The 53,937-nt window shown below is 59.8% G+C and carries 45 protein-coding genes, 2 tRNA genes and 1 pseudogene; 24 read left to right on the forward strand and 24 right to left on the reverse strand.

Annotated features, from left to right (window positions below; all coding sequences use genetic code 11):
* From L972_RS17595 to L972_RS17635, 9 genes are all read right to left on the reverse strand, one after another.
* The coding region (locus L972_RS17595; protein WP_231560950.1) for a DNA breaking-rejoining protein at nucleotides 1–403 on the reverse strand (403 nt) is incomplete at its 3' end.
* A gap of 159 nt (nucleotides 404–562) precedes the next feature.
* Entirely contained in the window at nucleotides 563–1,534 is a 972-nt protein-coding gene (locus tag L972_RS17600; RefSeq protein ID WP_005353740.1) for a formate dehydrogenase subunit gamma, read from the reverse strand.
* Nucleotides 1,531–2,190 carry a formate dehydrogenase FDH3 subunit beta gene (gene fdh3B, locus L972_RS17605; protein ID WP_005353752.1) on the reverse strand — a complete coding sequence of 220 codons (660 nt, stop codon included), beginning with the start codon at nucleotides 2,188–2,190 and terminating at the stop codon, nucleotides 1,531–1,533. The genes L972_RS17600 and fdh3B overlap by 4 nt, the downstream gene beginning before the upstream one ends.
* A 4-nt stretch (nucleotides 2,191–2,194) precedes the next feature.
* Complete coding sequence (locus L972_RS17610; protein ID WP_047439937.1) at nucleotides 2,195–5,071, reverse strand: formate dehydrogenase subunit alpha; 2,877 nt, start codon at nucleotides 5,069–5,071, stop codon at nucleotides 2,195–2,197.
* A 23-nt stretch (nucleotides 5,072–5,094) separates the two neighbouring features.
* Entirely contained in the window at nucleotides 5,095–5,298 is a 204-nt protein-coding gene (locus tag L972_RS17615; protein WP_005303194.1) for a transcriptional initiation protein Tat, read from the reverse strand.
* A 117-nt stretch (nucleotides 5,299–5,415) separates the two neighbouring features.
* Nucleotides 5,416–6,033 (reverse strand): TorD/DmsD family molecular chaperone, encoded by a 618-nt coding sequence (locus tag L972_RS17620; RefSeq protein ID WP_047439942.1) that lies wholly within the window; start codon nucleotides 6,031–6,033, stop codon nucleotides 5,416–5,418.
* Nucleotides 6,034–6,042: 9 nt separating this feature from the next.
* A complete protein-coding gene (locus tag L972_RS17625) occupies nucleotides 6,043–7,764 on the reverse strand; it encodes a 4Fe-4S binding protein (protein ID WP_052200086.1) in 1,722 nt (573 codons plus the stop codon).
* 121 nt (nucleotides 7,765–7,885) lie between these two features.
* The gene (locus L972_RS17630; RefSeq protein WP_047439946.1) at nucleotides 7,886–8,479 is read right to left on the reverse strand and encodes a DUF3306 domain-containing protein; all 594 of its coding nucleotides are present in this window, start codon (nucleotides 8,477–8,479) and stop codon (nucleotides 7,886–7,888) included.
* Nucleotides 8,472–9,062 carry a DUF3305 domain-containing protein gene (locus L972_RS17635; RefSeq protein ID WP_047439948.1) on the reverse strand — a complete coding sequence of 197 codons (591 nt, stop codon included), beginning with the start codon at nucleotides 9,060–9,062 and terminating at the stop codon, nucleotides 8,472–8,474. Before L972_RS17635 ends, L972_RS17630 begins: the two co-directional genes overlap by 8 nt.
* A 706-nt stretch (nucleotides 9,063–9,768) precedes the next feature.
* Here L972_RS17635 and L972_RS17640 point away from each other — a divergent pair.
* The 4 genes from L972_RS17640 to L972_RS17655 all read left to right on the forward strand — a co-directional run bounded on the left by L972_RS17640 (nucleotide 9,769) and on the right by L972_RS17655 (nucleotide 15,942).
* The gene (locus tag L972_RS17640; protein WP_047439951.1) at nucleotides 9,769–12,699 is read left to right on the forward strand and encodes an AAA family ATPase; all 2,931 of its coding nucleotides are present in this window, start codon (nucleotides 9,769–9,771) and stop codon (nucleotides 12,697–12,699) included.
* On the forward strand, nucleotides 12,696–14,117 hold the full coding sequence (locus L972_RS17645; protein ID WP_047439953.1) for a DUF7017 domain-containing protein: 1,422 nt from the start codon (nucleotides 12,696–12,698) through the stop codon (nucleotides 14,115–14,117). Before L972_RS17640 ends, L972_RS17645 begins: the two co-directional genes overlap by 4 nt.
* Nucleotides 14,118–14,202: 85 nt before the next feature.
* A complete protein-coding gene (locus L972_RS17650; RefSeq protein ID WP_047439955.1) occupies nucleotides 14,203–15,060 on the forward strand; it encodes a formate dehydrogenase accessory sulfurtransferase FdhD in 858 nt (285 codons plus the stop codon).
* Between the two features lie 15 nt (nucleotides 15,061–15,075).
* On the forward strand, nucleotides 15,076–15,942 hold the full coding sequence (locus tag L972_RS17655; protein ID WP_013723539.1) for a helix-turn-helix transcriptional regulator: 867 nt from the start codon (nucleotides 15,076–15,078) through the stop codon (nucleotides 15,940–15,942).
* Nucleotides 15,943–16,022: 80 nt separating this feature from the next.
* Here the strand turns inward: L972_RS17655 and L972_RS17660 are convergent, their stop codons facing one another.
* Nucleotides 16,023–18,125 (reverse strand): sensor histidine kinase, encoded by a 2,103-nt coding sequence (locus L972_RS17660; protein WP_081990756.1) that lies wholly within the window; start codon nucleotides 18,123–18,125, stop codon nucleotides 16,023–16,025.
* A 25-nt stretch (nucleotides 18,126–18,150) separates the two neighbouring features.
* Nucleotides 18,151–19,506 (reverse strand): sigma-54-dependent transcriptional regulator, encoded by a 1,356-nt coding sequence (locus L972_RS17665; RefSeq protein WP_047439958.1) that lies wholly within the window; start codon nucleotides 19,504–19,506, stop codon nucleotides 18,151–18,153.
* 255 nt (nucleotides 19,507–19,761) lie between these two features.
* Between L972_RS17665 and L972_RS17670 the strand changes: the two genes are divergently transcribed.
* The 6 genes from L972_RS17670 (at nucleotide 19,762) to L972_RS17695 (ending at nucleotide 25,662) form a co-directional block, all read left to right on the forward strand.
* Complete coding sequence (locus tag L972_RS17670; RefSeq protein WP_047439960.1) at nucleotides 19,762–20,604, forward strand: substrate-binding domain-containing protein; 843 nt, start codon at nucleotides 19,762–19,764, stop codon at nucleotides 20,602–20,604.
* Between the two features lie 129 nt (nucleotides 20,605–20,733).
* The gene (locus L972_RS17675; RefSeq protein ID WP_019446238.1) at nucleotides 20,734–21,435 is read left to right on the forward strand and encodes an ABC transporter permease; all 702 of its coding nucleotides are present in this window, start codon (nucleotides 20,734–20,736) and stop codon (nucleotides 21,433–21,435) included.
* 34 nt (nucleotides 21,436–21,469) lie between these two features.
* Complete coding sequence (locus tag L972_RS17680) at nucleotides 21,470–22,165, forward strand: energy-coupling factor ABC transporter ATP-binding protein (protein ID WP_005334830.1); 696 nt, start codon at nucleotides 21,470–21,472, stop codon at nucleotides 22,163–22,165.
* Nucleotides 22,137–22,781, forward strand: coding sequence for a molybdenum cofactor guanylyltransferase MobA (gene mobA / locus L972_RS17685; RefSeq protein ID WP_047439963.1), 645 nt, complete (start codon nucleotides 22,137–22,139; stop codon nucleotides 22,779–22,781). Before L972_RS17680 ends, mobA begins: the two co-directional genes overlap by 29 nt.
* On the forward strand, nucleotides 22,778–24,541 hold the full coding sequence (locus L972_RS17690) for a bifunctional molybdopterin-guanine dinucleotide biosynthesis adaptor protein MobB/molybdopterin molybdotransferase MoeA (protein ID WP_047439966.1): 1,764 nt from the start codon (nucleotides 22,778–22,780) through the stop codon (nucleotides 24,539–24,541). The genes mobA and L972_RS17690 overlap by 4 nt, the downstream gene beginning before the upstream one ends.
* A gap of 62 nt (nucleotides 24,542–24,603) precedes the next feature.
* Nucleotides 24,604–25,662: an FUSC family protein gene (locus L972_RS17695; protein ID WP_042054492.1), complete on the forward strand. Its 1,059-nt coding sequence runs from the start codon at nucleotides 24,604–24,606 to the stop codon at nucleotides 25,660–25,662.
* A gap of 77 nt (nucleotides 25,663–25,739) precedes the next feature.
* Here L972_RS17695 and L972_RS17700 read toward each other — a convergent pair whose 3' ends face one another.
* From L972_RS17700 to L972_RS17740, 9 genes are all read right to left on the reverse strand, one after another.
* Nucleotides 25,740–27,113 carry an HD-GYP domain-containing protein gene (locus tag L972_RS17700; protein WP_047439968.1) on the reverse strand — a complete coding sequence of 458 codons (1,374 nt, stop codon included), beginning with the start codon at nucleotides 27,111–27,113 and terminating at the stop codon, nucleotides 25,740–25,742.
* A gap of 87 nt (nucleotides 27,114–27,200) precedes the next feature.
* Complete coding sequence (locus L972_RS17705; protein ID WP_047439970.1) at nucleotides 27,201–27,755, reverse strand: DUF3332 domain-containing protein; 555 nt, start codon at nucleotides 27,753–27,755, stop codon at nucleotides 27,201–27,203.
* A 180-nt stretch (nucleotides 27,756–27,935) separates the two neighbouring features.
* Nucleotides 27,936–29,237, reverse strand: coding sequence for a methyl-accepting chemotaxis protein (locus L972_RS17710; protein ID WP_047439972.1), 1,302 nt, complete (start codon nucleotides 29,235–29,237; stop codon nucleotides 27,936–27,938).
* A 90-nt stretch (nucleotides 29,238–29,327) separates the two neighbouring features.
* Nucleotides 29,328–29,807 (reverse strand): GNAT family N-acetyltransferase, encoded by a 480-nt coding sequence (locus L972_RS17715; protein WP_047439974.1) that lies wholly within the window; start codon nucleotides 29,805–29,807, stop codon nucleotides 29,328–29,330.
* A 97-nt stretch (nucleotides 29,808–29,904) separates the two neighbouring features.
* Nucleotides 29,905–30,348, reverse strand: a complete 444-nt coding sequence (locus L972_RS17720; protein ID WP_047439976.1) for a DoxX family protein — start codon at nucleotides 30,346–30,348, stop codon at nucleotides 29,905–29,907.
* The gene (locus L972_RS17725; RefSeq protein WP_047439978.1) at nucleotides 30,345–31,097 is read right to left on the reverse strand and encodes an HvfC/BufC N-terminal domain-containing protein; all 753 of its coding nucleotides are present in this window, start codon (nucleotides 31,095–31,097) and stop codon (nucleotides 30,345–30,347) included. The genes L972_RS17720 and L972_RS17725 overlap by 4 nt, the downstream gene beginning before the upstream one ends.
* Nucleotides 31,090–31,938, reverse strand: coding sequence for an MNIO family bufferin maturase (gene bufB / locus L972_RS17730; RefSeq protein ID WP_047439979.1), 849 nt, complete (start codon nucleotides 31,936–31,938; stop codon nucleotides 31,090–31,092). The genes L972_RS17725 and bufB overlap by 8 nt, the downstream gene beginning before the upstream one ends.
* Nucleotides 31,939–32,010: 72 nt before the next feature.
* Nucleotides 32,011–32,274: a BufA1 family periplasmic bufferin-type metallophore gene (locus L972_RS17735; protein ID WP_005334862.1), complete on the reverse strand. Its 264-nt coding sequence runs from the start codon at nucleotides 32,272–32,274 to the stop codon at nucleotides 32,011–32,013.
* 434 nt (nucleotides 32,275–32,708) lie between these two features.
* Nucleotides 32,709–32,909, reverse strand: coding sequence for a YbfA family protein (locus L972_RS17740; protein WP_005334863.1), 201 nt, complete (start codon nucleotides 32,907–32,909; stop codon nucleotides 32,709–32,711).
* 212 nt (nucleotides 32,910–33,121) lie between these two features.
* Here L972_RS17740 and L972_RS17745 point away from each other — a divergent pair, with 212 nt between their 5' ends.
* Nucleotides 33,122–33,415 (forward strand): hypothetical protein, encoded by a 294-nt coding sequence (locus tag L972_RS17745; protein ID WP_005347702.1) that lies wholly within the window; start codon nucleotides 33,122–33,124, stop codon nucleotides 33,413–33,415.
* A gap of 48 nt (nucleotides 33,416–33,463) precedes the next feature.
* Here the strand turns inward: L972_RS17745 and L972_RS17750 are convergent.
* Both L972_RS17750 and L972_RS17755 read right to left on the reverse strand, forming a co-directional pair.
* Nucleotides 33,464–33,537 (reverse strand) — tRNA-Cys (locus L972_RS17750).
* A 57-nt stretch (nucleotides 33,538–33,594) separates the two neighbouring features.
* Nucleotides 33,595–33,670: transfer RNA gene (locus tag L972_RS17755), tRNA-Gly, on the reverse strand.
* 249 nt (nucleotides 33,671–33,919) lie between these two features.
* On the opposite strand from L972_RS17755, the gene L972_RS17760 reads away from it, so the two are divergent.
* The 12 genes from L972_RS17760 (at nucleotide 33,920) to L972_RS17810 (ending at nucleotide 50,372) form a co-directional block, all read left to right on the forward strand.
* Nucleotides 33,920–37,357: an ATP-binding protein gene (locus L972_RS17760; RefSeq protein ID WP_043822397.1), complete on the forward strand. Its 3,438-nt coding sequence runs from the start codon at nucleotides 33,920–33,922 to the stop codon at nucleotides 37,355–37,357.
* A 415-nt stretch (nucleotides 37,358–37,772) separates the two neighbouring features.
* The gene (locus L972_RS17765; RefSeq protein WP_047439982.1) at nucleotides 37,773–39,458 is read left to right on the forward strand and encodes an ABC transporter substrate-binding protein; all 1,686 of its coding nucleotides are present in this window, start codon (nucleotides 37,773–37,775) and stop codon (nucleotides 39,456–39,458) included.
* Nucleotides 39,459–39,576: 118 nt separating this feature from the next.
* Nucleotides 39,577–40,560, forward strand: coding sequence for an ABC transporter permease (locus L972_RS17770; protein ID WP_005334871.1), 984 nt, complete (start codon nucleotides 39,577–39,579; stop codon nucleotides 40,558–40,560).
* A gap of 1 nt (nucleotide 40,561) precedes the next feature.
* Nucleotides 40,562–41,482, forward strand: a complete 921-nt coding sequence (locus L972_RS17775; RefSeq protein ID WP_047439984.1) for an ABC transporter permease — start codon at nucleotides 40,562–40,564, stop codon at nucleotides 41,480–41,482.
* Nucleotides 41,479–42,498: an ABC transporter ATP-binding protein gene (locus L972_RS17780; protein ID WP_005334876.1), complete on the forward strand. Its 1,020-nt coding sequence runs from the start codon at nucleotides 41,479–41,481 to the stop codon at nucleotides 42,496–42,498. The genes L972_RS17775 and L972_RS17780 overlap by 4 nt, the downstream gene beginning before the upstream one ends.
* 11 nt (nucleotides 42,499–42,509) lie before the next feature.
* Nucleotides 42,510–43,502, forward strand: coding sequence for an ABC transporter ATP-binding protein (locus tag L972_RS17785; protein ID WP_005353824.1), 993 nt, complete (start codon nucleotides 42,510–42,512; stop codon nucleotides 43,500–43,502).
* 114 nt (nucleotides 43,503–43,616) lie between these two features.
* Nucleotides 43,617–45,350, forward strand: coding sequence for a glycoside hydrolase family 9 protein (locus tag L972_RS17790; protein WP_047439986.1), 1,734 nt, complete (start codon nucleotides 43,617–43,619; stop codon nucleotides 45,348–45,350).
* A complete protein-coding gene (locus tag L972_RS22175; protein ID WP_269428992.1) occupies nucleotides 45,343–45,468 on the forward strand; it encodes a hypothetical protein in 126 nt (41 codons plus the stop codon). The genes L972_RS17790 and L972_RS22175 overlap by 8 nt, the downstream gene beginning before the upstream one ends.
* Nucleotides 45,461–46,333, forward strand: coding sequence for a BadF/BadG/BcrA/BcrD ATPase family protein (locus L972_RS17795; protein ID WP_047439988.1), 873 nt, complete (start codon nucleotides 45,461–45,463; stop codon nucleotides 46,331–46,333). The genes L972_RS22175 and L972_RS17795 overlap by 8 nt, the downstream gene beginning before the upstream one ends.
* Complete coding sequence (locus tag L972_RS17800) at nucleotides 46,318–48,183, forward strand: beta-N-acetylhexosaminidase (protein WP_047439990.1); 1,866 nt, start codon at nucleotides 46,318–46,320, stop codon at nucleotides 48,181–48,183. Before L972_RS17795 ends, L972_RS17800 begins: the two co-directional genes overlap by 16 nt.
* A gap of 212 nt (nucleotides 48,184–48,395) precedes the next feature.
* Nucleotides 48,396–49,949, forward strand: coding sequence for a methyl-accepting chemotaxis protein (locus L972_RS17805; protein ID WP_047439992.1), 1,554 nt, complete (start codon nucleotides 48,396–48,398; stop codon nucleotides 49,947–49,949).
* A 66-nt stretch (nucleotides 49,950–50,015) separates the two neighbouring features.
* Nucleotides 50,016–50,372, forward strand: a complete 357-nt coding sequence (locus L972_RS17810; RefSeq protein ID WP_047439994.1) for an MGMT family protein — start codon at nucleotides 50,016–50,018, stop codon at nucleotides 50,370–50,372.
* Between the two features lie 16 nt (nucleotides 50,373–50,388).
* On the opposite strand, the gene L972_RS21670 is transcribed toward L972_RS17810, so the two are convergent.
* Both L972_RS21670 and topA read right to left on the reverse strand, forming a co-directional pair.
* Entirely contained in the window at nucleotides 50,389–50,553 is a 165-nt protein-coding gene (locus L972_RS21670) for a hypothetical protein (RefSeq protein WP_005334891.1), read from the reverse strand.
* Between the two features lie 108 nt (nucleotides 50,554–50,661).
* Nucleotides 50,662–53,283 (reverse strand): type I DNA topoisomerase, encoded by a 2,622-nt coding sequence (gene topA / locus L972_RS17815; RefSeq protein WP_005362158.1) that lies wholly within the window; start codon nucleotides 53,281–53,283, stop codon nucleotides 50,662–50,664.
* A 385-nt stretch (nucleotides 53,284–53,668) separates the two neighbouring features.
* Here topA and L972_RS17820 point away from each other — a divergent pair.
* A pseudogene (locus L972_RS17820) lies at nucleotides 53,669–53,937 on the forward strand (N-succinylarginine dihydrolase); the annotation flags it as partial.

Consider the following 53,937-nt stretch of genomic DNA (forward strand, 5'->3'; position numbering starts at 1 on the left):
TGATGCCCACCTCCAGCTTGAACGGCGTCTTGGCCTTGCTGCTCTCGGCCGCCCCCATCTGGTAGACCCGAATGGTATAAGTGCCCTTGGCGGGCAGGGTCGCCTCAAAGTTGTTCCCTTCCGTAGAGCCGATAAACATCGCCTCCCCCTTGCTGCCCGGCGGCAGAATATTGAAGTAGGGCTTGCCGGTCAGGATCACCACCATGCTCTGGCCCTTGTTGGCCGTCAGCTTGTAATCGAGGGTCTGGCTACCCTGAATGGTGCCGTTGATAGTCGCCCCTGACTCCCCCTTCTTGAACTGCACCTGCTGAGTCTTGATCCCTTCAGCCGCCTGCGCCACGCCCGCAATACCACCGAAGAGTGCAGATGCACATACCGCTGCCAGCCATGCTTTTCTCATCATTTGTCATCCCTTGTGTGAATGGAACCCCTGTTACTGTTGCTCAAGGTGGCCCAAAAAACCATCGCCGTTTGCGGCATCGCTCAATCAATTTGCCATCACGATCGACCCGCCATCAAAAGGGGCGCCGTAGCGCCCCTTCTCTTTACTCTTTGTCGACCATCAGCTTGATTTGCCCGCCTTGGGCTCATCAAGGGTGTGTTTCACCTCTTCATACCAGAGGTCGTGGTGCTCCTTGGCCCAGGTCTCGTCCACCTCGCCGGTCACCATCCCCTCCAGCGCCCCTTCCAACTGGAACAGGCCCATGTAGATATGGAAGATGAAGCCGCAGATAAGGATCAAGGCGCCTACGATATGGATGAAGCTGGCCCACTCCATCTGGCGGCGCAGCTGGCCGAAGATGGGGAAGTCGAGGAACAGCCCGGTCGCCACGACGATGCCGCCAAACCAGATCAGCAGCCAGAAGATCGCCTTCTCGCCGCCGTTGGAGAAGCCCGCCGAAGGGTGACTTCCCTTGTGCTTGCCGAGCATGCCGCCAAACTTCATGAACCACTGCACATCCACCATGTTGACGATGTTGTGGCGGAACCACTTGATGAGCACCCCCATCAGGCAGAGGAAGAAGAGCGGCCCCACGTAGTTGTGGAACACCTTGGCAAACCAGATCCAGTTCTCCCACACCCCGAGGCTCACCACCGGCTTGATGAAGTACTTGCCGTAGATGATGGCCAGCCCCGACCCGGAGAGGGTCAGGAACATGGCTGCCGTGGTCCAGTGCAGCGCCCGATCCAGCCGGCTCCAGCGCTTGAGCTTGCGCCCGGTGCGCGGTTTGGAGAGCTTGGTCTGCCCCACCACCAGATACATCAGGCCACACATGGCGAGCGACCCGAAAATAGCGATGGCGCCGAGCGGCGACACCCACTTGGTCTTCACCTCGAACCAGAGCTGGCCCGGCACCGAGATCAGCACTCCGTGCTCCGGCGAGCGGGAGGTGGTCACCCCCTCCTGCCCATCCTTCACCGCCCGCCAATAATCGGCGCCGGCAAAGCCGACCGCCTCTTTCTGCGCATCAGCGAAGCCGGGCGCGCTGAACAGCAGCAAGGCCGTCAGTAGCGCTGTCAGCCAGTGTCTCATTGGCCATCCTCCTGCTTGCCAAGCTTGAGCCCCTTGCCTCTGCCATCGTGAGGTTTGCTGGCGTCGCGATAAAGCGCCTGTTCATCAGCCCCCCAAGCTGCGTGAGGGGCACCGCGATAGGCAACCCGCTCGCGGAAGATATCGGAGATAACCTGCGCATCCCCGGCCAGCAGTGCCTTGGTGGAGCAGAGCTCGGCACACATCGGCAGCTTGCCCTCGGCGATGCGGTTGGCACCGTACTTCTGGCGCTCCGCCTCGCTGTGATCCTCTTCCGGGCCGCCGGCACAGAAGGTGCACTTGTCCATCTTGCCCCGATCGCCAAAGGCGGCGGTCTTCGGGAACTGGGGCGCCCCGAACGGGCAGGCAAACAGGCAGTAGCCGCAACCGATGCAGAGATCCTTGTTGTGCAGCACGATGCCGTCGTCGGTGTGATAGAAGCAGTCGGCCGGGCAGACCGCCATGCAGGGGGCGTCGGTGCAGTGCATGCAGGCGACCGAGATGGAGGTCTCCCCCGGCAGGCCGTCGTTGAGGGTCACCACCCGGCGGCGCTGGATGCCCCACTCGAGGGCATCGTCGTTCTCGTTCTTGCACGCCGTCACACAGCCATTGCACTCGATGCAGCGCTTGGTGTCACACATGAATTTCATTCTGGCCATGGGATCAGGCTCCTACTTTGCGAAAACGGCACAGGGTGACCTTGGTCTCCTGCATCTGGGTGACCGGGTCATAGCCATAGGTGGTGACTATGTTGACCGACTCCCCCAGCACATAGGGATCAGACCCTTCCGGATATTTGGATCGCAGATCCTTGCCCTCGAAGTGGCCGCCGAAGTGGAACGGCATAAAGGCGAGCCCCGGTTTGACCCGCGGGGTCACCAGCGCCTTCACCTTGACCCGACCCCCTTCCGGCCCCTCGACCCACACATCCTGACCGTCGCGCACGCCGACATCGTTGGCATCCGCCGGGTTCATCTCGACAAACATCTCCTGCTGCAACTCGGCCAGCCAGGGGTTGGAGCGGGTCTCGTCACCGCCCCCCTCGTACTCCACCAGACGGCCGGAGGTGAGGATGATCGGGAACTCCTTGCTGACATCCTTCTCCTGCACCGAGGCGTACTGGGTCGGCAGGCGCCACAGGCTCTTGGCATCGGGCCAGGTGGCGTAGTCGGCCAACAAGTCGCGGCGCGGGGTGTAGAGCGGCTCGCGGTGCTTGGGCACCTGATCCGGGAAGGTCCACACCACGCAGCGCGCCTTGGCGTTGCCGTAGGGGACGAAGCCGTGCTTGATGGCCACCCGCTGGATACCGCCGGAGAGATCGGTCTTCCAGTTCTTGCCCTCAGCCTCCTTCTTCTCGGCCTCGGTCAGCTCATCCCACCAGCCGAGCTGTTTCATCAGGTCGGCAGTGATCTCGGGATAGCCATCCTCCACCTCGCTCCCTTTCGGCCAGGAGTCTTCGGCGAGCAGCGAGACGCCCTGATACTCGATGCCGAAACGGGCGCGGAAACCGCCGCCCCCTTCCGAGACCGGAATGCTGGTGTCGTAGAGGATGTGGCTGCCGGGGTGTTTCATCTCCGGGGTGCCCCAACAGGGCCAGGGCAAACCGTACACTTCACCGTTGACCGGGCCGCCCTCGGCCTTGAGGTTGGTCTTGTGGAAGGTGTGCCAGTTCTGCTGGTGCGCCTTGAGCCGCTCCGGGCTCTGGCCGGTGTAACCCACGCTCCACATGCCGCGGTTATATTCGCGGGTGATGTCTTCCAGCAGTGGCTGGTTGTTCTCCACCTTGATGTGCTTGAACAGCTGGTCGGCAAAGCCGAGCTTCTTGCTCAGCAGATACATGATCTCGTGGTCAACCTTGGATTCGAACAGGGGCTCGATCACCTTGTCGCGCCACTGCATGGAGCGGTTGGTGGCGGTAACGGAACCATAGGTTTCGAACTGGGTGGTAGCCGGCAGCAGGTAGACGCCGTCGGTGCGATCGTTCATCACCGAGGCGACGGTGGGGTACGGGTCGACAATCACCATCATGTCGAGCTTTTGCATCGCCTTCTTCATTTCCGGGCCGCGGGTCTGGGAGTTGACCGCATGGCCCCAGTAGAACATGGCGCGGATGTTGGAGCCCTGCTCGATGAGATCGGCGTTCTCCAGCACACCGTCCACCCAGCGGGAGACCGGAATGCCATTGTTGTTCATCGGCAGCTTGCCGTTGTAGGCCTTGTTGTCGAAGCGGGCCTTGATCCACTCGTAATCGACATCCCACACCCGGGCCCAGTGCTTCCAGGAGCCCTCTTCCAGACCGTAGTAGCCGGGCAATGAGTCGGAGGTGACGCCAAAATCGGTGGCCCCCTGCACGTTGTCGTGACCGCGGAAGATGTTGGTGCCCGCCCCGCTCTTGCCCACGTTGCCGAGGGCCAGTTCGAGGATGCAGTAAGCGCGGGTGTTGTTGTTGCCTGTGGTGTGCTGGGTGCCGCCCATGCACCAGACCACGCAGCCGGGGCGGTTGTCGGCCAGCAGTTTGGCGGCGCCATAGACCTGCTGTTCGTTGAGGCCGGTCACCCGCTCCACTTCCGCCGGAGTCCAGCGCGCCACCTCTTTTTGCACCTCATCCATGCCGTAGACACGGGTGCGGATGAACTCTTTATCTTCCCAGCCGTTCTTGAAGATGTGCCAGAGCATGCCCCAGATAAAGGCGACGTCGGTGCCCGGACGCAGGGAGAGGTACATGTCCGCCTTGGCGGCGGTGCGGGTGCGACGCGGGTCGACCACCAAAATCTTGCAGCCGTTGCGCTCTTTTGCCAGCAGGATGTGCTGCATGGCGACCGGGTGGGCCTCCGCCGGGTTGGAGCCGATAAACATGATCGACTTGCTGTTGTGCATGTCGTTCAGGCTGTTGGTCATGGCGCCGTAGCCCCAGGTGTTGGCGACGCCAGCGACCGTGGTGGAGTGGCAGATCCGCGCCTGGTGATCCACGTTGTTGGTGCCCCAAAGCGACGCCATCTTGCGAAACAGGTAGGCCTGCTCGTTGGAGTGCTTGGCGGAGCCGAGCCAGTAGACGCTGTCGGGGCCGGACTCCTTGCGAAGGCGCAGCACTTCGTTACCCACCTCTTCGATGGCCTGATCCCAGCTGATGCGCTGCCACTTGCCGCCCACCAGCTTCATCGGGTACTTGAGGCGACGCTCACCGTGGCCATGCTCGCGCAGGGCCGCCCCCTTGGCACAATGACCGCCAAGGTTGAAGGGGTGATCGAAAGCTGGCTCCTGACCGGTCCAGACGCCGTTCTGCACCTCGGCATAGACGCCGCAACCCACCGAGCAGTGGGAACAGATGGTACGCTTCACCTCGACCGGTACCCCGGCCGCCACAGTTTTGGCTTCGGCCCGCTGCATCATGGCTGGCGCCAGCCAACCGGCGGCCACGGCCCCACCGGCCACCAGACCGGAGTTGACCATAAAGGCGCGACGGGTCAGCCCCTGACCGCGAATGGCCTCATTGCCCTGCTCGCCCACTTGGGGCTGCTCGGCACGTTTTGTCAGTTTCATGAGTTCTCCTTCACTGATCCGGCTCAGTCGGTGCCGCGCAGGGTGCGATAAAAGTCGTGAACATGGGGGGTCTCCCGATAGCCCTTGTCAGGCTCGGTGTCGTGGGTCAGCACCTCTTTGCCCACCACCCGACCGGTGGCACCGGCCAATACGCCTATGGTGGCGACCACGCCAACTCCCTTGATCAAATTGCGGCGGGACGGGTCTTTCAGCTGTTCATCGCTCATTCTTGTGACCTCTGTTGTTGTTCTTGCCGGCGCCTGCGCGCCAGCTTCGCGTCCAATGGGATATCTCGTCTGTTCATTTTGTTATGCGCAGAACTTGTTATGCACAGATAAGGGCGTTCAGCCCCTCACCACGCAGGCGCCAAACGGCAGGCGCAATTCGTTTTCCAGCTTGAAGAAATCTTCGGCAAGGGCGCCGACCGCCCGGTAGAAGCTGCCCCCTTTCGCCTGTTGCTGATCGCGGCAGCAAGCGAGTACCCAGGGGGCAAGGTGGCGTTCATAGAAGCGGTTGCGCTCCGGGTGCTGCTCGGCAATCAGTACCGCCATCACCTCACAGAGGGCGGCCAGATGATCTTCCGGCTCACACACTCCGCTCTGGCGCTCAAAACCGAGGGACTGGAGGTCTGCGCGCAGTACCGCCAGCGGCAGCTCCATCAAAGAGCCGGTGAGATACCAGGAGGCAAACGGCACGATCTCCCCGCGCCCCAGCCCGATAAAGAGATCCTGATACTCCTCGGCAAGCTCGTTTTCGTGGTGGCTGCTGGCCGCCAACTGCACCAGTCCCAGCCCTCTGGCAAACGGGCCCGGCATGGCTTGCAACCCTTGCAGCCAAGCGAGCTGTTCGCCACGGGGAGCGGCGCGCCAGAGGCTCGCCAGCAGGGCGTAGATATCGGCGCTGCTCTGTTCCAGTTCGGTCATGGTCAGTTCGCCAGCCTTTTCGTTATGTTGTTCACTCATCACTGGCCCTCACACCTTGAGCTGGGAGACGGGATCCGCCGCCAGCGCCGCAAACACATCCTTGACCCGACAGTCCTCGCACATCAGCAGCCGCTGGGCGGCCTCGTTCTGGAAGTGGGAGTGACCGGCCAGTTTTTGCTGGATGCGGCGGATCATCGAGGCGGGCGCGAACGGCTTGGAGCAGCGAATGCAGCAGGCCGCCTCTTCGGCTTTGAGGCTCTGCACGGCGCGGCGCGTCTCGGGCACGGGTTGCAGACGGGGCGTGAGCACGATGGCCTGCTCGGGGCACGCCTTTTCGCACATGCCGCACTGGATGCAATCCTGCTCGATAAAGTTGAGGCCGGGCGTGTGCCCAACCGCATGCAGGGCGCGGCTCGGGCAGACCGCCACGCAGCCCATGCAGAGGGTGCAGTCAGACTCTTTGAGTTCCACACTGCCGTAAGGGGCACCGTGGGGCACCGCCAGCGGCTCACGGCTCCCCTCATTGGCCTGCCAGAGGGCATCGAAGGCGGCAAACAGGTTCTCCCGTTTATCCCCTTTGAGCGGCTTCTCCAACAGGGCAACGGTGGGCTGGCCGGAAACAGGCTCACCAGCATCTGCGTCAAACAGAGCAATGCGATCGGCAGCAAGCCCAGCGCCCTCCAGCAGCACGGCGGCGCTCGCCAGCTCCCGCTCAACCAGTGCACGGACGCTGGTGGGGGCGTCATCGACCAGCGCAATGCGCACCGCGCTGGCGCCATAGGCAAGGGCGGCGAACCAGCTCTCGATACCCAAACTGGCGCTCTCCTCCATCCAGACTGGCAGCCAGTTGGCGGGCAAGCGGGTGAGTTCGGCCTCCCCCCATTCGCGCTCGTTTTCACCGGCGATCAGCAACTGCGGCGCGTCGCCGCCCGCCTCCCGATAGTGCTTGAGCAGGCGGAACAGGTAGTCGCCACTGGTGTTGGCATCGGGCTGGTGATAGGCAATCGCCCCGGTTGGGCAGGCCGAAGCGCAGCTACCAAAGCCCTGACAGAGATGGGGATCGATCTGGATGCGACCATTGATGGGCTTGAGGGCATCAGTCGGACAGACATCAAGGCAGCGGCTGCAACCGGGCACGCCGCGGGCGGTAAAGGCGCAGGCCTCGGGGTCGAGGCGAAAATAGCGCGGCTTGTCGAAAATACCGGTCAGCGCACAGAGCTCGGCAAGCCGTTCGGCCAGCCCATCTTCATCAGCCAGATGCAGATAGCCGACCGGCGGGCGCTCCAGCGCAAAGAGCGGGGCGCGGCCCAGATCGGCCACCAGATCAAAGTGCGGTTCGCTACCAACCGCCGCTTGTTGTGGAAAGCAGAGCGCAGCCAGATTAACCCGCTCCCCCTGCCCATTAAGGCCGGTGAGCTGAAACTGCCCCAGATACCCTGTCAGGCTCGGCTCGCGCAGGGTCAGGGCCGCGAGGGATGCGGTGGCATCGAAAATGGCTTCGAGATCTGCCGCCTCGGCATCGTGGACCGCTTCGGTCACCAGCAGGGTGGGCTTCACCCCGGCGGGCAGCAGGCTGGCAGCGCGGCGAATGCGATCTTCCGGACCGACCAGCAGCAGGCGCCCCTGACTCTGGTAAGAGACAGTGGCCGGGATCAGGTTGTCGGTCTTGACCGTATGATGCAGGGCATAGGCGCGAGCGCGCGCGTTATGCTCGGCCGCCCCCGCCCCATGGGCAAGATTGGAGGCTAGATTTGGGGCCAGATTTGGCAATGTTTGTTCAGTGCTCACATACACTCCTGCGCGCGCCACCTCATGGGATGGGCGCTTGTTGGTAAGCCGAGAGAGCAAGAGGCGAGCCAACTCCCCCGAAAAAAAAGTGACTGACAGGGAGTCAGGATCCTGAGGGTTCCATTCCCCCACCTTTTATTGGGACATTTTGTCCATCAGAGGAAACCAAAATGTCCCGATCGTCGGTGTGGGTTTGAGAATGGTTATCAGCCAGCTCGTCGGCGGCAGGTTCGCTGACAAGCGCCAGCGGTTCAGCGGATCCGCTGGCCGGATTGACCGATTCGCTCTCCGGCGCGGTTACCTGATCCACCAACCAGTTGCGCAGCCCGGCGGTCAGGGCCGCAGGCAGCAATTCGGGCTGGCTAAAATCCTGGGTGTAGTCGTCGAGTCCATCCGGCTTGTGGCTGCGAAACATGGCCCGCAGCGCCTCCTTGTCGGGGAGTTTGGCCTTGCCCTGCGGGGCTGTTGTTAGCGACGGTTCGCCACTCTCGGCCCCCTCAAAGGCAAGGGAGTCACAGCTCCCCTTGTCAGTGCTGACTACGGGGCTATCCAGCGCAGTATCTGGAGTTTCAGCTTCGCCACTGCCTTCGATGGGGGCTGCAACCGCCTCGGGAATGGCCTCTTCCCGTGGCTGCAATACCTGATGCTTGCGCGCCTCACTCTTGCGAGACGACCAGCGCTTGAGGAACTCACTCATGGGCGCTGTTTCCGGCCTTGTTTACGGCACAGGTTCCTGCGTCACTGTCACGCTCGCGGCCATCGGGGCCGGTGGCTTTAACGGCGCCACAGCTGGCTTGATCTACCGTATCGACACCAAGCTGATCCTGCGCCCGTCCCTTGCCCTTCTTGCCCTTGCGACGGGCCTCCAGCAGCTCGCCGTGACGACCGATAAAGGCCTCCACCCAGGCTTGCAGCGCCTCGGGCAGCGGGCAGGAGAGCACCTGCCGCTCGCCATCCATATAGGCGGCGGCCACGGTCTGGCTCAGGGTGAGGCCATCGGCCACAAAGCCATTGTCCACGCAGCTTCCGGTGACACTTCCGGTAACAAAAAGGCGGGGCGAGCCGGAGCTCAGGTTGAAGCGATAATCCCCCCGCTCGTCGCGAAACAGGGTCAGGGGCAAGGCGCCGGCAGCCTTGGGCTGCGCGGGATGGAGCGCCGCAATCTCGAAACGGCGGCTCTGCCAGCGGCCAACCTGGCTGTCGATGGCCTTTAACTCCAGTTGCAGCCAGCGCTGCGGGGGCAAGGTATTGGTGGTGTCTTGCACTGTCACGGCTCCCATCAGAAGGTCTCGGCCGGGCCGCCCTCCCCCCGTGATCCACCCCGTTCGAGGCAGATCAGAGCAGGGGATTAAGGGCAGCCACGGCCATCAATGGGATAAGACTTAGCAAGAGTGGGGCCAAGGCAGGTTTGGTGGTTAATAGGTGCTTTGATGCGGGTTGGGGCGTCGTCCAGGACATGGGTTGGTGCGGGCGTAGGTTGGTGCAGAGCGCAGCGAAGCCCAACATGCGGAGTAAAACCAATCCGCCAGAGTCTAATCAAAAGGGATGGCAATAACCGAATAACACTGAATTATCCGATTATTGCTTTTGAAATATTCCACGATAAACGTTGGGCTTCACTTCGTTCAGCACCAACCTACGCTTTAGCCCAACATACGAGATGAGCTCAATAAACGTTCATGCGGACGCCCTGTGGGTGATCCTGGGCAGATTTCGGCTAAAACACACTTTTCAACGCGCCTAGGCCACCACTAACATAGCCAAATAACCATCCTCTTTGGGGATAACACCATGGCAGTACGGATTGCTATCTCACAGGTTAACGCAGCAGACTGGGCTCAATCACTCAGCAACTCGACGAGTGACAAGCGGGTAGCCGTCACCGTTTGTCCAGCAGGATGATGGCAAGAGCCCTGCGCGTACCGACCAACTTGGTGATAGCTTGCTGACCAGACTGATGACCGATGAATTTGAGTTGAGGGAATAATGAGTAATTTTACCTTTCTTGAAAAAATTCAACCCGCACTTGCACAACTTGGCTGCAGTGCGGAACTGTATTGCCATAACGACAGACAAGCGGCGTTGGTTAAACTTCGGTGTTTTGTTGAGGTCATCGTTGGTGATATTTACAGTAGCTTGGCGTTGACGCCACCAGAACGAGATGACTTATATAATCGTCTGCGAGATGACGAGTTTAAGAATGTCGTTGGTGACCGCAGTATTTTGACTAAGTTAGATACAATTCGCTTCAATGGTAATAAGGCCGCTCATTCTGCTAGTGGAACAGTTGATATTTCCATAGATGAGACATTTTGGCTGATCAAAGAGGCTTTTCTTATTGCCCGTTGGTACGCGCAGACCATTCTTAATGAAACGATTATTCCTCCCGAGTTTGTTAATCCAGTACAGCCGATCGATATTACCGCATCTTTACAAGCAGAATTATTGCTGCAGCAGCAAGAGCTTGCAACTCGTGAGTCTGAGCTAAAGGCAAAGTTGGCTGCCAATCAAGAAACGTTTGAACAAAAGACAACGGTATTGTTAGCCGAGCTGAGTGCTAAAAACGATGCGCTTTCGAATGTAAATAAAGAGCAAGCACTACTGCAGATAGCGCTTGAGCAGAAACAAAAAGATTTAATGGCTTCACAGCAGGCTGTGTCAAACTATCAACTGCGCGAAGAGTTTAAGCAAGCAAGTATGTCATCGGCATCAAGCTTCGATCTGGATATGGAGCTGACTCGCCGAAATATCGATATCTTTGACTGCTTTGAAGATGTAACACTGACATCAAGCCAGAGAAAAGTTGTAAATCAAGTCAATGACTTTCTGAAAGATCCTAATCAAAATGTTTTTTTGTTGAACGGCTATGCCGGTACAGGTAAAACATTTATTACCAAAGGCATCACACAGTATTTGGATAAAATAGGCCGTGAGTTCAAAATTATGGCGCCTACGGGTAAGGCGGCCAAGGTTATTTCAGATAAAACCATGCAAGCAGCCTGCACAATACATCGGGCCATTTATAATTACGAGAACATAAAAGAGTTTAAGGTCGATGGTATTGATGGGTCTGAAACTTACCGCTGTTATGCAGAGTTAAAGGTTAACGTCGATACTGCAGAAGCGGTTTACATCATTGATGAAGCCTCCATGGTGTCTGATAAATATTCGGATGGTGAGTTTTTCCAGTTTGGTTCAGGTTATTTATTAAGAGACTTGCTCAAATTCATCAATTTTGACCATAACGATCATAATAAGAAGATTATTTTTATTGGTGACAATGCGCAGTTGCCACCTGTAGGTATGAATACCTCACCAGCACTTGATGCTTTTTATCTCAGCAAGAACTATCAACTGAAGGTTGTCTCAGGGTGTTTAACTGAAGTTGTACGCCAAAGAGCTAACAGTGGTGTATTGGTCAATGCAGCTATGCTACGCGATGGGCTAGAGCAAAAGGTCTTCAATAAATTGCAATTCGTTGTGAATAATGAAGACGTATGTCAACTATATCCCGATAATCTTCTCAATGCGTTTTTAGAGACCTGCGATGGGAAAATAGGTAAAACAGGAGAGAGTGTAATCATTGCCTCTTCAAACCGACAGGTTGGTGAATATAATCGACTCATTCGTGAACAGTTTTTCGACGGTCAGCAGGAGATGGCCAGAGGCGATAAAGTTATTTCGGTAGCGAATCATTATCGACCTGACGCCACTATTACTAATGGCGAGTTTGGTATGATAAAAGAGGTTGTATCACCGCACCCTGAATTAGTCAGCGTTATTATTAGCGTGAAAGGCGATACTGGCCAAATGGTTAAAAGGAAGGTTGATCTAAGTTTTAGAGATGTGATTCTGGGGTTTCGTAATGATTTCGGTGAGCCATTTTATTTTGAGGCCAAAGTCATAGAGAATCTACTTTATAATGATGATCCGGCCTTGTCGTCAGATGAGCATAAAGCAATCTATGTACATTTTCTAAATAGAAATCCTGAGCTGAAACGTAAGGGCAATGAACAAAAGAGGAGGGTTGCATTATTGCAAGACCCTTATTTTAATGCCTTTAAAATTAAATTCGGCTACGCTATCACAGGACACAAAGCGCAAGGGAGTGAGTGGAAAAATGTGTTTTTGCAGTGCCAGACCCACCATAAAAAGTTAACAAAAGAGTACTTTCGTTGGTTGTACACTGCAATAACACGTGCATCTGAAACCTTGTATGTAATGGATCCACCAAATATCTCGCTGTGGCCTGGAGAACCTCGGGTAAAACCTGATGCTACTCCTGAACTACCCCCGGAAAAACCAACAAATGACAACAAAGATATCGTTCAAAGGCCAGTGGGCCCTGAACCAGTGGACACATTCATTTTTCGTAGTGACAAACCGCAATTACAGCGTCTCTATCAATGTGTAAAAGCGGGGGTTGATGGTACCGGGATTTCGATTGTAGATGTACTTCATTACGACCATCAAGAACGCTACATTTTCAAGCGAGGTAATGAACAGGCTTCAATTAGTTTTATTTATAAGGGTAGTTGGAAAATTTCTCACGTGAACAGTCTTGGGCAAGGTGGATTTGACACAGAGTTGATGACTTTGTTGGCACCACTGGAGGGGACGCTGTTAGATTTGCCTGAACCAAAGTCTGATGGAGGTATCACGTTTTCACATCCATGTTTGAAAGAGCTTTATGAATATATTTCTTCTCAATTAATCGAAGAAGATGTGGCAGTTACTAAAATTAAATCACGTGAATTTTGTGAGCGGTATTACTTTCAACGCGAAAACGAGTTGGCGGTTATAGATATTTTTTATAACGATTCTTACCAGTTTAAAAAAACAGTAAAAATGTCACAGTTAAGTAATTCCACCAGATTGATGGATGAGGTAATTGATAAAATTGGGGCTATAGCATGAATGAGCAGCCTTTCCGTACCATTACAAACTTGCGTAAAGCAGGTCATTTGCAAGAAGCGTGGAATGTTGGTTTTGCGGCGCTGGAACAGTCTCCGCAAGATGCGTATCTTAAAGGTGCATTATTTTGGGTGTGTTATGAGTTTATAAAGCAGCATCAACTTAAGATATCAAAACGTGCCGCGTCTTCGAATAATTTTCGCCCCAGTGATTTCGAGTTTGAGTCTATTGAAAGCTTGCTGCAAACCATAGTGACATTTGACATTCCAACTGGTGGGTTGGAATACAAGATGCTGTTGGTTCAGTTCAAAAAGAATCTTGAGTGGTTCCCCACATTAATTCATTTTGTTCTGCGCCACCAAGGTTCGCTGTTTGATGCGGAAGCCAAGCAGCCATTTCAATCTGAGAATGGTGAAGTGCCCAGCTTGATGCTCACTACTGCTCGGCAAATTGCGCATGCCTGGCTGCGCGCACACGATTTTTGGCAGCTGGATCTGAATCAAGTTCTGTGTTTTATCAAGCTTGCCCGTCAGCAAGTATCTGATACAAAGCACTTGATTTGGCTCGATTACGATCAATCAAGGTGCTTAATCGTTGCCGGTCAATATGACCAGGCTCGTGAATTGTTGTTGCCCATTTTACGGAAAAAACAGAAAGAAGCCTGGGCTTGGGGAGCGCTGGCAGCAAGCTATCAGCAACAAGACCCTAATTTTGCGCTGAAATTTTTTGCCAAAGGGATCATCTCGGCGCATGAGGTTACTTTCAGTTTGAAGTTGCTTCAGGGCGCGATCCCGTTGTTGCTTGCCAATCAGCAAGTCGCAGAAGCATCCATGTGTTTAAAAACGGCATTGCAGGCATACCAAAGCCACGGATGGAAAGTAAAACCCGAGCTTGAGCAGTTGATGGCTCAACCATGGTATAACGCCAACGTTAATGAAAGTGACCTGAAAGCATTTTTAACCTCTCTTTGCCGAGACGCTATCGAATATCTCTATGGTCCAACCGAGAAAGTGATTGGAGTCATTGAGAGTATTCACAAGTCAGAGAAGGGCTTTCAAGTCTTTGTGAATAAAACCACCCACTGGTCGGTGAGGATGGGAGTACATAAAAGCAATCAGAAGCCTCAAACAGGTGACTATGTTGAATTGTCCCTATCCGCAAATGGTAATGAGAAGGAAGTTGTAGCATCGGTTCCATGCCAGTCAATTAAGCTAGCGGATGTGGGTACTGTTGAAGGCGAGCTGCGTATTTCTGCGAAAGGGTTTGGCTTTGTAGAGGACACATTTGTACCGTCATTTTTGATTGGCGATGTGGCTAACGAGTCTAGAGTATCGGTTTTGCGTGTTATGGCGTGGGATAAGTCCAAAGATCGTTACAATTGGAAAGCCATTAAACTAGCACAAAAAGAGTCGACCCCATAAAAGGAGAATTTCGCCCAAAAATAATCTGGAACAAAACTTGCTGTATCCCTCCCCTTAGATCCCGGCAACCGGTCGCGAGGGGCCCATGACACCGACCTTTATCAAAAGCAATGCAGCCGCCCAGCTCACCATGGCCGTCGAGGTGATGGATGAACAGGGCACAATGAACACCCGCCAAATCGCCTGTGAGCGGCCACTGACTGTCTACCTCAACTGGAAGGAGATAGTAACCCTGATGACGCTGGGGGCCCGCCCCGAGGCGCTGGTGCTGGGTTATCTGAAAAATCAGGGATTTATCGAGGATATTGCAGCCATCGAGTCGGTCATCGTCGACTGGGAGAGCGAGGCCGCCGCCGTGGTGAGCAGCCAGCAGGCAGCCGATCTCGACAAGTCGCTGGAGAAGAAGACGGTCACCTCCGGCTGCGGTCAGGGCACCATGTATGGCAGCGTGATGAAGAAGCTCGAAGGGGTGGTATTGGCGGCGCCTGAGCTTAAACAGAGCACCCTCTACGCCCTGCTGAAAGCCCTGTCGGCCCATAACGAAACCTACAAGATGGCCGGTGCCGTCCATGGCTGCGCCATCTGTCGCGGCAGCGAAATCCTCTCCTTTGTCGAGGATGTGGGACGCCACAATGCGGTGGATACCCTGGCGGGCGAGCTCTGGATGCGCGGCGAGAGTGGCCACGACAAGATCTTCTACACCACCGGGCGGCTCACCTCGGAGATGGTGATCAAGGTGGCGCAGATGGGCATTCCGGTGCTGCTGTCGCGCTCCGGCGTCACCCAGATGGGGCTGGATCTCGCCCGCCAGCTCGGCATCACCATGATTGCCCGCGCCAAGGGGCGCCACTTCGAGGTATTCAGCGGCCACGACCATATCGTGCTGGACGAGAAGCCACCGGTGCTGGCGCCCGGTTCGGCCGGTCGCGGGATGCGGGATTAAACCATGAACGAGTTTATGAACGTGAAGCAGGTGGCGGAATACCTCGATCTCAACGAGAAGAAGGTCTACCAGCTCGCCAACGAGGCGCGTATCCCCGCCACCAAGGCGACCGGCAAGTGGCTGTTTCCCCGCTCCCTGCTCGACCGCTGGCTGCTCGGCAGTTGCCACGAGGGGGTGATGAACGACCGGCTGCTGCTGGCAGGCTCGGACGACGTGCTGCTGCACTACGCCAGCAGCCGCTTGGCGCAGCAGCTCGGCACCCAGGCACTGGTGGGCTACACCCCGTGCGGCACCCGTCAGGGGCTGGCGATGCTGGCGCGCGGCCATGTGGATCTGTGCGCCATCCACTGGGGGCAGGCCGAGGAGGCGCACCTGCGCCACCCGGCGCTGGTGCAGCAGTATCAGGGCCACCGGCAATGGGTGATCGTTCATGGATTCAGGCGGGTGCAGGGGCTGGTGCTGCGCCAGGGGCTGCAACCCAAGGAGGCGAAAGAGGCGCTCGACTGGCGCTGGGCCATGCGTCAGGAGGGGGCTGGCAGCCAGCGCGCCCTGCAGGAGTGGCTGCAAACCCAGGGGGAGTCGCTGACCCGGCTGGAGCGCACCCTCGAGGTCAATAGCGAGCGGGAACTGGCTGCCGCCATCAGCCGCGGCGATGCGGATGTCGGGCCCGGCGCCCAGAGTACCGCCACCGAGTTTGGCCTCGGCTTTATGCCCTTGTCGCAGGAGTGCTTCGATCTGGTGATGCCGCAGGGGGTCTTCTTTCGCACCCTGCTGCAACAGCTGATCGGCTGGCTGCAATCCCCCGAGGGACGCGAGCTGGCGGCCCGCCTCGGCGGCTATGACCTGACCCAAAGCGGCAAGCTGGTGTGGAGCCCGCAGTAAAGAACCACTCACCCAAAGACAAAACAGCCCGCCAACCATGTTGACGGGCTGTTTTTATCACGGGCCTTTTTATAACAGCATCAATCGCTTGTCTCACGCCCCTCGGCATTGAGGGCGATGCGCCACCCTTCCAGTTTCGCAGGCTCGCTGCCGCTGGGCAGCAGAGCATGGCTGCGCAACCGTACGGTAAAGCAGCTCCCCTGCCCCGGGGTGGAGTCCACCAACAGCTCGCCGCCCCAGCGGCTGATGATGCGGTGGCTCAGGGCCAGCCCCAGCCCGGTGCCGGTGGCGCGGGTGGTGAAGAAGGGGTCGAAGATCTTGTCGATAATGGCCGCCTCGATGCCGCTGCCGTTGTCGATCACCCGCACTTCTGCCCCGCGCAGCTGACCCAGTTCATCGACCCAGTCGCGGCTCTCGACCCGGATCTCCCCCTGCTCCCCCAGCGCGTGGCTGGCGTTGACCAAGAGGTTGATCAACACCTGCAACAGCTGCTGGCGATCTGCCTCAATGGGCTGCTGGGCCCTGAGATCGGCCACCAGCTCCACCTGCTGCTGGCGCAGAGCGGAGCGCACCAGGGTCAGGCTCTCCTCGATGATGGGATTGAGGTGCTGCCACACAGGCGCCGTCTCATAGTCGCCGGGGCGCGAATATTGCAGCAGGCTACGGGTGATGGCACGAATGCGCTCGATCTGGGCCAGCACCAGTGCCAGCTCCTCGCTGACCGGCTCGGCCGCCTCTCCCAGCTCCAGCTTCATCAGCTCCACATTGCCGAGGATCACCGCCAAGGGATTGTTGATCTCGTGGGCCACCCCGGCCGAAAGCTCGCCAAGGGCCGCCAGCTTCTCGCTGATCAGCAGCTGCTGGCGCGCCTCGGTCAGCATATGGATATGATCTTCCAGCTCGGCAGTCTTGAGCTCGAGGCTTTGGGTGCGCTCGGCCACCTTCTGCTCCAGCTCATCGGCACTGCGGGCCATCTGCTGCTGATGCGCTTCCTGCCTGTCCAGCATGGCGTCGAACTGGCGACCGAGCTGGGCCAGCTCGTGGTCGGGATCGAGGGCCAGCGGGCCAATGCGAGCCGACTCCCCGGCCTGCACCTGCCGCACTACCTTGTGCATCCGCTCGATGGGGGAGAAGAGATCCCGCGCGCCGCGATAGACCAGCAGGCCAGAGAGCAGCAACAGCAGCACTACGCCGGAGCCCAGCTCCACCAGATTGGTGAGGTAGGTGCGGATGATGGGCCACTCGAGAAAGCCCACGTAGAGCATGCCGAGCCGCTCGCCCCTGGCTCCCAGCAGCGGCTCGTAACCCGAGACATACCAGGCGTCGTGAACGAAGGCGCGGTCAACCCACATCTCCCCTCGCCCCAGCACCTGTTCGCGCACTGGCGGCGAGACCCGGGTGCCCACCGCCCGGCCCACCTGACGGCTGCTGCTGACCGGCACGTTGGTGCTCACCCGCAGATCATCGAGAAACAGGGTGACGGTGCCAACGCTGCCATCCGGCAGGGTATTTTTGGCAAACACCTGACCCTTGAGCTCATCCACCAGCCGGGTGCTGCCGTTGACAAGCTCGCCCCCCTCCAGCACGGCCCAAAGGGAGCCGTCGCGGCCCATCACAGGAGTCAGTGACAGGCTGATCAGCCCCCTGTCCTCCACCACCCTGGTGCCATCCCGCTGCCACAGCACGGCCCGTTTGGCCAGTTGCGGAGAGAGTGCGAGCATCTCCTGCTGCGACCAGACCACGAAGTGGCTGACGCTGCGCCCGGCCGTGAGGGCGGCGCGCTCCTGCGCCGTCAGCTGATCCAGCTCGAGGCCACGGCGCAAGCGCAGAAAATCGAGACCATAGTTGGCCGCCAGCGGCATCACCCAGTCATGCAACTGATCCGGCGATTCCCGCAGCCGCAGCTGAAAGGCCCAGGCATCGCGCAGATGCTCCAGATGCTCGGTCTGGCGCTGCTGCTGCACCGTGATGGCGTGGTGGGCCACCCCGAGATCGCTGCGCACCGTGGTGAGCAGGTTCTGCCAGCTGTAGGTGAGGGTCCAGTAGAGGGTGAGCGCGATCATGCCCACCAGGGTGAGCATGATGGGTACCGAGGTGAGCAGCAGCAGGCGCCAGCGCACCTTGGTGCGCACGCAACGGGGCAACAGGGCGCGCATGCAGCGGGAGAGCAGGGTCAGTTTCATCGCCACCCCATCCAGTCAGCCTTCCTCATTCGATGGCCCACTCCTTGAATTTGCGATCCAGCGTCTTGCGCGCCACCCCGAGCACCCGGGAAGCGGCCGACTTGTTGCCATCATGGCTCGCCACCACTTGCAGGATGTGGGCCTTCTCCACCTCCGCCAGCGGCCACGCCAGCGGGTAGCCCTCCTCGCTCGTGCCCAGTTCAGCGGGCTTGCTACTCTGCCAGTAATCCGCCGGGGGCTTGCCCAGCAGCAGGCAGCGCTCGATGAGGTTGCGCAGCTCCCGCACGTTGCCGGGCCAGGGATAGGCCTGCATCGCTACCACATCCTCGTGGGTCCAGCTCAAGGAGCCCATCCCCATCTCGGCGGTGAGCTGGCGGGTAAAGTGGTGTACCAGCGCGGGGATATCGTCGATCCGCTCCCGCAAGGGGGCGACCGGCAGCGCTACTACGTTGAGGCGATAGAAGAGATCCTCGCGAAAGCGGCCCGCCTCCACCTCGGCCTTGAGGTTGCGGTTGGTGGCGGCGACGATGCGCACATCCACCGCCAATTCGCGCTCGGCCCCCACCGGGCGGATGGCTTTCTGCTCCAGCGCCCGCAGCAGGGAGGCCTGCATGGCAAGGGGCATTTCGCCGATCTCGTCGAGAAACAGGGTGCCCTGATGGGCAACCCGGAACAGGCCGTCGCGCCCCTTGCGGGCGCCGGTAAAGGCCCCCTGCACATGGCCAAACAGCTCGCTTTCCAAAAGCTCCGGCGCGATGGAGGCGCAGTTGAGGGGCACAAAGGCCCCCATACGGCCAGAGAGTTGATGCAGGGCACGGGCCACCAGCTCCTTGCCGGTGCCGGACTCCCCCTCCACCAATACGGCGGCATTGGAGGGGGCCACTCTGGCGATGAGCGTCTTGAGCTCGCGGGTCTTGGCACTGTCGCCAATCAGGGTGGGCGGGAACAGCTTGCTCACCTCCCGGCGCAGCAGCAGGTTCTCCCGCTCCATCTGGCGGCGCTCGATGACTCTGTCCACCGCCTGCACCATCTGATCAAGGTTGAAGGGCTTGAGGATAAAGTCGCTGGCGCCGAGGCGCAGCGCCTTGAGGGCGGTCTCCATATCGCCAAAACCGGTCATGAAGATGATGTCGCTGCGGCGAGTGGCCGGGTCTATGGCTTCGTGCCACTCGATGCCAGAGCGCCCAGGCAGCCGGATGTCGGCGATGATAAGGTCGAAGTGAAGGCGGCAGCGCAGGGCTTCCGCCTCCTCCACGCTGGCGGCAGTCTCAATCTGGGCAAAACGCTTGGCCAGCGCCTTGGCCAGAAAGCTGCGCATGCCGGGCTCATCGTCAACGATAAGCAGGGAGAGGGCAGACCAGCGGCTGGGAGGGAGTGTCATGGAAAAAAGTACCTCGGATGCACGTACGGTCGGTGAATGTCCCGATAACCGGAACCTTAGTGGGACATTTTGTCCTTACCGTATCAAAAGCACCAACACCAATTATTAAAAGCGATAACAAGCTCACCTAATTGATTCTAATAAGCTTCTGTTTTTAAACGGCAAACCGTGAATGCAGAGGCAAAGGAACAGTTTGGCACCCTGCTTGCTTACTCTTGCCCTCTCCTCATCCACCCTGAAAAAAGTTGCATCACGATGACGATAAAAACCAACCTCAAACGTTTTGCCCTCTCCCTCGCCGCCAGCCTGCTGATCGCCGGTGCGGCCCACGCCGAAGCGGATACTAATGCCACAAAAGCGCCGATCCGCCTCGCCACCACCACCAGCACCGAGCAGTCCGGTCTGCTGGGCTGGCTGCTGCCCCAGTTCACCAAAGAGACCGGTTATCCGGTGCAGGTGATGGCGGCCGGTACCGGCCAGAGCCTGAAGATGGGCGAGAATGGCGACGCAGATCTGGTGATGACCCACGCCCCCTCTGCCGAGAAGAAGTTTGTCGACGCAGGCTTTGGCATCGAGCCGGTACACCTGATGTACAACGACTTCGTTATCGTCGGCCCGGCTAAAGATCCGGCAGGTCTCGGCAAACTGCACGACGCAGCCAAGGGGCTGCAAGCCATCAAGGAGCAGGGCCAGACCTTTATCTCCCGCGGTGACGAGTCCGGTACCCACATCAAGGAGAAGACCCTGTGGCAAGCCGCTGACGTCAAACCCGAGTTTGCCGGTTACAAATCCATCGGCCAGGGGATGGGCCCGACCCTGACCATGGCCTCCGAGCTCGGTGCCTACACCCTGACCGACCGCGGCACCTGGCTCGCCTACCAGAGCAAGCTGGATCTCGCCGTGCTGCTGGAGGGTGACAAGCGCCTGTTCAACCCCTATCAGGTTATCCTGGTCAACCCCAAGCGCTACCCGGATCTCAACACCGAAGGGGCGCGCACCCTGAAGAACTGGCTGATCTCCGAGCATGGCCAGAAGTTGATCGGCGACTTCAAGGTGGCGGGTCAGGCGTTGTTTGTGGCGGATGCCAACGGGAAATAATGGCAACCCTGACCCCTGCGATGACCTTGATGGCCCTCCCCCGGTTCGCTGAGGGAGGCGCCTGATGCCGACCCTGCTCGACACGACCGTATTGACGGCCCTCGCCCTGCACGATGAGAGAGAGGTCTGATGCCGACATTGATCGACACGACATTGGCGGCCCTCGCCCTGCTGTTCAGTGGTGACACCGAACTGTGGCAGGTGGTGGGGGTCTCCTTCTCCGTCTCCTGCATCGCCCTGCTGCTGGTGCTGCTGCCCGCCTTGCTGCTGGGCTTTGCCCTGGCCTATCTGCCGCTGCCCGGCCGCTGGCTCTGGCTCTCCTGCATCAACACCCTGCAGTCGGTGCCGACCGTGGTGATCGGTCTTTTGCTCTACATGCTGCTGTCGCGGGCCGGCCCTTTTGGCGACTGGAAGCTGCTCTTTACCCAGCAGGCGATGGTGGTGGGGCAGATGCTGATCGCCTTTCCGGTGATCGCCACCATGGCTCACGCGGCGTTTGTCCAGAGCGATCGGCGCGCCTGGGAGACTGCCCTGACCCTGGGGGTCTCCTGGCCCAAGGCGCTGATCGGCCTGATGCACGAGTGCCGCTTTGGCCTGCTGGCCGCCATCATCGGCGCCTTCAGCCGCATCGTCACCGAGGTGGGCTGCTCCATGATGGTGGGGGGCAATATCCTGCACTTCACCCGCAATATCCCCACCGCCATCGCGCTGGAAACCCAAAAAGGGGCCTTCACCCAGGGGGTGGCACTCGGCATAGTGCTGCTCACCCTCGCCCTCTTGCTCAACCTGCTGCTGACGGCGTGTCGCGGCCACAGCTATCTGAAGAACTGACCATGCCCCCACTGTGTACCAACAGGAGTACCCCATGGCCCTGACCGCCCACCAGCTGACGATGCGCTTTGGCGAGCGCCAGCTGTTCGAGATTGACCGGCTCGCCATCGCACCGGGGGATGCCATCTGGCTGCATGGAGCCAACGGGGTGGGCAAGACCACCTTGCTCAAAATCCTGGCGGGGCTGCTGACCCCCACCCGCGGTCACACCAATCTGCCGGGGCGCTGGCAACAGCGGCTCAACCGGCTGCTCAAGCGGGATCTGGGGCCGGGCCGGGTCACCTATCTGCACCAGACCCCCTATCTGTTCGATCGCACCGTGCACGACAACGTGGCCTGGGCGCTCGATAAACAGCTCGGCAGCGAGATCCGGGTGTTCGAGGCGCTGCGCCGGGTCGAGCTGGAAGGGCTGGCGCGGGAGCACATCAGCATTTTGTCCGGTGGCGAACGGCAACGGCTGGCGATGGCGCGCGCCTGGGCGCTGCAACCGGCCTTTCTGTTGATGGATGAGCCCACCGCCAATCTGGACACACATTCGGTTGCCCTGATGGCCGCATTGGCGCAAGATCTGCGGGAACATGGCAGCGGCCTGGTCGTCATCAGCCACCAGAGCAATGCCCTGACCGACCTGTGCGAGCGGCAATGGACCCTCGCTCGTGGCCAGCTGCAAGAGACGACCCCTTTAAAAATCATCGAGCGACATGACTTCAAAAAGCGACAGCCACTCTGATCCCGTTGCCGTATCAGCAGTGATCCTGGCAGGAGGCCGCGCCACCCGGATGGGGGGCGAAGACAAGGGATGGGTAACACTGGCGGGACGCCCTCTTATCGACCATGTTTTGGCGCGCCTGCGCCCCCAGGTGGATGAGGTACTGATCAACGCCAACCGCAGTCAGGCCCGCTATCAGGCGCTGGCCCCGGTCATCAGCGATGACAACAACGACTATCTCGGCCCGCTGGCGGGCATGCAGGCTGGCCTTGCCGCAGCCCGTCACGACTGGGTGCTGTTCGTTCCCTGCGATGGCCCCGCCCTACCGCTGGATCTGATGAGCCGCTTTCGCGCCGCCCTGACCCCGGATACCGAGCTGGTAGTGGCCCACGACGGCGACTGGCTGCAACCCGTGGTCGCCCTGCTGCACAAATCCCTGCTCCCCTCCCTCACCGCCGCACTGGCAGAGGGGGAGCGCAAAATCGATATCTGGTTTGCCCGCCACAATATGGCGGGGGGGAGCTTTGCCGATCAGCCGGATGCCTTTATCAATCTCAATAGCCCGGACGAGCTGGCCGCCTACGAGGCCCGTCTGCTTGCCCCGGCTATCGACCCCCAACAAGGAGTCACCTCATGACCCCGGCCCCCACTCTTCCCCTGCTCGGCTTCGCCGCCTGGAGCGGCACCGGCAAGACCACCTTGCTGGAGCAGTTGATCCCCCTGCTGGTGGATCGCGGCCTGCGCATCGGGGTGCTCAAGCACGCCCACCACGACTTTGATATCGACCAACCGGGCAAAGACAGCTACCGCCTGCGCAAGGCGGGTGCCCAGCAGATGATGGTTGCCTCCCGCCGTCGTCATGCCCGTATCATTGAAACGGAACTGGCCGAAGCCGATTTTCGCCAGTTGCTGGCCAGCTTCGATCAGACAGAGCTCGATCTGCTCTTGGTCGAGGGCTTCAAGCACGAGCACTTCCCGAAAATCGAGCTGCACCGCGCCGAGATTGGCAAGCCGCTGCTCTTCCCCGAAGACGGCGACATCATCGCGCTGGCCAGCGATCAACCCCAACAGAGTGGCGAACAACAGCAGACAAGCCTGCCCCGACTCGATATCAACGATCTGGCGGCTATCGCCGACTTCGTCTGCCGCTGGCTTGACGGCTGCCAGAGCAAGGAGCCGGAGGCGGGCAAGGGCTTTCTCTCGGTCGAGGCGGCCCGCAACGCCATTCTGGCGGCCCTCACCCCAAGCACGGCCTGCAGCGACAAACCGCTGGCCCAGTGCCACGGCGCCGTGCTGGCCGCCGATCTGATAAGCCCCATCAATGTGCCGCCCCACGCCAACTCGGCGATGGATGGCATTGGCCTTCGCAGCGACGATCTCGCCGCCGGTCGCTGGCAACTGGTGGGGGAAGTGCTGGCGGGCCAGCAGCGCCACGAGCCTGTGCTGGCCGGTCAGGCGGTGCAGATCATGACCGGCGCCCCGCTCCCCCCCGGCGTCGATACCGTGGTGATGCGGGAAGAGACGCAGATTGAAGGTGAGTGGGTCACCGTCACCGCTCCGATCCGCGCAGGACAGAATGTGCGCCTGGCCGGCGAAGATCTCGCCAAGGGCGCTGTCGCCATCCCGGCCGGTACCTGGCTTGGTGCCCCCCAACTGGGGCTGGCGGCATCACTCGGCCAGGCATCGCTCTGCGTGCGCACCCCGCTGAAAGTGGCGCTGTTCAGTACCGGCGACGAGGTGCAAGCGCCGGGCGAGCAGCTCGCCCCCGGCCACATCTTCGACAGCAACCGCTTCACCCTGATGGCCCTTATCCGCGCCGCCGGTTGCGAGGTGATGGACCTTGGCATCATTCCCGATGACAAGACCATTCTGCGCCAGCAGCTGGAGCAGGCCGCCGCCAGCGCCGATCTGGTGCTGAGCTCCGGCGGGGTCTCGGTAGGCAACGCCGACTTTATCAAGCTGGTGCTGGCAGAGCTCGGCCAGATCGATTTCTGGCGCATCCAGATGCGCCCGGGCCGCCCGCTCGCCTTTGGCAAGCTGGGGCAGACCCCCTTCTTCGGCCTGCCGGGCAATCCGGTGGCGGCGATGATCTGCGTGCTGCAGTTTGTCGAGCCCGCTATCGCCCGCTTGCAAGGCAAGCGGTGGCAGCCGCTGCGCCTCTCGGCACTGGCAGACGAGAAGATGAAGAGCCGCCCGGGGCGCACTGAATTTCTGCGCGGCATCTTTCATCAGGACCGTAACGGCCAGTTGCGGGTGCGCACCACAGGGCCACAGGGCTCGGGTATTCTCAGCTCCATGAGCGATGCCAACTGCCTGATTGAAATCGTACCGGATCAACCCGGGATCGCCGTTGGCGAACGTGTCTGGATCCACCCCCTGCAGGGACGACTGGCCTGAATCCCGACGGGGCGTCGGCCGGATGCACGGCGCCCCGTCCCCCACCTGACAGGAGGCAGACCGTGCGTCTTGATGCCCCCCTCTCCCGACTCGATCTACTGGTCTATGGCCGCTACCGGATCGTCCATGGCCTGCGCATTGCGCTCGCCTTTATGCTCACCTTTCTGCTGACCCGCGAGCTGAAACTGCCGGAGAGCACCTGGCCGCTGATAACCTTGGTGGTGGTGATGGGCCCCATCTCGTTTTGGGGCAATGTGCTCTCCCGCGCCCTGCAGCGGGTGGTGGGCACCATCTTCGGCGCCAGTTGCGGGGTGGTGGCGCTCTATCTCGAGATCTACTCCCTGCCACTCACCCTGATCTGGTGCGGGTGCATCATGTTCCTCTGCGGCTATCTGGCCCTCGGCAAGCGCCCCTATGTGGGGCTGCTGATCGGCATCACCCTGGGAGTCACCATGGGGGCCATGCCGGGGGACATAGAGACGGCGCTGTGGCGCAGTGCCGACGTGATACTGGGCTCCCTGCTGGCGCTGCTCTTTTGCAGCATCTACCCCCAGCGGGCCTACAGCCACTGGCGGCTGCAACTGCACCAGATCCTGCAGCAGTCGGGGCGGCTCTATCACACCCACCTCTCCCCCAATGTGCTGGAGCGCCCGCGCCTCAAGCACAATCTCTCCCAACTGCTGGCCCAGACCGGCAAACTGCGGGCCCTGCTGGCCCCTGCGGCCAAGGAGACGCGCCACAGCGTCGCCCTGTTTGATGCGGTGCAGGTCACCATGCGCAACACCCTCTGCACTCTTGAGATGCTGGCCAACACCTACTGGAACGATCGGGAGAGCCACTTCCTGATGCAGAGCACGGCTGCGCTGCAAGCCTGCCATCTGGCCACCGAGGAGGCGATCAACCAGCTTGCCCTGATGATGCAAACCGGTGACGGGCGTGGCGCGGATGCCGCCATCGCCCGCCTGCACGAGGTAGCAACCCAGGTATCGCTGCCGCCCAACGCAGAGGCAGCCATCAATGGTTACCTCTGGCTCAACGTCCAGCTGACCGAACAGCTCACCCACCTGCGCCGCCTGCTGGGGCTGATCCTCACCCCGCCCCATCGCAAGCAGCCCGACTAGACCCAATGCAAAACGCCCCGCAGTGGCGGGGCGTTTTGCTGTCTGACTGGCCGTTTGGGCCATGAAGGCAGCAAATCTTAACTGGCATTGGCCAGCGGCTGCTCGGTGGTGAGGTAGAGGGAGAAATCCTGAATACCCGCCTGCAGGGCGGCAAAACAGTCGGGGTCTATTGCGGTGCCCAGATTCTCCGCCATCATCTCCAGCGCCTGCGGCACAGGGATGGCGCCGCGATAGGGGCGCTTGGCGGTGATGGCATCGAAAATATCGGCTGTGGTGATGATGCGCGTCTCAAGGGTAATCTCGTTCCCCTTCAGCCCCTTGGGGTAGCCCTTGCCATCGAGCCGCTCATGGTGGGCGCCCGCCACTTGCGCCAGCTCCTCGAAGGCGCCGATGCGGCTCAGGATCTCCTCGGTGTAGGCGGCATGCATCTGCACCGCCGCCCACTCCTGCGCATCGAGCTTGCCCGGCTTGTCGAGGATGGCGTTGCTCACCCCGAGCTTGCCCACATCATGGAGCAAGGCGCCCCGCTTGAGCCAGCGTCGACGCGACTCGGACAACCCCATCTGGGTGGCAAGAATGTCGGTATAGAGCGCAACCCTGCCGCTGTGACCCGCGGTGTAGGGACTTTTGGAGTCCACCACCTGCCCGAAGGCGGCCGCGATTTCATCCAGATAATCCTCATCCGGCGCCACCTCCCCCTGTCCGGCCGGGTGGACCAGCACCCACTCGGTCAGTCGGGGATCGGCCAGCCCTTGCCAGAACTCCTCGTCGGCCAGCGCTTCAAATTCCCGAACCAGCGCCGGATCAAACCAGCTGCCGCTGCGCTCGCGCAGCTCCTTGAGCGCCGCATCCGGACCTGCGGCTGCGTGAAACACATCCACCACCTGACAGAGCAGGGCAATACGGGAGAAGAGCGGGATCATCTCGCCTGCCAGTTGCAGGGGCCGACCTTTGCCATTCCAGTGCTCATCAAGGGAGAGGATGCCATCGGCTACCTCGTCACTGAAACGCAGCTGGCGAGCAATATCCGCCCCCCGATGGCAGCGGGTCTGGATCAGTTCGTTGGCAATCTGGTCACCGTTGCGAAAGATATGAAACAGGCTGCGAAAACGTCCCAGCAGATCCGCCTGCAAGCCGGTGTGGCCCAGCACAAAGTTGACTACCTCGGAGAGGGAGCCATCCACCAGTTTGAAATCGCGTTTGAAGTGAAGATCGTCGGTGAGATATAGCTCGCAGATGCGGGCGGCATTGCTGCTGCACCCAAGATCCTTAAGCAGGAGCGTGTAGTAGAGATCATGGCGCAGCCGGGCGTCCAGTCCCAGCCGTTCCCCCAGACGGGAACCTATCCAGCAGCAGCGAATGCAGTGTCCTCTTGGTTGCCCCTCGGTCATATCGAGCGCATGACTGAGGGAACCAATCAACTCCGCCAATCGCAATCCATTCACCGTCATAGTCTACTCCCTTAGACATCATGGCGATTTTGCCAGCAGATTAGGTATACCCCATCTGAAGCTGGATCGATCTGGATTCAGTTGAATTTAGGCAGCAGCCTTGCCCTGATTCGCCCGCTCTTCCAGCTCGGCGCGGCTCAGGGTAGATACAAAGCGGCCATCGAAGTAGATATCCATCAGCTCGCCACGCTTCTCGCCACGCATCATGCTGCGGCGGCCATCCAGATAGTGCACCTCCATCTGGGCGGTATGCTCGTCCGGGTAGCTGATCTCCACCTCGCGCACCCCTTGTGGCAGCATGGCCAGCGGCACCGTCTTGAGGGCCGGATCCAGATGCTGGTTCACCTTGATCACCGGATTGGCTTTCATGTCCACCACAGCTGGAGATTTGCCGGTGATGGGATTCTTGCCAGACCAGAACTCGATGGTATTGAAGACGAACAGGTCAGCGGTCGCGGCCAGACCGTAGACAGGGGAGAGCAGCATAAAGACCCCGGCACGAGCGTAGCGGTTATCCACCACGCTCAGGTTGCCCTTGGTGACCATGCCGGAAAGCCCCATCTGCCCCATACAGCCGCCCAGACCCATGCTCGCGACCATAACCAGCAGGGCCATTGCCCGCCCCTTCTGTTGTAATGCCATCGTGTTCTGTTCCTGCTCTGAAATAAATGAGGCGGCAAGCCTAATCAAGGGGCCAGAAGAGGACAATTCACAATGGCGGGACGATACAGGAGGGGTTCAGATTGGCATATCAAGTGCGCAATAAATAAGCACCGATGGGATTATCATCCGATCGGTGCCTCGTTCAACAACCCATAACCGTCAGGAGCCGATGGCCAGATTGGAGACTGTCTCGGTCACATTGATGGCACCCTGCTCGATCTGCGCCATCACGCCACTCACCTCGCCGATCTGCTCCTTGCCACGCTGGGCGCTGGTCGCCACCTCATTGATGTTGCCGGTGATCTGGGCCGTCAGTTCGCGGTTTTTCTGAACCACGCTGGCGATCTCGCCGGTCGAGAGGGAGGTGCGCGCAGCCAGCTGACGTACCTCGTCGGCCACCACCGCAAAGCCGCGCCCCTGATCGCCGGCCCGGGCAGCCTCGATGGCTGCGTTAAGGGCCAGCAGATTGGTCTGCTCGGCAATACTGCTGATGGTCGAGACAATGGCTTCAATGCTTTTCGACTGCTCATTGAGCTGGCCAATCAGGCCGGAAGTGCGACTCACCTGTTCGGAAATGGCGCTGGAGATGGCAACCGATGCCGCCAGCAGCTCAGACCCGGTTTCGGCAAAGCGGGTGGTCTCCTGCGAAATGGTCTGGGCTATGTTGGCCGCCTCGCTCACTGCCTGGGCGCGCTTGATCCGCTCTGTCACCTCACTGGCAAACTTGATCACCTTGACCACCTTGCCGCTCTCATCCTTGATGGGGTTGTAGGTAGCCTCCAGCCAGATCTCGTTACCGTGGCTGTCACGGCGACTGAACAGCCCCGACTTGAGCTGGCCGTGGGCCAGATCGTCCCAGAAGTGGGGTTGCTCGCGATAGAAGCTCTCATCGCAAAACAGCCTGTGATGCTGCCCCTTGAGCTGAGAAAGGGAGTAACCGACGCAGGAGAGGAAATTCTGATTGGCCGTCACAATCTCCCCCTTGGGGGTGAACTCGATAATGGCGAGCGCCCGATCGAGTGCCGAGATGATCGCTTTCTGACGACTCAACTGCTGATAACTCTCGGTAATATCGGAGGCTATCTTGACGACCCTGACCACCTTGCCCTCAACCTTGATCGGGAAGTAGGTAGCCTCCAGCCACAACTCCCTGCCATGTTTGTCAATGCGCTGGTAGATGCCACTGTGGGAATGCCCCTGACGCAACTGTTCCCAAAACTGGGCGTAGGAGGATGACTGGGCGTAGTGGGCATCACAAAAGATCCGGTGGTGTTTACCAATCACATCCTGCTCGCTATAGCCCACCACACTCAGAAACAGCGGGTTCACCTCGAGGATCTCGCCACCTGGTGTGAAACTGATGGTAGCGACACCGACTTTTACTGCATCAATAAATGCCTGGGCCTGGGCCAACTGCATTTGACACGCTTGTAATTCCGCTTTGATTTTGAAGTTGAACATCTTGCCCTGCCCCTCTGTTACCTGTTTACAACTACATCACATCTGCATGAACTTTAGACGAGAAACCATAGAGATAACGGGGCCCATCGATTAAGGTGCCAGGTCCCACTCCAGATAGGCCGGATTGGCGACAAAGCCGATCCGCTCATAGAGAGGGCGCCCCTGCTCGCTGGCATGGAGCCACACCTTGCCCAGCTGACGCGATCTGGCGAAGGCTGTAATGGCATCGAGCAGCGCCGTGGCGATCCCCTGCTGGCGCCATTGTGGCCGCGTATACATATTGAGCAGGTACCCCTCCATCCCCGCCAGATTGCCGGGATAGGGTGGCCGTTCAAACAATGCCAACGTCCCTGCCGCCACGATCTGTTTGCCGCCCTCTTGCATATCGGCCTCAGCCAGCCAGGATAAAGCACTCTCTTCACTCATCGCCCGGGTGAAATAGTCAAGGGTGGCCTGCCACAAGGCCGGGTCTGCCTGCGGCGTCACCAGCTCACCGACCTCACAAAACAGCTCCATGCGCAGCGCCACCAGTGCGGGAATATCTGCGGCCCTTGCCTGACGAATGATCATGGGTTGCTCCTTTTCTCTCATGGGAAATTTCGCCGGCCGTCATTATGACAAAGAGCGCCTTGTGGCGCTCTTTGTCATAGGGGAAACCACTGATAAATCAATGGCTGCGACGTGTCAGCCAGTGATCCAGGCTCAGCACACCGCCGCCCCAGATGATCAGGGTCAGCAGCATCCAGCCCCACAGCTGGTGATCGTAAAAGCCACCCGCCCAGAGGGTCGGGTAGGAGATCACCGCCATGATATTGAAGCCAAACAACAGCAAGGCGGCCGGGCGAGTAAAAAGCCCCGCCAGCAGGAAAAGCGGCAACAGCAGCTCGGTTGCCGTACCCAGATAAGCAGCCCACAACCAGGGCAGCAGGGGCACCTGATACTCGGATTCAAACAAATAGAGGGTGGAATCCCACGCCGTCAGCTTGAGCCAGCCTGAAGTGAAAAAAACCGAGGCGACCCACAGCCGCGCCAGCAACAGCACACCAGCGCTGCTCCAACGCGGCAAATCACCACTCGAGCTGGCCAGCGCCAGCCATTTGTTTGCCATCATGGCATTACCTCCATATCCACCAGCATACCAAGAGTTATCAGGCGAGTGAGATGTTCACTGGCCGCAGGGTCGGCCGCCAGCAGATCGACCAGCGCCGTACCAGCGAGACAACCCTGTAGCAGCGCCCACTCACCCGCCGTCAGGGGCAAGGGGGCAACCCGGCAATCCGGCTGTTTCTTCAATGCCAACCAGACGGGGGCATCAAGCACCTCCACCGCTTCACCACCATGCAGCGCCATCTGCCACAGGGCCAGCACCGGATAATCGCTGGCAACCAGCAGCAGATCCGTGGCTGGCAACAGCCGCAGCCGCTCCCATTGTTGCGGCGATAATGCGGCCAGACGCTCGGCTGGCCAGCAGCGTGATTCCAGCGGCAGCAGACTGGCACGCTCAAGCTGCCATTCGAACTGCGCCAGCGCCTCCAGCCAGGGCAGTCCGGTTGTAGTTGGCAAGCGGGCCAACCATTGGCCAAATCCGGCGCCATAGTGCATGACGCTCCCTTCCCTGAGGGGCTCGGCCAATACGAAGCCACGGGCCGCCGCTGCAAAAAAGTCATCCCCGACCATAGCCTTGACGGCGGGATAACTGCTCGCCAGCACCTCGCCAAGGCTCAGGATGAAGTGGTTGCGATAGACCTGCAGCACAGACTCGGCAGAAAAGAGCCGGGAGCTGATGTGAGGGGAAATGGCGTCAGGCGCCCCCAGCAGACCCTCGGCAAAATGCTGTTGCAGCTGTGCCAGCTCAGCCATGGGCCACCTCCCGTGGCGCACTCATGGCGCGCGCCTCATCCAGAATGGTACTGGCCTTCGCCGCCTCTGCCAGCAAGACCGGCAGCGGCGGGATCTCGAGGTCCCACTCAATCAGGGTCGGAATGGCCTGCTTGCGGCAGATCTGGCGATAGAGTTCCCAGACCGGCTCCACCACAGGGGCGCTGTGGGTATCGATATAGAGGGAGCCTTCCGGCAGCTGTTTCTCGGTATAACCGGCCAGATGGATCTCCCCGACGGTGGCGAGATCGATCGCCGCCAGATACTCATCGCAAGAGAAACCGTGATTGAAGGCACTGACATAGAGATTGTTGAGGTCGAGCAGGATGCCGCACTCGCTGCGCTGCTGCAGCTCGGCCAGAAATTCCCACTCGCTCATCTCCCCGGGCAGTTGCAGATAGGAGGAGGGATTTTCAATCAGCATGCGGCAACCCAGGGTCTGTTGTACCTGCTGGATCTTGTCGCTCATGTTGCGCAGGGAGGCTCGGGTATAGGGCACCGGCAGCAGATCGTTGAAGTAACGCCCGCCAATGCTGCCCCAGCTGAGATGTTCGGATATCCGTACCGGTTTGATCGCCGCGGCCAGTGTCGACAACTGCTGCAGATGGTGCGGATCGAGCGGGTCGGCAGAACCAAGGGACATGCCAACGCCGTGAAGACTGACGGGGTAGTGTTGCGCCAGTTCGGCGAGCACCTGAAAACCCTGGCTGTGCCGTTCGAAGTAATTTTCACTGTGCACCTCCAGCCAACCGACTGCCGGCAGGGTTTGCCGGATCTCGTCGTAATGGGGAGTGCGTAATCCGATACCAATCAAAGGGTTCATCGCAAGACTCGCTTTCGCCAACCAGAGAAGATGCAGGGGGCGACCCATTGGCCATCCCCTGCCCGATGTCTCTTACTTGGGTTGCAGCGAACCGCCGACCAGCTTCTCGCACAGCCCTTTGGGCATCACCACAAAGGCATCACCCTGAGCATCTTCCTTGGCAGTACCGGCGCAGGAGCTGCTCTTGGTCGCACAGTCATTTTTGCTGGCCTTGACCACGCCGTAGCACTTCTCCTTTTCATCGGCAGCCATTGCTGGTGCCGCGATAAATTGGGCGCCCAGCGCCAGCAGACCGGTCATGGCGGAGGCGATAGCAGTGCTTTTTTTAACATTCATGTTCATGTTCCTTTTGATGTCGTTGGATGTTGCTGATATCCCCGATTTGTCGCAACCGGGTACCTGCAATAGAACCGGCGAACGGGATATTCCCTTTCAAAAAAACACAAAAAAGAGTTAAACAACCCAAAGCGAAACAAACAAGGCATTGATTTAAAACAGCAATTTCTTCATTGAAAATTTCTCGACGACCACCCATTAATGAACGAGGAAAGTGCCATATGGTGCTTTCATCCCGTTAATCTTCTTCACTGCTTCCATCAAAAGAGATGCGTCAGACATAAAAAAGCCCCGCCAACAGGCAGGGCTGGATGCAACTTTAAAGAAACAAGAAACAAACAATCGGAGTGGTGTTGGGAGCCAGGAGTTGCGGCAAGCAGATAAAAAAAGAGACAGCTTTGGCTGTCTCTTTTTGCACATGGTGCGAATGGGGTTTAGTAGAAGATCCGCTCGCCACGCTCGCTCATTTTGAGCCACACCGGTTTGGTGCTGGTTTTGTTCCAGATCCGGTGCAGATAGCTGTAGAAGCGGGCACGATCGCTGCGAAACAGCATCACGGGGAAAGCCAGAATGCCCACCAGCAATACATAAATGCGACGAAGAATAATCTGAGTCAGGGAAAAGGGATGAAACATGATGTAACTCCTTACTGGTAAGACCACTGAGCAAAGATTACCCCACTCCATGTAGGATTACTACATCACCAACGCATTTTTTTATAAAAAAATGGTGAAAAATGGGAAATACTGAAAACGGGTTACGTCATTAACCAACAGTTAACAAACTTGCGAAAATCGTGCGCTTTGCCACAGTTATCAGGGGAAAAACATGCAGTAGGGAGACACGCATGAAACTGCCGGAAGTAGCACTGCTGGTGCTGATGGTTGCCCTGACACGGGCACAACTGGAGGAGTGGCAACTGAATCGGGAAGATGCCATCGTGCTGGCCGAACGGGGCGTGCCCACCGTCAGCCTGTGGCAATGCGGCACACTGAAGCAACGGATTGCGGATCTCAACCAGCACAGCGCCGAGGTGCAGTTTCAATATCGGGGGCAAAACATGGCGGATGTGAGCCACTATCTCGAGCGCGAGTGGAAACAGGCTGGCTGCGAACAGTTACTGGTACAGCAAGGATACTGACCAAGGCTCAGACTCGAAGAGTGATTATTGAGATAAACAGAGAAAATATGGAGGCACGTTCCGGAGTCGAACCGGACTAAACGGATTTGCAATCCGCTGCATAACCGCTTTGCTAACGCGCCATGCTGACAAGACTGATTGTCTTGAAAGTGAGTTCCATCGTTGGTGCGATGGAAAATTGGAGCGGGAAACGAGACTCGAACTCGCGACCCCGACCTTGGCAAGGTCGTGCTCTACCAACTGAGCTATTCCCGCGTTACTGCTTTCGTGCCAGTTACCTGACAACGAGGCGCATTATACGTAGCACGAGCGCCAGCACAACCCCTTTTTCGCAATTTAAACCCTGATGCAGACTGTTTGCTCAGGGTTTATACGCCTTGCTGCATTTTTCTCCAGTCAGCTGTGACCCACCAAGCGAATTTGGGATAAAGTCGTTGAAATGATTACGCTTTCGTTCGAGACTTGAGCGGCTTAATAACCGGATTCTCAATTGAAAATCACAAGATGAAATGGATCTTCACGCTTCGTGGGCTCAGGCCGCAGTTAATGCTGGCTTTTTTCATGTTGGGCATGGTGCCCTTTTTGGTCATCACCCTCTTCTTCCTATACAGCCACGGCAAGGATCTCACCACCCAGACCTCCAACCATCTGGTCTCCGTTCGTAATATCAAGAAGAGTCAGCTCGAGGATTACTTCAACAACCTCAAAGAGCAGATCATCAACTTCTCCCAGCAGGATTTTGCCGGCAACAGTATCGGCCGTTTCTATGGCTTTACCGGCGCCTTCGAGAAGTTGGGCACCACACCGCAGGAGGCCCGCAGCCGCGCCCAGGCCCGCTATCTGCCCGGCTCCTGGGATCAACTGCGCAAACCGGACAGTCAGGTGGAGATCGAACCCTCCATCACGGCGCTTATCCTCGCCGACGAGATGTATGGCCGGGTGCACCAGCGCTTTCATCGCGGCTATGCCGACATGGTGCGCAAGTCCAACTACAGCGACATCTTTCTGGTGGACCTCAACGGTGATGTGGTCTATTCGGTCACCAAGCACCCTAACTTTGCCACCAATCTGCTCTCCGGCCCCTATCAGGGCAGTGGCTTGGGCCAGACCTTCGCCAAGATCAAACGCCGCCTCGATGGTGGCCAGAAACCACAGCAGATCTTCGAGTTCACTGATTTTGGCCGCAACGAGCTGACCGGGCAGGTGGTCGCCTACATGGCAGCCCCCGTGATGCAGTACGACTATGTGCGCGGTGTGGTGATTTTCGAGCTGCTGCCGGACAAGCTCAACCAGATCATGGCGGAGCGGGAGGGGCTTGGCGAGACCGGCGAGACCATCCTGATCGGCCCTGACAAGCGGATGCGCGCCGATGCCTGGCTGGCGCCGGAGTTCAGCGTCGAGAACAGCTTCAGCCCCAATTTCCGGCCGCTGCAAACGCCCCTCATCACCAAGACGCTCTCCGGCGAGCAGGGGGTAGGGCTGTTCCACTCCTATCAGGATGACGAGGTGCTGGCCGCCTACACCCAGGTGAAGGTGTTCGATACCGAGTGGGCCTTTATTGCCGAGATCTCCACCCGGGAAGCCTATGCCCCGATCCGCCAGCTGGAGACGCTGGTCATCGTGCTGGGCGCGGGTTCGGTGCTGCTGCTGATCCTCTTCTCCCGCTGGCTCTCCCACTCCATCACGGCGCCGCTGCGCTCTCTCACCGAAGCAGCCGAGCAGGTGGCCGACGGCGCGCTGGATCACCCCATCGCCATCGAGCGCACCGGCGATGATATCGACCGGCTGGCCGAGGCGTTTCGCCATATGCAGCGCTCTGTGAAGGACAAGATCGAACTCATCGAACAGCAGACCCAGGAGCTGCAACAGCAGGTCAAGCTGACCCACAAGCAGAACCTCAGCCTGCAGCAGGCGGACAAACTCAAGGATGAACTGCTGGCCAACACCTCCCACGAGCTGCGCACCCCCATTCACGGCATCAAGGGGATGGCCGAGTCGATGCTCGCCAGCCAGCAGGATTTGACCGAAGGACAGCAAAAGCAGCTCGGGCTCATCATCAAGAGCGCCGATGGCCTGGCCCGTCTGGTGGACGATCTGCTGGACTACCATCAGATGCGCTACGGCCAGCTGGAGATCCACTCCCAGCCCGTCTCATCCAAGGGGGTTATCCGGCTGGTGCTGGACCTCTGCCAGCATCTGGTGCAGGCCAAACCCCTCACTCTGGTGGATATCAGCCCGGCCGAACTGCCGCCGGTGCTGGCCGACGAACAGCGGCTCGAACAGGTGCTCTACAACCTGGTGGGTAACGCCATCAAGTACACGCCGCAGGGCAAAGTGGTGCTCAGTGCCATCGTCGAGAACAACTTCCTGCGCATCAAGGTCACGGATACCGGCATCGGCATCGCCCCCGACCATCTGGAGCACATCTTCGAGCCGCTGGTGCAGATGAGCCCGGAGGTGAGCAAGCAGGGGGCAGGCCTTGGCCTCTCCATCACCCGCCAGCTGGTGCACTTGATGGGGGGCGAGCTGTTTGTCGAGAGCGAGCCGAGCGTCGGCTCTACCTTCGCCTTTACCCTGCCCCTTGCCACCGGCAAAGCGGCCAATCTGACTCTCGACAGCCGCCAGATCGAGCATCAGCTGGTGCGCCAGCAACCGCTGATCCTGCCGGACTGGGAGAGCGACGATCTGCCCCCTCCCCCCGAGGATGCGCCGCTCATTCTGGTGGTGGATGACGAGCCCATCAACCTGCACATCCTGCGCCATCTGCTGCAGCCCTGCGGCTACCGCATTCTGCCCAGCAGCGATGGCCACGATGCGCTGGCCAAGCTGGCCGAAGAGCCGGTGGACCTCATTCTGCTCGATGTGATGATGCCGACCCTTTCCGGTTTTGACGTCTGCCGTCGCCTGCGCCAGCAACACCCGAAAGATATGCTGCCGGTGCTGCTGCTCACCGCCCTCAACCAGCCCAAGGATATCGAGGAGGGCTTCGGGGCCGGTGCCAACGACTATCTGGTCAAACCCTTCTGCAAGGAGGAGCTGTTTGCCCGGGTCAAGGCACTGCTGGAGGCCAAGGCCGGACGCGCCTCGCTGGTAGAAAACCGGCTCTTGAAGCAGGAGATCGAACATCGCCTCACCCTGCAGGATCGACTGCATCAGGATCAGCAGCGCCTGCTGGCCCTGCTCGGCGAAGGGGCCGACCCCATGATCTTTATCGACGAGCAGGGCACAGTGCTGTTTGCCTCCCGGGTGCTGGCGCGCCTGCTGGGACAGGAGCCGGAAGCCATGGAGGGGCAGCCCCTCAATGAGTGGCTCGCCACCCCGCTGCAACAGCAGTGGCCCGACCTTGCCAGCGAGCGGGAACACAATCTGGAGTTTCTGGTGGCCGGGCAAAAAGATGTGCTCAACGCCCGTGCCCTGCCCATCGCGCTCGGAGGACAGGCCGCTTTCGCCCTCACTCTGAGTACCGAGCTGCGTCAGGATGAGAACCGGGTAATGGCGCTGGAGAACGCCCTCAAGAACCTCTCGCGGCAAGCCATCATCGAAGATGAACAGCTGCTGGGCGAGCTGAGCCGCCTGGGTGGCGAGTTCCGTTCGCTGGCCGACGACCTTATTCGCCAGCAGGATGACGAGCCGCTGCGCCGGGCGCTGGTAGAGACCATGCAGCTCACCCTGGATGCCTGGCAGCAGGGGACCGGCAAGGGCAAAATCGTGCTGGCGGAGAAGAGCAAGCTGTGGCGCGTCTATATGGACAGATCCAGCCCGCAGACCCGCACCCTCGACAAATACCTGAGTCTGGACACCCTGCCCAAGTCGCCACGCTGGAAGACGGTGGTGGCCACCACCGAGTATGTGCTGGGCCACTGCCCGCTCAATGACCACCAGCGCCAGCAGTTGCAGCACAGCGCCCAGACCCTGCGTCAACTCGCCAACCGCAAGCCGTGACACGGCGCCCTAAACGGGCGCCGGATCACAATTGGCAATCTGGTTTCTTTTTATGCAAAACAAAGCCCCGCCCGACCCCGAAACCGAGAGCAGATCCAATTCACAAATTTGTCATATACGCCATTTTCACAGCCACTTTCTACACGAGAGCAAATAACGCAAACCAATGATTCTAAACAGATAAAAAAGCATTTTGACGAGATTGACGTAACACCGTCAATTTTTACGAAAACAACGAAATCAATAGTTGTTGTTTTCCTGTTAATTCTGGTTTGCTTAGGGCGTTGGAAAACAGAACGACAAAGGTTAGACACCTGACCAACACAGAGGGCCGATTTCATCAGCATGCGAAACCGGTGCTCACACAAAACAAGGCGAACCCTCGGGAATGCCAAAAAATAAGAAAGGAAAACATATGCTTGCCAAAGTATCCAAAATCTCTACCGCTGTAATGCTGGGAACCATGATGCTTGCCGGTGCCGCCGGTAACGCCATGGCCGCAGACAATAAAACCGTGCTGACCATGGTCGCACAGCAGGAAACCGCCTGGGTCAAGAACTTCAACCCCTTCCTGCAAGCGGGCTTGCTGCACACCACCCGTCACTTCATCTATGAACCACTGGTGATCTTCAACGATATGCAAGGGGGCAAACCCGTCTATCGTCTGGCCACCAACTATGCGTTCAGCGATGACCTGAAATCCGTCACCTTCGATCTGCGTGACGGCGTGAAGTGGTCTGACGGCGAAGCCTTTGATGCCGATGACATCATCTTCTCCTTCAATCTGGTCAAGGCCAACAAGGCGCTGGATGAGCGCTCAATCTGGACCCAGATCAAGAGCGTCGAGAAGCTGGCCCCCAACAAGGTCAAATTCGACCTGACCGAGGTCAACACCAACGTGGTGAACGATCTGGTGCTGGTACCTATCGTGCCGGAGCATCAGTGGAAATCGGTGAAAGATCCGGTTGCCTTCACCAACGACAAGCCGGTTGGTACTGGCCCCTTCACCGAAGTGGACAACTTCTCCGCCCAGCTCTATACCCAGTGCCGCAACCCGCACTACTGGGATAACGCCAACCTCGCTATCGACTGTCTGCGTATGCCGCAGATGGCCACCAACGACCAGGTGCTGGCGGCTGTCATGAAGGGTGACATCGACTGGTTCGGCTCCTTCGTGCCGGATATCGAGCGCCTCTACGTCGGCAACGATCCGAAGAACAACAAATACTGGTTCCCAGCCTCCGGTACCGTGGCGTTCAACGTCAACTTCCAGACCAAGAACCCGGGCAATAACGAAGCCTTCAACGACATCAACTTCCGCCGCGCCTTCTCCATGGCGATGGACCGCCAGTCCATGGTGGATATCGCGGGCTACGGCTACCCCACCGTCAACGAGTACCCGTCAGGTCTGGGCAAAGCCTTTGACTCCTGGAACAACCCGGAAGTGGACAAGAAGTACGGCAAGTACAACAAGTTCGATCTGGAAGGGGCCAAGGCCCTGCTGAAAGAGGCAGGCTACAAGGATTGTGACGGCGACAAGTTCCTCGACACCCCGAGCTGCAAAAAGATCGAGTTCAAGGTACTGGTGCCGAACGGCTGGACCGACTGGGTCAACACAGTACAGATCGGTGTAGAAGGGCTGCAGGCACTGGGCCTGAACGCCAAGACCGCCACCCCGGAAGCGACCGTCTGGACCGAGAACCTGATCACCGGTGACTTCGACGTCGCCCTGCAGGGTTACTTTGCCGGTGCCAACCCGCACAAGTACTTCGAGACCGCGTTCCACTCCCGCAACATGGGTGACCGTGGCAACCGCTTCGCCGCGCCCCGTTACAAGGACCCCGAGCTCGACAAGCTGATCGATGACTTCACCCAGACCGCCGATGCGGCCAAGCAGAAGGAGATCATGTTCGCCATCCAGGATCGTGTTGGTGCCAACCAGACCATCATTCCGGTCTTCAACAACCCGACCTGGTATGAGTACAGCACCAAGCGCTTCAACGGCTGGTTCAGTGCTGATAACCCGGTAGCCAAACCTCAGCTCCACCCGGACACCCCTGAGCGTCTGCTGCACGTGTTGTCCCTCAAGCCAAACAGCTAAACAATCCCGGCCCCCTGCGGGGGGCCATCTTCCCCGTTAATCCCCTTATTGCCCGGCTTTGCCGGGGTTGGGGTAGCTATACCCGATGCGGGGCAGACTTGCAGTAAAAGGTACCATCATGGGATTCATACTGAGACGCTTTTCCTTCTATCTGGTTGCCTTTCTGGTAGCCGCCACCATCAACTTCCTGTTACCCCGTGCCATGCCAGGGGATCCTGTCTCCGTGATGTTTGCCCGCGCTGGCGCCATGATGGAACCCGCCGCCCTGGAAGCCCTCAAAGCCACCTTCGGCTTTGTCGACGGCCCCATCGGCACCCAGTTTCTCACCTATGTGAAGAGTGTCTTCACCTGGGATCTCGGCACCTCGGTGCGCTTCTACCCGCAGCAGGTCTCTGACGTGCTGGGCCGTGCCATCGGCTGGACCCTGTTTCTGGTCGGCACCTCCACCATCCTGAGCTTCTCCCTCGGTTCCATCGTCGGCATCTTCGCCGCCTGGTATCGCGGCGGCCGGATGGACAGCATTCTCTCCCCGCTCACCCTGGTGATGCAGGCCATTCCGCCGGTGGTGGTCTCCCTGCTCGCCCTGTTCCTGTTCGGGGTAAGCCTCGAGTGGCTGCCCATCGGCTACGCCTATAGCCCGGAGATCAAGGCTGACTGGGGCTGGGAGCACATCAAGAGCATCATGACTCACGCCATCATGCCGGTGCTGACCCTGGCCGTGGTACAGGTGGGGGGCTTTCTTATCACCATGCGCAACAACATGATCAACCTGCTGGGCGAGGATTACATCACCATGGCCAAGGCCAAGGGGCTCTCCAGCAACCGGGTGATCTTCAACTACGGCGCCCGCAACGCCATTCTGCCCAGCGTCACCGCCCTCTCCATGGCGCTCGGTTTCGTCATCGGTGGCTCTCTCATCACCGAAGTTATCTTCAACTATCCCGGCCTGGGCCTAACCCTCTATCAGGGCATTCTGGCCCGCGACTACCCGCTCATTCAGGGGCAGCTGCTCATCATGACCATCACCATGCTCAGCTTCAACTTCCTGGCCGACGTGCTCTACGTCTTCCTGGATCCCCGTCTGCGTACAGGAGGCAAATAAGATGCGTATGCCGACCATTCTCAAGATCCTGCTGGGCAACAAGAAGGCTGCCTGTGGCCTCGCCATCGTGGTTGCCTTCGTACTGATGGCCCTCTTTGCCCCCATTCTGGCCAGCAACGAGCCGACCAAACGGGTGGCTCGCCCGCACCAGCCGCCCAGTGCCGAGTTCGTGATGGGTTCAACCCGCATGGGCCACGATATCTGGGCCCAATTCACCAACGGCGCCCGTATCTCACTGATGGTGGGCTTCAGTGCTGGCCTGCTGGTCTGCACCCTGGCCGTCGCCATCGGCATCACTGCCGGTTACTTCGGCGGTCTGGTGGATGAATGCCTCACCTTCCTGATGAACGTGGTGCTGGTGATCCCCAACCTCCCCTTGCTACTGGTGCTGGCGAGCTTTATCGGGGAGGCGTCACCGGCGGTAATTGCCGTGATAATAGGGTTGACCTCGTGGGCCTATGGCGCGCGGGTCATCCGCGCCCAGACCCTGGCGCTGCGCGAGAAGGAGTTCGTCATTGCCGCCGAAGTGCTGGGCGAGCCGGCCTGGCGCATCATTCTGGTGGAGATCCTGCCCAACCTCATCTCTATCATCGGGGTGAGCTTCATCGGCTCCATCATCTACGCCATCGTCACCGAAGCGACCCTGGAGTTCCTCGGTCTCGGCGACCCGACCGTGGTGAGCTGGGGCATCATGCTCTACAACGCCCAGACCTCCAGTGCCATTCTGGTCGGCGCCTGGTGGGAGATCCTGGCCCCCTGCTTTGCCATCGCCACTCTGGGTGCCGGTCTGGCCCTGCTCAACTTCGCCATCGATGAGATTGCCAACCCGCAGCTGCGCTCCCACAAAGGGCTGAGCCGCTGGAAGAAACTCGCGGCGCCGGTCACCACTCCGGTTGCCACAGCACAGGAGAAGACAGCATGAACAAGCATCCCCTGCTGTCAGTACGCAATCTTTGCGTCGACTACATCACCGAAAATGGCGACGTGCGCGCCGTCAACTCGGTGAGCTTCGATATCCGACAAGGCGAGATCTTCGGTCTCGCCGGTGAGTCGGGCTGCGGCAAATCCACCGTCGCCTTCTCGGTAGCCCGGCTGCACAAGCCGCCCGCCTACATCAGCGGTGGCGAGATCCTGTTCAAGGGGGAGAATATCCTCCACTACAACGACGAACGGTTGCGCTCCTATCGCTGGCAACAGGTGTCGGTGGTGTTCCAATCCGCCATGAACGCCCTGAACCCTGTGCTGCGGATGGAGGAGCAGTTCTGCGACGTGCTGCTGGCCCACAACCCCGGCATGACCCGTTACGAGGCGATCAAGCGCGCCCAGGAGCTGCTCACCATAGTCGATATCCACCCGAGCCGGCTCAAGGATTACCCGCACCAGTTCTCCGGCGGCATGCGCCAGCGGCTGGTGATCGCCATCGCCATGGCGCTCAACCCCGAGCTTCTGATCATGGATGAACCGACCACGGCGCTCGATGTAGTGGTGCAGCGGGAGATCCTGCAGAAGGTCTATGCCCTGAAAGAGAAGTTCAACTTCTCCATTCTGTTCATCACCCACGACCTCTCCCTGATGGTGGAATTCTGCGATCGCATCGGCATCATGTATGCCGGTGAGCTGGTGGAGGTGGCTCCTTCCAAGGCGATCCTGACCGCGCCGCTACACCCCTATACCAGAGGGCTCGGCAACTCCTTCCCGCCCCTGCACGGGCCGAAGAAGGTGCTGGAGGGGATCCCGGGCACCCCGCTCAACCTGCTGGAGGTGCCGGTCGGCTGCCGCTTTCAGGCCCGCTGCGGCAAAGTGCACGATCGCTGCCGTCAGGAGTACACCAGATTGGCCGAGATCCGCCCCGGGCAACAGACCGCCTGCCACCTCTATGAGGAGCAGGGACTGCAACAAGATTCCGTGATCTATCTGGACAAGGCCGCTGGCTGTTAAGGATGTCTGTCATGCAAATCGCCAAAACCGATGCACCCATCATCGAAGTCCAGCACCTCTACAAGGACTTCCCCATCAACTCCAATGCCATCAAGAGTGGCAAGATGCGGGCACTCTCCGACATCACCTTCAACCTGCACCGGGGCCGCGCCCTGGCGGTGGTCGGGGAGTCGGGCTCCGGCAAGAGCACCATCGCCAAGATCATCGCCAAGATGTACAAGCTCAGTGCCGGGCGCATTCTCTATCGCGGCCACGATCTGGAGGAGTTCAACAAGGGCACCGCCCTGCTGGACTATCGCCAGAGCGTGCAGATGGTGTGGCAAGATCCGTTCGGTTCGCTCAACCCGACCCACACCATCTATCACCACATCGCCCGTCCCCTGCTGCTGCACAGCAAGGTGATCGACAAAAAAGAGCTGCCCGACATGGTCTACGCCCTGCTGGAAAAGGTCGGCCTGACCCCCGCCAAAGCAACGGCGGCCAAGTATCCGCACCAGCTCTCCGGCGGCCAGCGCCAGCGGGTCAACATCGCCCGCAATCTGGCGGTGGAGGCGGAGGTGGTGCTGGCGGACGAGCCGACTTCCATGCTCGACGTTTCCATTCGCATCGGCATCCTCAACCTGATGGAGCAGATGAAGAATGAGCTCGGCGTCTCCATGCTCTACATCACCCACGACATCGCCACCGCCCGCTATGTGGCGGAAGATCTGGCGGTGATGTATGTAGGGCACATGGTGGAGTGGGGCGAGGTGGACGAGATCCTGCACCACCCGCAGCACCCCTACACCCAGCTGCTCATCTCGGCGGTGCCCGACCCCGAGAAGAGTATCCACGCCGAGTTGGAGGGTGGCCGCAAGGGGGAGATCCCGCTCTGGACACCGGAGTCCTGCGGTTGCCCCTTTGCCGGGCGCTGCAATCAGGCGATGCCCCGCTGCAAGGAGGCGCTGCCCCCCATCACCAAGCTTGCCGACAACCACTTCGTGCGTTGCTACCTCTACGAGTGAGGGTGAGCCTTAGACCGGCCGGACAACCCTGTCCGGCCATGCCTCGATACGGGGCGGCCACAGCCCCGTGATGTGCCTCACCGCCCGGCGGTGAACCACAGGAGTAATACCTTGATGGAACTCTTGATCAATCAGGTGGGCTACGAGTGCGACGGACACAAGGTCGCCCTGTTGCAAACCTCCCCCGCCCCTGATCTCGGCGGCTATGTCAGGCTGCAACGCCTCGACGATGGCCAGATCCTGTTTGAAACCCCGCTGCAACCGGCTGGCAGCGTCTCTGGCTGGCAAGGCCGCGCTTACTGGCGCGCCGACTTCTCCGCCTTCAAGGAGCCCGGCCACTATCGGCTGGAGGCGATCACTGCCCAAGGCATAGTCCGCTCCACCCGTTTTGCCATCGGCCAGGATCTGCTGGCCAGCCGCTGTCTCTCCGATGTCATCCACTACTTCAAGGGCCAGCGCGCCAGCGGCACCTTCGATCGGGCCGACCGCAGCGCCCGCCTGTTTGGCACCGACCAGCAAAAAGATGTGCACGGCGGCTGGTTCGATGCCAGCGGCGACATGAGCAAGTACCTGAGCCACCTCTCCTACGCCAACTACCTCAACCCCCAGCAGACCCCTATGGTGGTGTGGGCCCTGCTCAAGTGCCGGGAACTGCTGGCCCCGCGCCGCGATATCGACGGGGTGAACCTCTGCAAGCGGCTCAATGACGAGGCGCTGCACGGCGCCGATTTCCTCTGCCGGATGCAGGATGAGTCAGGCTTCTTCTTCATGACCCTGTTCGACAAGTGGAGCAAGGATCCCGCCCAGCGCGAGCTGTGCGCCTATGCCACCCAGCAGGGGCTCAAATCCGCCAACTGGCAGGCGGGTTTTCGCCAAGGGGGCGGCATGGCCATCGCCGCGCTGGCCCGCGCCGCCCGCGAGAGCGTCAGTGGCGACTTCGATGCCAGCCGCTACGCCGAGGCCGCCAAGCGCGGCTACCTGCATCTGCGTGAACACAACCTTGCCTACCTTGATGACGGGGTCGAGAACATCATCGACGATTACTGCGCCCTGCTCGCGGCGGTGGAGCTGACCCGCACCTTCGGCAACGAGTGGCTGAATGAGGCGAGAGCCCGCGCCAGCAAGCTCTGTGCCCGCCAGCGCCCTCATCCTGAGCTAGGTCACTACTGGTCGGCCAACGAGGATGGCTCGCGCCCCTACTACCACGCCGCCGAGGCGGGTCTGCCGGTGCTGGCGTTGCTGGAATATCTGGGCGTAGAGCCGGATCAGGGGCACCAGGCCCGGGTGCAAACCGTAGTGGAGCAGGCGCTGGCCGCCGAGCTGGCACTGTGCGCACGGGCGGGCAACCCCTTCTCCCTCGCCCGCCAATATGTCAAAGGGGTGGATGAAGCGCCACGCGTCAGCTTCTTTATGCCCCACAATAACGAATCCGGTTACTGGTGGCAGGGGGAGAACGCCCGCCTCGCGTCTCTGGCGACCATGGCCTTTGCTGGCGCCCGCCACTTCCCCCGCCAGAGCCAGCCGCTGCTCACTTATGGCCGGCACCAGCTCGACTGGATCCTCGGGCAAAACCCCTTCAACGCCTGCATGCTGGCGGGCCACGGTATCAACAACCCCGTCTATACCGCCGGGTATCCCAATGCGCAGGGGGGGATCTGCAACGGCATCACCTCAGGGTTTGATGACGAAAATGAGGTGGCCTTTATTCCGGAGGAGTACAAGGATCGGCTGGATCAAAACTGGCGCTGGGGCGAGCAGTGGATCCCCCACGCCGCCTGGTTTGCCCTTGCCATCAGCTGGCAGAGTGCACTGGGTGATCGGAATGAGCAGGGAGAGCACCATGATTGAGATCGGCTCGAGCATCATTGGCATTGGGGAGAGTAGTGGATCCTCCATACAGCCAGCTTGGTTTGCCCTGGCCATCACCTGGCTGAATGCGCAGGGAAATGGAGGCCGCCATGATTGAGTTCTGGGTCGGCGTCGACGGCGGAGGCACCCACACCCGCGCCCGCATTCGGGATCGGGCGGGCAAGCTGCTCGGAGAGGGGCGCGCGGCAGGATCCAACCTGGAGCTGGGCATCCCCCATGCCCACGCCAATGTGCTGGCCGCCATCGCCAGCGCCCGCCTTGCCGCCGGGATCGCTATCGAGAGTGAACAGCAGATGGGGGTCGGGCTGGCGCTCGCCTCCGCCGAGCTGGCCGACTGCTATCACGCCCTGCTCGAGATGCCCTTCCCCTTTGCCAGCGTCAGGCTCACCTCCGATGCCTTCGGTGCCTGCCTCGGTGCCTTTGGTGGCCGTGAGGGGGCCATTCTGATCGCCGGCACCGGCTCGGTGGGGCTTGTCTATCAGGAGGGGCAGATCCGCACCTGCTCCGGCCGCGGCTTCCCCATTTCAGACATAGGCAGCGGCGCCTGGTTGGGGCTGCGCGCCATTCAGCAATCCCTGCTCTGCCACGACGGCATTCTGCCCCCCAGCACCCTCGCCATCCGCCTGATGGACCGCTTCAAGCGGGATCAGGCCGAGGTGGTTCGCTGGGCCGCCCGCGCCATTCCGGCGGACTATGGCCACTTTGCCCCCTGGGTGTTCGATGCCGCCAGCGATGGCGACGAGCTAGCCAATCAGCTGCTGGACGAAACCTGCGAACAGCTGCGGATCCTGCTGGAGGGAATGACCCAGCTGGGTGCCGGACAGATCGCCCTGCTGGGGGGGATTGGCACCCGCCTCGCTCCCCGTCTCGGCCAGCTCAACCTGATCCCCCCCCAGGCAGATGCGCTCGATGGCGCCATCCTGTTTGCCCAATCAGAGGATTTTCCATGTCTACACCCCTGATCCACACCCAGGTCGCCCGACGTGACGGCGAGGATGTCTGGTTCACTTTCACCCTCTCCCGCATGCCTGATACCAAGTGGAAGCTGCACTTCTGTCTGGCTCGCCATATCGACCCCGACTCCTTGCAAGGGGGCGAGCTGGAGCGCCAAAGCGGCAGCTACAAGGTGATTGTCCCGAACGCTGGCAGCTGCGAGCTGCGCTTTTGCTGCCGCCAGACCCCCATCAAGAAGCTCTCCGACATGCCGCAGGGCTTTTTCCTCAGCTTGCCGGAGGCGACCACAGGTGCCCAGCTGCTACCGGTGACGCTGGCGGCGCAGGATCTCGGACTGGAGAACCCGCCGGTAACCCGCCCAGACCTGCCGGATATCGAGCCTCTGCCCGGTATAGTGCCGCAACCGGCCCATCTGGTACTGCTGGAGGGGAACTTCCGGCTGGCCGAGCGGGCTCATGTCAGCGCCCCCCGCGATGTGCCGAAATTGCTGGCCCACTTCAACGAGCTGACGTCGCTGGCGCTGGAGCAGGATCACGACGCTGAAATCCGGCTGACCGAGGACAAACTGGCCCCCGAAGCCTATCAACTTACCATCACGCCGCAGGAGGTGGTGATTGCCGCCGCCGACGAAGCGGGCTGGCGTCATGGGCTGGTCACGCTGGCTCAGTGGTATCTGCAACATGGGGAGAGCCTGCCCTGCATCACGCTGGAGGATGCCCCGCGCTTTGGCTTTCGCGGCATTTTTCTCGACTGCGCCCGCCACTTCCACACTCCGGCCACCATCAGGCGCCTGCTCAAGCTGATGAGCCTCTACAAGTTCAACCGCTTCCACTGGCACCTGACCGATGACGAGGGGTGGCGACTCGAGATCAAGGCCTTCCCGGCATTGACCGACGTGGGTGCCTGGCGCGGCCACGATCTGGCGATCGGCCCCCAGCTCAGCGGCGGCGCCGAACCCTATGGCGGCTACTACACCCAGAGCGAGGTGAAGGAGCTGGTGAGCTATGCCAGTGAGCTCGGCATCACCGTCATTCCCGAGATCGACATTCCGGGCCACTGCCACGCCGCCATCAAGGCGCTGCCCGAGCTGCTGATCGAAACGGCGGATCACTCCTGCTACCGCTCGGTTCAGCATTTCGATGACAACGTGCTCAACCCCGCCCTGCCCGGCACCTACCGCTTTCTGGAGGCGGTGCTAGACGAGGTATGCGAGCTCTTTCCCAGCCCGCAGATCCACATGGGGGGTGACGAGGTGCCGACCGGGGTCTGGACCGACAGTCCCGCTTGCCAGCAGCTGATGGTCGAACAGGGCTACGCCGACTGCCGAGAGCTGCAGGGCCATCTGCTGCGCCACTGCCAGCGCTATCTGGCCGCCAGAGGCAAACAGATGATCGGCTGGGAGGAGATCCTGCATGGCGACAAGGTGAGCCGCAAAGCGGCCATCTGTGCCTGGACCAGCTTTCAGGCGGGGCTGGACGCTGCCGCAGCCGGTTATCCGGTGGTGATGGCGCCCGCCCAGTTCCTCTATCTGGATCTGGCCTGGAGCGCCGATATTCATGAACCCGGCCTCTACTGGGCGGGTACCCTCAATCTGGAGCAGATCTACTCGTGTGACCCTGCCCCAGCCGATTTCCATGCCAACGATAACATCCTCGGGGTGCTGAGCCCCTTGTGGTCAGAATTGATCACCAGCCGTGATCGTCTCGACTACATGTTGTTCCCGCGTATGCTGGCCACGGCCGAGGTGGCCTGGAGCGATCCCGCCCACAAGGGCTGGGAGCACTTCGCCGCCCGCCTGCCGGGTCAGCTGCAGATCCTCGATCAGTTGCAGGTGCGCTACCGGATGCCACAGAGGTAATGTTGTCTCTACTTTGGCGGCCAATTGGCCGCCTTTTTTACGATTAACCAACAAAACATCAACTTCCCCCTACCATTCATCCGCCATTATTGGCAAAATCCAGCCCCCAATGAAGCTGGTCTGCCTCCTGCTGGCGCGAGCCTGCGGCCACCTCCAGATCTGCCACAATAACAACGACAACATTATCAACAAGAACATCGGAGCGTATTCCTATGGCCCGCAGAGACGTCCATACCCTGGATAGCGAAGTGGAGTTTCCTGCCGACGTACAACTGGTCTCCACCACTGACCTGCGCGGGGTGATCACCTACGCCAACCCGGCCTTTTGCGAAATCGCAGGCTACACGGTCGATGAACTGGTGGGACACAACCACAATCTGGTACGCCACCCCGACATGCCCAAGGCCGCCTTCGCCGATCTCTGGGCCCGCCTCAAGGAGGGCAAACCCTGGCGCGGTATGGTAAAAAACCGCTGCAAGGATGGCCGTTACTACTGGGTAGATGCCTATGTGACCCCCATCTATGAAGGCAACAGGATCAGCGGCTACCAGTCGGTACGCTGCAAGCCCGAGCCCCAATTCAAGCGCATCGCCGCTCAGACCTACCAGGCACTGCTCAAGGCCGAGCGCGGCAACAGCAGCAACCTCCCCTCTCTTGCCAAAGTACGCACCCCGGCCATTACCCTGCTGCTGCTCGGCCTGATGGGCTGGACCTTCGCCAGCCAAGGGGCCATGACCGTCCTGCTGATGCTGCTGCCCCTGTTGCTTATTGGCGGAGCCTACTGGCGCGAGCTCTTTGCCCTGCCCCACTATCTGCAGAAACTGGGCCGTGAATATGACAGTCTGACCCGGCTGGTCTACTCCGGTGACAACCCCGGCGCCATTGCCGATTTTCATATCAAGATGCTGCAGGCCCGCATCCGAACCGTTTTGGGGCGGATCAACGATGCCACGGCACCTCTGCAAACCCTGGCCATCAATCTGAAGCAGGCCTCTCATCAAGCCTGTCTCGATATCAACGAGCAAGATGCCCAGACCCAGCAGATGGCTACGGCTATGACTCAGATGGCCAGCACGGCCCACGAGATCGCCCGCAACATTCAGGACTCCAACGGTCAGGTCAACGAAGCTCGCAATCGTTGTGAACAAACCAACCAGCAGTTGAACCAGACCGAGCAACAGATCGAACAGCTCGCCAAACAGGCAGAGCTGGCGTTCAACTCGGCAGTAGAGCTCGCCAGCGAATCCGAACGGATTGGCAGTGTCATGGGCGAGATCCAGGGCATCGCCGAGCAGACTAACCTGCTGGCCCTCAACGCCGCCATCGAAGCGGCTCGCGCCGGAGAGCAGGGCCGTGGTTTTGCGGTGGTCGCAGACGAGGTGCGAACTCTATCGACCCGCACCCACAAGGCGACCGAGCAGATCCAGGTCAGCATCAAGCAGATCCAGCACACGCTGGGACGCTGGAAGGGGATGATGCAGGAGAACCTGCAGCAGACCCGCGCATGTGCCGATATGACCCGCCAGGGCGCCAGCAGCCTCCATACCGTGCTGGCAGAGATAGAGCTGGTCACCGAACACTCCACCCAGATCGCCACCGCTGCAGAGCAGCAACAAGCGGTCGTGGAGGAGATCAGCCGCAGCATCCACCAGATCTCCGAGTACTCCCACGCCAACAGTCAGAAGATGCTGGATGTCGATCACTCAAGTCAGGCTCTGCTGGAACGTGCCAAGCAACTGAAGGGGCTTAGCCAGACCTTCGGCTGAATCATTGCCAGCCCCATGACAGAAGCGCCACAATGGCGCTTCTGTTGTTTTTGACGAATCGGGTCTATGAGCATTGAATCAAGTCCGTCCCCATTCAACAAAGCTGCCCGTATCGAAGCGATCATCGCCTTGATCCCGGCAGGCCGGGTGGTCAGTTACGGTCAGGTGGCCGATCTGGCGGGGCTGCCCGGACGGGCAAGACTGGTAGGCAAGGTGCTGCGGGAAACCGACAAGGTACTGCCGTGGCATCGGGTGCTGGGCGCAGCGGGCACTATCTCGTTACCGAAAGGATCGCCAAGCTTTGCCGAACAGACGGGACGCCTGCAGCAGGAGGGGGTCGTGGTGATCGGTGGGCGGGTCAGAATGAAGGAGTGGCAATGGCAGCCCGATCTGGCCGAGCTGCTTTTTCTACTGCCGTTTTGAGGGGATCACCGCCGGATCACTCCAGCGGCGCCAGGATCTCGTCGCTGCGCACCTGCACCGGTATGGTCTCATCCGCGCGCTGCAGCAGCACCAGCAGGCTCTGCCGGTCAACCTCCAGCACATAGGCCGCCCCTTCACGGGTCATGCAGCTCATGCCCGGCCGGATCTCGTTTATCTCCATCTCAACCTCCTTGTCTACTTCGCGATTGATGACAGCTGCACTCCTTGCAGCTGTATCAGTATACCGCTATCCATAAGCAAAGAGGCCCCTTGTCGGGGCCTCTTTTCATCAGGCTTTTTTAGCCTTTGGCAAACTCTCTTGCCAAGTACCGTTGTCGTAGTGAGCGGTCCAACCGGTCGCCTTGCCGTTGACCTCGCTCATCACGTACTGCTCCTTGGTCTTGCGACTGAAACGTACGATGGCGGGGTTGCCGTCCGGATCAGTGAGCGGGGCACCGGCCAGATACTTGTGCTTGGCGGAGATGCGATCTTTGAAGCGCTTGAGCTCTTCCACCAGCGGCGCGCGGGTCTCGCGGGATTTGGGGAAGTTGCTGGCCGCCAGGAACAGACCGGCAGCCCCGTCACGCAGCACAAAGTGAGCATCGGACTGGGTGCACTTGAGCTCCGGCAGCGGCACCGGATCCTCCTTCGGCGGCGCGATGTCGCCGTTTTTCAGGATCTTGCGGGTGTTCTTGCAGGTCTCGTTGGTGCAGCCCATGTACTTGCCGAAACGGCCGTTCTTGAGCTGCATCTCGGCTCCGCAACGGTCACACTCGATGCTCGGCCCTTCGTAGCCCTTGAGCTTGAACTGGCCCTTCTCGATCTCGTAGCCATCGCAATCCGGGTTTCGACCACAGACGTGCAGCTTGCGGCTGTCGTCGATGATATAGGCATCCATCGCTGTACCACAGACGCCGCAGCGGTGCTTGGCGCGCAGCGCTTCGGTTTCCGCCTCTTCGCCGTCAGTGGCGGAGACAAACTCATCGGCAGAGACCAGGTTGATGGTCTTCTTGCAGCGCTCTTTCGGCGGCAGGGCATAGCCGGAGCAGCCGAGGAACACGCCGGTGGTGGCGGTACGAATGCCCATCTTGCGGCCGCAATCCGGGCAGTCGATGTCGGTCATCACCATCTGGTTGGCACGCATGCCGCCCTCTTCGGGCGCCTTGTCAGCCTTCTCCAGCTCCTGGGTAAACTCGGCGTAGAAGGCATCCAGCACCTTCTTCCACTCCAGGCTCCCTTCGGCGATGCCATCGAGTTTGTCTTCCATCTTGGCGGTGAACTCGTAGTTCATCAGCTCAACGAAGTTCTCCACCAGACGATCGGTGACAATCTCACCCATCTTCTCGGCGAAGAAACGGCGGCTCTCGACCCGCACATAACCGCGATCGACGATGGTGGAGATGATGGAGGCGTAGGTTGACGGACGGCCGATGCCGCGTTTTTCCAGCTCGCGCACCAGCGCAGCTTCAGTGAAACGGGCAGGCGGTTTGGTGAAGTGCTGGCGCGGATCCAGCTTGACCAGTTTCAGCACCTCGCCAACGGTCACCGCCGGCAGCTGACTATCTTCACCCTTGCGACCCATCGGCGGCAGAGCCTTGGTCCAACCGGCGAAGCGCAGGGTACGGCCACGAGCCTTGAGCTCGAACTCACCCGCCTTGACGGTCAGGGTGGAGGAGTCGTATTGAGCCGGGGTCATCTGGCAGGCAACGAACTGACGCCAGATGAGATCGTACAGACGCATGGCATCCGGCTCCATCCCTTCCAGCATCTCGGCAGTCACCTGTACGTTGGAGGGACGGATCGCCTCGTGCGCTTCCTGGGCATTGGCCTTGGCGCCATACAAATTCGGCTCGGCTGGCAGATAGGCAGCGCCATACTGCTCGCCGATATATTCACGCACCGCCTCAACCGCCTCTTTGCTGAGGTTGGTGGAGTCGGTACGCATATAGGTGATGTAACCCGCTTCATAGAGACGCTGGGCCATCATCATGGTCTTCTTGACCCCGAAGCTCAGACGGGTAGAGGCCGCCTGCTGCAGGGTGGAGGTGATAAACGGCGCGGACGGCTTGGAGCCGGTCGGCTTGTCTTCCCGGTTAACGACCTTGTAGTCGACCCCTTCCAGGGCTGCGACAGCGGCAAAGGTCTCGGCCTGGGTCACCGGCTTGAAGTCGGCACCATTGCGGCTGACCACTTCCATCCGCAGATCGCTCTTGTCGGCGGTCAGCAGGTCGGCATTGAGATCCCAGAACTCGACCGGAACGAACGCCTTGATTTCGCGCTCTTTATCGACGATGAGACGCACCGCAACGGACTGCACTCGACCGGCGGAGAGACCGCGGGCCAGCTTTTTCCACAGCAGCGGGGAAACCATGTAACCCACCACGCGGTCGAGGAAACGACGGGCCTGCTGGGCATTGACGCGGTCAATATTGAGTTCGGACGGCTGGGCAAACGCCTCCTTGATGGCGCTCTTGGTGATCTCGTTGAACACCACACGCTTGTAGCGGCTGTCGTCGCCACCGATGATCTCGCGCAGGTGCCAGGCGATCGCCTCTCCTTCTCTATCCAAGTCGGTTGCGAGATAGATGGTGTCGGCTTTCTCGGCCAGACTTTGCAACTCGCTGACCACCTTCTCCTTGCCGGGCAAAATCTGGTAGTTAGCCTGCCAGCCAGCGGTCGGATTGATACCCATCCGGGCAAACAGGGCCTTGCGATCCTTGGCAGCCTTCTCGGATTCGCTCAACTTGATGCCGCGAATGACAGGTTTCTTGGGCTCGGTGCTGGCGCTGCCGCTGGTGGGCAGATCGCGAACATGACCAACGCTGGATTTCACCACGTAGTCCTTGCCCAGATATTTATTGATCGTCTTGGCCTTGGCCGGAGACTCCACTATGACCAGTGATTTGCCCATGCTGTAACTATTATCCTCATTGCACCCGACGGGGTTGGTGTGCGGTTTTGTGGGGCTGTATAAGAGATTTGGCGCGAAAAAGCAATCTTGTGAGCAAATTTGCCTGACCAGCCCGAACCACACGGCTTCTTTTATTGCTTCTTTATTTATTAATGCGAAGGCAACAGGCCGGACGCAACCGCTTTTTCAATTTTCTGCCATACCGCCCCTCTTTTTATATCTGAAACGACATAAAAACGTCTGCTGGTTACCGGCTTGTTACAAAAACATAAAATCTCTTTATAATGGCCCAACCCCGACGCATTGTGCGCGGAAGGAACCGCTACCCATCATAAAAATCGAAAGGATGTACTCAATGAAGCACTTCGAGGTCAATTTCGACGGTCTGGTCGGCCCGACTCATAACTATGCTGGCCTCTCCTACGGCAATGTTGCCTCCCAGAGCAATGCCCAGGAGGCTTCCAATCCGAAAGAGGCCGCCAAGCAGGGGCTGCGCAAGATGAAGGCGCTGACCGAGCTTGGCATGACCCAGGGGGTACTGGCGCCACAAGAGCGTCCCGATCTCGCCACCCTGCGCCGCCTCGGCTTCACCGGCAACGATGCCCGGGTGCTGGAGCAGGCCGCCAAGCAGGCACCTGCCGTACTGGCTGCCTG

The organism is Aeromonas sp. ZOR0001 (genome assembly GCF_000801015.1).
GTDB lineage: Bacteria > Pseudomonadota > Gammaproteobacteria > Enterobacterales > Aeromonadaceae > Aeromonas > Aeromonas veronii.

Bases quoted from the DNA above. Each gene is read 5' to 3' on its own strand.
- L972_RS17600 (WP_005353740.1), bottom strand. From the start codon at position 1,534: ATGAGACACTGGCTGACAGCGCTACTGACGGCCTTGCTGCTGTTCAGC.
- fdh3B (WP_005353752.1), bottom strand. From the start codon at position 2,190: ATGGCCAGAATGAAATTCATGTGTGACACCAAGCGCTGCATCGAGTGC.
- L972_RS17610 (WP_047439937.1), bottom strand. From the start codon at position 5,071: ATGAAACTGACAAAACGTGCCGAGCAGCCCCAAGTGGGCGAGCAGGGC.
- L972_RS17615 (WP_005303194.1), bottom strand. From the start codon at position 5,298: ATGAGCGATGAACAGCTGAAAGACCCGTCCCGCCGCAATTTGATCAAG.
- L972_RS17620 (WP_047439942.1), bottom strand. From the start codon at position 6,033: ATGAGTGAACAACATAACGAAAAGGCTGGCGAACTGACCATGACCGAA.
- L972_RS17630 (WP_047439946.1), bottom strand. From the start codon at position 8,479: ATGAGTGAGTTCCTCAAGCGCTGGTCGTCTCGCAAGAGTGAGGCGCGC.
- L972_RS17635 (WP_047439948.1), bottom strand. From the start codon at position 9,062: ATGGGAGCCGTGACAGTGCAAGACACCACCAATACCTTGCCCCCGCAG.
- L972_RS17640 (WP_047439951.1), top strand. From the start codon at position 9,769: ATGAGTAATTTTACCTTTCTTGAAAAAATTCAACCCGCACTTGCACAA.
- L972_RS17645 (WP_047439953.1), top strand. From the start codon at position 12,696: ATGAATGAGCAGCCTTTCCGTACCATTACAAACTTGCGTAAAGCAGGT.
- L972_RS17650 (WP_047439955.1), top strand. From the start codon at position 14,203: ATGACACCGACCTTTATCAAAAGCAATGCAGCCGCCCAGCTCACCATG.
- L972_RS17655 (WP_013723539.1), top strand. From the start codon at position 15,076: ATGAACGTGAAGCAGGTGGCGGAATACCTCGATCTCAACGAGAAGAAG.
- L972_RS17660 (WP_081990756.1), bottom strand. From the start codon at position 18,125: ATGAAACTGACCCTGCTCTCCCGCTGCATGCGCGCCCTGTTGCCCCGT.
- L972_RS17665 (WP_047439958.1), bottom strand. From the start codon at position 19,506: ATGACACTCCCTCCCAGCCGCTGGTCTGCCCTCTCCCTGCTTATCGTT.
- L972_RS17670 (WP_047439960.1), top strand. From the start codon at position 19,762: ATGACGATAAAAACCAACCTCAAACGTTTTGCCCTCTCCCTCGCCGCC.
- L972_RS17675 (WP_019446238.1), top strand. From the start codon at position 20,734: ATGCCGACATTGATCGACACGACATTGGCGGCCCTCGCCCTGCTGTTC.
- L972_RS17680 (WP_005334830.1), top strand. From the start codon at position 21,470: ATGGCCCTGACCGCCCACCAGCTGACGATGCGCTTTGGCGAGCGCCAG.
- mobA (WP_047439963.1), top strand. From the start codon at position 22,137: ATGACTTCAAAAAGCGACAGCCACTCTGATCCCGTTGCCGTATCAGCA.
- L972_RS17690 (WP_047439966.1), top strand. From the start codon at position 22,778: ATGACCCCGGCCCCCACTCTTCCCCTGCTCGGCTTCGCCGCCTGGAGC.
- L972_RS17700 (WP_047439968.1), bottom strand. From the start codon at position 27,113: ATGACGGTGAATGGATTGCGATTGGCGGAGTTGATTGGTTCCCTCAGT.
- L972_RS17705 (WP_047439970.1), bottom strand. From the start codon at position 27,755: ATGGCATTACAACAGAAGGGGCGGGCAATGGCCCTGCTGGTTATGGTC.
- L972_RS17710 (WP_047439972.1), bottom strand. From the start codon at position 29,237: ATGTTCAACTTCAAAATCAAAGCGGAATTACAAGCGTGTCAAATGCAG.
- L972_RS17715 (WP_047439974.1), bottom strand. From the start codon at position 29,807: ATGATCATTCGTCAGGCAAGGGCCGCAGATATTCCCGCACTGGTGGCG.
- L972_RS17720 (WP_047439976.1), bottom strand. From the start codon at position 30,348: ATGATGGCAAACAAATGGCTGGCGCTGGCCAGCTCGAGTGGTGATTTG.
- L972_RS17725 (WP_047439978.1), bottom strand. From the start codon at position 31,097: ATGGCTGAGCTGGCACAGCTGCAACAGCATTTTGCCGAGGGTCTGCTG.
- bufB (WP_047439979.1), bottom strand. From the start codon at position 31,938: ATGAACCCTTTGATTGGTATCGGATTACGCACTCCCCATTACGACGAG.
- L972_RS17735 (WP_005334862.1), bottom strand. From the start codon at position 32,274: ATGAATGTTAAAAAAAGCACTGCTATCGCCTCCGCCATGACCGGTCTG.
- L972_RS17740 (WP_005334863.1), bottom strand. From the start codon at position 32,909: ATGTTTCATCCCTTTTCCCTGACTCAGATTATTCTTCGTCGCATTTAT.
- L972_RS17745 (WP_005347702.1), top strand. From the start codon at position 33,122: ATGAAACTGCCGGAAGTAGCACTGCTGGTGCTGATGGTTGCCCTGACA.
- L972_RS17760 (WP_043822397.1), top strand. From the start codon at position 33,920: ATGAAATGGATCTTCACGCTTCGTGGGCTCAGGCCGCAGTTAATGCTG.
- L972_RS17765 (WP_047439982.1), top strand. From the start codon at position 37,773: ATGCTTGCCAAAGTATCCAAAATCTCTACCGCTGTAATGCTGGGAACC.
- L972_RS17770 (WP_005334871.1), top strand. From the start codon at position 39,577: ATGGGATTCATACTGAGACGCTTTTCCTTCTATCTGGTTGCCTTTCTG.
- L972_RS17775 (WP_047439984.1), top strand. From the start codon at position 40,562: ATGCGTATGCCGACCATTCTCAAGATCCTGCTGGGCAACAAGAAGGCT.
- L972_RS17780 (WP_005334876.1), top strand. From the start codon at position 41,479: ATGAACAAGCATCCCCTGCTGTCAGTACGCAATCTTTGCGTCGACTAC.
- L972_RS17785 (WP_005353824.1), top strand. From the start codon at position 42,510: ATGCAAATCGCCAAAACCGATGCACCCATCATCGAAGTCCAGCACCTC.
- L972_RS17790 (WP_047439986.1), top strand. From the start codon at position 43,617: ATGGAACTCTTGATCAATCAGGTGGGCTACGAGTGCGACGGACACAAG.
- L972_RS22175 (WP_269428992.1), top strand. From the start codon at position 45,343: ATGATTGAGATCGGCTCGAGCATCATTGGCATTGGGGAGAGTAGTGGA.
- L972_RS17795 (WP_047439988.1), top strand. From the start codon at position 45,461: ATGATTGAGTTCTGGGTCGGCGTCGACGGCGGAGGCACCCACACCCGC.
- L972_RS17800 (WP_047439990.1), top strand. From the start codon at position 46,318: ATGTCTACACCCCTGATCCACACCCAGGTCGCCCGACGTGACGGCGAG.
- L972_RS17805 (WP_047439992.1), top strand. From the start codon at position 48,396: ATGGCCCGCAGAGACGTCCATACCCTGGATAGCGAAGTGGAGTTTCCT.
- L972_RS17810 (WP_047439994.1), top strand. From the start codon at position 50,016: ATGAGCATTGAATCAAGTCCGTCCCCATTCAACAAAGCTGCCCGTATC.
- L972_RS21670 (WP_005334891.1), bottom strand. From the start codon at position 50,553: ATGGAGATAAACGAGATCCGGCCGGGCATGAGCTGCATGACCCGTGAA.
- topA (WP_005362158.1), bottom strand. From the start codon at position 53,283: ATGGGCAAATCACTGGTCATAGTGGAGTCTCCGGCCAAGGCCAAGACG.